This window comes from Nonomuraea sp. SYSU D8015, assembly GCF_008065375.1.
Lineage (GTDB): Bacteria > Actinomycetota > Actinomycetes > Streptosporangiales > Streptosporangiaceae > Nonomuraea.
Window position 1 is genome coordinate 342,460 of record NZ_VJYI01000006.1, and the last position, 54,773, is coordinate 397,232.

The 54,773-nt window shown below is 71.5% G+C and carries 51 protein-coding genes, 1 tRNA gene and 1 pseudogene (2 of these 53 only partly in view); 25 read left to right on the plus strand and 28 right to left on the minus strand.

From position 1 onward, the window contains the following. The 3 genes from ID574_RS26785 to ID574_RS26795 all read right to left on the minus strand — a co-directional run. Positions 1-259, minus strand: partial view of a hypothetical protein gene (locus ID574_RS26785; RefSeq protein ID WP_188191719.1) — the 5' portion only. The gene continues 53 nt to the left of window position 1, outside the view; 259 of the gene's 312 nt are visible here — the first part of the coding sequence; its start codon is at positions 257-259; its stop codon lies off the left edge, out of view. A gap of 166 nt (positions 260-425) precedes the next feature. After that, the gene (locus ID574_RS26790) at positions 426-854 is read right to left on the minus strand and encodes a nucleoside deaminase (protein ID WP_188191720.1); all 429 of its coding nucleotides are present in this window, start codon (positions 852-854) and stop codon (positions 426-428) included. 17 nt (positions 855-871) lie between these two features. Then, positions 872-1,732, minus strand: coding sequence for a DUF4429 domain-containing protein (locus ID574_RS26795; protein ID WP_188191721.1), 861 nt, complete (start codon positions 1,730-1,732; stop codon positions 872-874). Between the two features lie 47 nt (positions 1,733-1,779). Between ID574_RS26795 and ID574_RS26800 the strand changes: the two genes are divergently transcribed. Then, positions 1,780-2,367: an HD domain-containing protein gene (locus tag ID574_RS26800; protein WP_188191722.1), complete on the plus strand. Its 588-nt coding sequence runs from the start codon at positions 1,780-1,782 to the stop codon at positions 2,365-2,367. A 228-nt stretch (positions 2,368-2,595) separates the two neighbouring features. Here the strand turns inward: ID574_RS26800 and ID574_RS26805 are convergent, their stop codons facing one another. Next, positions 2,596-3,306: a FadR/GntR family transcriptional regulator gene (locus tag ID574_RS26805; protein ID WP_188191723.1), complete on the minus strand. Its 711-nt coding sequence runs from the start codon at positions 3,304-3,306 to the stop codon at positions 2,596-2,598. Between the two features lie 140 nt (positions 3,307-3,446). On the opposite strand from ID574_RS26805, the gene ID574_RS26810 reads away from it, so the two are divergent. From ID574_RS26810 to ID574_RS26830, 5 genes are read left to right on the plus strand one after another with little or no spacing between them, the layout of a single operon-like run. Beyond that, entirely contained in the window at positions 3,447-5,054 is a 1,608-nt protein-coding gene (locus ID574_RS26810; RefSeq protein WP_223167088.1) for an ABC transporter substrate-binding protein, read from the plus strand. Beyond that, positions 5,051-6,010, plus strand: a complete 960-nt coding sequence (locus ID574_RS26815) for an ABC transporter permease (protein WP_188191724.1) — start codon at positions 5,051-5,053, stop codon at positions 6,008-6,010. Before ID574_RS26810 ends, ID574_RS26815 begins: the two co-directional genes overlap by 4 nt. Further along, positions 6,007-7,941: a dipeptide/oligopeptide/nickel ABC transporter permease/ATP-binding protein gene (locus ID574_RS26820; RefSeq protein ID WP_188191725.1), complete on the plus strand. Its 1,935-nt coding sequence runs from the start codon at positions 6,007-6,009 to the stop codon at positions 7,939-7,941. Before ID574_RS26815 ends, ID574_RS26820 begins: the two co-directional genes overlap by 4 nt. Next, positions 7,934-8,926 (plus strand): ABC transporter ATP-binding protein, encoded by a 993-nt coding sequence (locus ID574_RS26825; RefSeq protein WP_188191726.1) that lies wholly within the window; start codon positions 7,934-7,936, stop codon positions 8,924-8,926. Before ID574_RS26820 ends, ID574_RS26825 begins: the two co-directional genes overlap by 8 nt. Next, positions 8,923-9,828 (plus strand): dihydrodipicolinate synthase family protein, encoded by a 906-nt coding sequence (locus tag ID574_RS26830; protein ID WP_188191727.1) that lies wholly within the window; start codon positions 8,923-8,925, stop codon positions 9,826-9,828. The genes ID574_RS26825 and ID574_RS26830 overlap by 4 nt, the downstream gene beginning before the upstream one ends. Before the next feature lie 25 nt (positions 9,829-9,853). On the opposite strand, the gene ID574_RS26835 is transcribed toward ID574_RS26830, so the two are convergent. Together ID574_RS26835 and ID574_RS26840 are read right to left on the minus strand one after the other, a co-directional pair. Next, the gene (locus tag ID574_RS26835; RefSeq protein ID WP_188191728.1) at positions 9,854-10,111 is read right to left on the minus strand and encodes a DUF1876 domain-containing protein; all 258 of its coding nucleotides are present in this window, start codon (positions 10,109-10,111) and stop codon (positions 9,854-9,856) included. 52 nt (positions 10,112-10,163) lie between these two features. Beyond that, positions 10,164-11,219, minus strand: a complete 1,056-nt coding sequence (locus ID574_RS26840; RefSeq protein WP_188191729.1) for a hypothetical protein — start codon at positions 11,217-11,219, stop codon at positions 10,164-10,166. A 397-nt stretch (positions 11,220-11,616) separates the two neighbouring features. Between ID574_RS26840 and ID574_RS26845 the strand changes: the two genes are divergently transcribed. Then, on the plus strand, positions 11,617-12,135 hold the full coding sequence (locus ID574_RS26845; RefSeq protein ID WP_188191730.1) for a phospholipase: 519 nt from the start codon (positions 11,617-11,619) through the stop codon (positions 12,133-12,135). Positions 12,136-12,144: 9 nt separating this feature from the next. On the opposite strand, the gene ID574_RS26850 is transcribed toward ID574_RS26845, so the two are convergent. The 3 genes from ID574_RS26850 to ID574_RS26860 form a co-directional block, all read right to left on the minus strand. Beyond that, the gene (locus ID574_RS26850; RefSeq protein WP_188191731.1) at positions 12,145-13,245 is read right to left on the minus strand and encodes a winged helix DNA-binding domain-containing protein; all 1,101 of its coding nucleotides are present in this window, start codon (positions 13,243-13,245) and stop codon (positions 12,145-12,147) included. 83 nt (positions 13,246-13,328) lie between these two features. Beyond that, entirely contained in the window at positions 13,329-14,909 is a 1,581-nt protein-coding gene (locus ID574_RS26855) for a clostripain-related cysteine peptidase (RefSeq protein WP_188191732.1), read from the minus strand. Further along, on the minus strand, positions 14,879-15,832 hold the full coding sequence (locus tag ID574_RS26860; RefSeq protein ID WP_188191733.1) for a hypothetical protein: 954 nt from the start codon (positions 15,830-15,832) through the stop codon (positions 14,879-14,881). Before ID574_RS26860 ends, ID574_RS26855 begins: the two co-directional genes overlap by 31 nt. A 191-nt stretch (positions 15,833-16,023) precedes the next feature. Here ID574_RS26860 and ID574_RS62880 point away from each other — a divergent pair. The 3 genes and pseudogenes from ID574_RS62880 to ID574_RS26870 form a co-directional block, all read left to right on the plus strand. Then, positions 16,024-16,506, plus strand: a pseudogene (locus tag ID574_RS62880) (ATP-binding protein); the annotation flags it as partial. 2,689 nt (positions 16,507-19,195) lie between these two features. Beyond that, on the plus strand, positions 19,196-19,351 hold the full coding sequence (locus ID574_RS62885; protein WP_442939330.1) for a response regulator transcription factor: 156 nt from the start codon (positions 19,196-19,198) through the stop codon (positions 19,349-19,351). 69 nt (positions 19,352-19,420) lie between these two features. Further along, positions 19,421-21,247: a transketolase gene (locus tag ID574_RS26870; RefSeq protein ID WP_188191735.1), complete on the plus strand. Its 1,827-nt coding sequence runs from the start codon at positions 19,421-19,423 to the stop codon at positions 21,245-21,247. A gap of 7 nt (positions 21,248-21,254) precedes the next feature. Here the strand turns inward: ID574_RS26870 and ID574_RS26875 are convergent, their stop codons facing one another. Next, entirely contained in the window at positions 21,255-21,638 is a 384-nt protein-coding gene (locus ID574_RS26875; protein ID WP_188191736.1) for a ChaB family protein, read from the minus strand. A gap of 13 nt (positions 21,639-21,651) precedes the next feature. Continuing rightward, positions 21,652-21,933, minus strand: coding sequence for a hypothetical protein (locus ID574_RS26880; RefSeq protein ID WP_188191737.1), 282 nt, complete (start codon positions 21,931-21,933; stop codon positions 21,652-21,654). Positions 21,934-21,971: 38 nt separating this feature from the next. Between ID574_RS26880 and ID574_RS26885 the strand changes: the two genes are divergently transcribed. Further along, entirely contained in the window at positions 21,972-22,484 is a 513-nt protein-coding gene (locus tag ID574_RS26885) for a shikimate kinase (RefSeq protein WP_223167089.1), read from the plus strand. A gap of 94 nt (positions 22,485-22,578) precedes the next feature. Then, positions 22,579-25,971 (plus strand): WD40 repeat domain-containing serine/threonine-protein kinase, encoded by a 3,393-nt coding sequence (locus ID574_RS26890; protein ID WP_188191738.1) that lies wholly within the window; start codon positions 22,579-22,581, stop codon positions 25,969-25,971. Positions 25,972-25,994: 23 nt separating this feature from the next. On the opposite strand, the gene ID574_RS26895 is transcribed toward ID574_RS26890, so the two are convergent. Both ID574_RS26895 and ID574_RS26900 read right to left on the minus strand, forming a co-directional pair. After that, on the minus strand, positions 25,995-27,818 hold the full coding sequence (locus ID574_RS26895) for a serine/threonine-protein kinase (RefSeq protein ID WP_188191739.1): 1,824 nt from the start codon (positions 27,816-27,818) through the stop codon (positions 25,995-25,997). A 110-nt stretch (positions 27,819-27,928) separates the two neighbouring features. Further along, positions 27,929-28,882: a TIGR03557 family F420-dependent LLM class oxidoreductase gene (locus ID574_RS26900; RefSeq protein ID WP_188191740.1), complete on the minus strand. Its 954-nt coding sequence runs from the start codon at positions 28,880-28,882 to the stop codon at positions 27,929-27,931. Positions 28,883-28,952: 70 nt separating this feature from the next. Here ID574_RS26900 and ID574_RS26905 point away from each other — a divergent pair, with 70 nt between their 5' ends. Beyond that, positions 28,953-29,102, plus strand: coding sequence for a GPGG-motif small membrane protein (locus tag ID574_RS26905; protein ID WP_175593845.1), 150 nt, complete (start codon positions 28,953-28,955; stop codon positions 29,100-29,102). A 102-nt stretch (positions 29,103-29,204) separates the two neighbouring features. Here the strand turns inward: ID574_RS26905 and ID574_RS26910 are convergent, their stop codons facing one another. Genes ID574_RS26910 through ID574_RS26920 form a run of 3 tightly spaced genes read right to left on the minus strand, consistent with a single transcriptional unit; the run spans position 29,205 to position 31,227 of the window. Further along, a complete protein-coding gene (locus ID574_RS26910) occupies positions 29,205-29,933 on the minus strand; it encodes a metallophosphoesterase family protein (RefSeq protein ID WP_223167090.1) in 729 nt (242 codons plus the stop codon). Beyond that, entirely contained in the window at positions 29,926-30,174 is a 249-nt protein-coding gene (locus ID574_RS26915) for a BON domain-containing protein (RefSeq protein WP_188191742.1), read from the minus strand. The genes ID574_RS26910 and ID574_RS26915 overlap by 8 nt, the downstream gene beginning before the upstream one ends. 45 nt (positions 30,175-30,219) lie before the next feature. Further along, positions 30,220-31,227: a DNA topoisomerase IB gene (locus ID574_RS26920; protein WP_223167091.1), complete on the minus strand. Its 1,008-nt coding sequence runs from the start codon at positions 31,225-31,227 to the stop codon at positions 30,220-30,222. Between the two features lie 54 nt (positions 31,228-31,281). Between ID574_RS26920 and ID574_RS26925 the strand changes: the two genes are divergently transcribed. Both ID574_RS26925 and ID574_RS26930 read left to right on the plus strand, forming a co-directional pair. Beyond that, a complete protein-coding gene (locus ID574_RS26925; protein WP_188191743.1) occupies positions 31,282-31,539 on the plus strand; it encodes a hypothetical protein in 258 nt (85 codons plus the stop codon). 7 nt (positions 31,540-31,546) lie between these two features. Further along, on the plus strand, positions 31,547-32,563 hold the full coding sequence (locus tag ID574_RS26930) for an SDR family oxidoreductase (RefSeq protein WP_188191744.1): 1,017 nt from the start codon (positions 31,547-31,549) through the stop codon (positions 32,561-32,563). 249 nt (positions 32,564-32,812) lie between these two features. Here the strand turns inward: ID574_RS26930 and ID574_RS26935 are convergent, their stop codons facing one another. Then, positions 32,813-33,298 (minus strand): DUF1360 domain-containing protein, encoded by a 486-nt coding sequence (locus ID574_RS26935; protein ID WP_188191745.1) that lies wholly within the window; start codon positions 33,296-33,298, stop codon positions 32,813-32,815. Positions 33,299-33,367: 69 nt separating this feature from the next. On the opposite strand from ID574_RS26935, the gene ID574_RS26940 reads away from it, so the two are divergent. Then, entirely contained in the window at positions 33,368-33,964 is a 597-nt protein-coding gene (locus ID574_RS26940; RefSeq protein WP_188191746.1) for a nucleotidyltransferase, read from the plus strand. Here ID574_RS26940 and secA2 read toward each other — a convergent pair. The 3 genes from secA2 to ID574_RS26955 all read right to left on the minus strand — a co-directional run bounded on the left by secA2 (position 33,961) and on the right by ID574_RS26955 (position 38,300). After that, the gene (gene secA2 / locus ID574_RS26945; protein WP_188191747.1) at positions 33,961-36,162 is read right to left on the minus strand and encodes an accessory Sec system translocase SecA2; all 2,202 of its coding nucleotides are present in this window, start codon (positions 36,160-36,162) and stop codon (positions 33,961-33,963) included. The genes ID574_RS26940 and secA2 overlap by 4 nt on opposite strands. A 187-nt stretch (positions 36,163-36,349) precedes the next feature. Continuing rightward, on the minus strand, positions 36,350-37,228 hold the full coding sequence (locus tag ID574_RS26950) for a DMT family transporter (protein WP_188191748.1): 879 nt from the start codon (positions 37,226-37,228) through the stop codon (positions 36,350-36,352). Positions 37,229-37,484: 256 nt separating this feature from the next. Then, positions 37,485-38,300: an SAM-dependent methyltransferase gene (locus tag ID574_RS26955; protein ID WP_188191749.1), complete on the minus strand. Its 816-nt coding sequence runs from the start codon at positions 38,298-38,300 to the stop codon at positions 37,485-37,487. 231 nt (positions 38,301-38,531) lie between these two features. On the opposite strand from ID574_RS26955, the gene ID574_RS26960 reads away from it, so the two are divergent. The 3 genes from ID574_RS26960 to ID574_RS26970 all read left to right on the plus strand — a co-directional run bounded on the left by ID574_RS26960 (position 38,532) and on the right by ID574_RS26970 (position 40,402). Beyond that, entirely contained in the window at positions 38,532-38,876 is a 345-nt protein-coding gene (locus ID574_RS26960) for a PRC-barrel domain-containing protein (RefSeq protein ID WP_188191750.1), read from the plus strand. Positions 38,877-38,982: 106 nt separating this feature from the next. Beyond that, positions 38,983-39,357 carry a VOC family protein gene (locus ID574_RS26965; protein ID WP_188191751.1) on the plus strand — a complete coding sequence of 125 codons (375 nt, stop codon included), beginning with the start codon at positions 38,983-38,985 and terminating at the stop codon, positions 39,355-39,357. Between the two features lie 154 nt (positions 39,358-39,511). Beyond that, positions 39,512-40,402 carry a DMT family protein gene (locus ID574_RS26970; RefSeq protein WP_188191752.1) on the plus strand — a complete coding sequence of 297 codons (891 nt, stop codon included), beginning with the start codon at positions 39,512-39,514 and terminating at the stop codon, positions 40,400-40,402. Positions 40,403-40,846: 444 nt separating this feature from the next. Here the strand turns inward: ID574_RS26970 and ID574_RS26975 are convergent, their stop codons facing one another. Continuing rightward, positions 40,847-42,037, minus strand: a complete 1,191-nt coding sequence (locus tag ID574_RS26975) for an FAD-dependent monooxygenase (RefSeq protein WP_188191753.1) — start codon at positions 42,035-42,037, stop codon at positions 40,847-40,849. 85 nt (positions 42,038-42,122) lie between these two features. Between ID574_RS26975 and ID574_RS26980 the strand changes: the two genes are divergently transcribed. Continuing rightward, positions 42,123-42,677, plus strand: coding sequence for a TetR/AcrR family transcriptional regulator (locus ID574_RS26980; RefSeq protein ID WP_223167092.1), 555 nt, complete (start codon positions 42,123-42,125; stop codon positions 42,675-42,677). Between the two features lie 218 nt (positions 42,678-42,895). On the opposite strand, the gene ID574_RS26985 is transcribed toward ID574_RS26980, so the two are convergent. Genes ID574_RS26985 through ID574_RS26995 form a run of 3 tightly spaced genes read right to left on the minus strand, consistent with a single transcriptional unit; the run spans position 42,896 to position 46,631 of the window. Next, positions 42,896-43,537, minus strand: a complete 642-nt coding sequence (locus ID574_RS26985) for a VOC family protein (RefSeq protein ID WP_188191754.1) — start codon at positions 43,535-43,537, stop codon at positions 42,896-42,898. 22 nt (positions 43,538-43,559) lie between these two features. Continuing rightward, positions 43,560-46,031: an nSTAND1 domain-containing NTPase gene (locus ID574_RS26990; RefSeq protein WP_188191755.1), complete on the minus strand. Its 2,472-nt coding sequence runs from the start codon at positions 46,029-46,031 to the stop codon at positions 43,560-43,562. 21 nt (positions 46,032-46,052) lie between these two features. Beyond that, positions 46,053-46,631, minus strand: a complete 579-nt coding sequence (locus ID574_RS26995; protein WP_188191756.1) for a GNAT family N-acetyltransferase — start codon at positions 46,629-46,631, stop codon at positions 46,053-46,055. Positions 46,632-46,737: 106 nt separating this feature from the next. Here ID574_RS26995 and ID574_RS27000 point away from each other — a divergent pair, with 106 nt between their 5' ends. Genes ID574_RS27000 through ID574_RS27010 form a run of 3 tightly spaced genes read left to right on the plus strand, consistent with a single transcriptional unit; the run spans position 46,738 to position 50,140 of the window. Then, complete coding sequence (locus tag ID574_RS27000) at positions 46,738-47,940, plus strand: acyl-CoA dehydrogenase family protein (RefSeq protein ID WP_188191757.1); 1,203 nt, start codon at positions 46,738-46,740, stop codon at positions 47,938-47,940. Continuing rightward, on the plus strand, positions 47,937-49,100 hold the full coding sequence (locus tag ID574_RS27005; RefSeq protein WP_188191943.1) for an acyl-CoA dehydrogenase family protein: 1,164 nt from the start codon (positions 47,937-47,939) through the stop codon (positions 49,098-49,100). The genes ID574_RS27000 and ID574_RS27005 overlap by 4 nt, the downstream gene beginning before the upstream one ends. Further along, on the plus strand, positions 49,097-50,140 hold the full coding sequence (locus ID574_RS27010; RefSeq protein WP_188191758.1) for an acyl-CoA dehydrogenase family protein: 1,044 nt from the start codon (positions 49,097-49,099) through the stop codon (positions 50,138-50,140). Before ID574_RS27005 ends, ID574_RS27010 begins: the two co-directional genes overlap by 4 nt. Here the strand turns inward: ID574_RS27010 and ID574_RS27015 are convergent. Next, positions 50,111-50,710 (minus strand): TetR/AcrR family transcriptional regulator, encoded by a 600-nt coding sequence (locus tag ID574_RS27015; protein WP_188191759.1) that lies wholly within the window; start codon positions 50,708-50,710, stop codon positions 50,111-50,113. The genes ID574_RS27010 and ID574_RS27015 overlap by 30 nt on opposite strands. A gap of 158 nt (positions 50,711-50,868) precedes the next feature. Between ID574_RS27015 and ID574_RS27020 the strand changes: the two genes are divergently transcribed. After that, the gene (locus ID574_RS27020) at positions 50,869-51,648 is read left to right on the plus strand and encodes a nuclease-related domain-containing protein (RefSeq protein WP_188191760.1); all 780 of its coding nucleotides are present in this window, start codon (positions 50,869-50,871) and stop codon (positions 51,646-51,648) included. A gap of 7 nt (positions 51,649-51,655) precedes the next feature. Here the strand turns inward: ID574_RS27020 and ID574_RS27025 are convergent, their stop codons facing one another. Next, positions 51,656-53,023 (minus strand): vWA domain-containing protein, encoded by a 1,368-nt coding sequence (locus tag ID574_RS27025; protein WP_188191761.1) that lies wholly within the window; start codon positions 53,021-53,023, stop codon positions 51,656-51,658. Then, entirely contained in the window at positions 53,016-53,855 is an 840-nt protein-coding gene (locus tag ID574_RS27030; RefSeq protein WP_188191762.1) for an AAA family ATPase, read from the minus strand. The genes ID574_RS27025 and ID574_RS27030 overlap by 8 nt, the downstream gene beginning before the upstream one ends. Positions 53,856-53,965: 110 nt before the next feature. On the opposite strand from ID574_RS27030, the gene ID574_RS27035 reads away from it, so the two are divergent. After that, positions 53,966-54,039, plus strand: a tRNA-Lys gene (locus tag ID574_RS27035). Between the two features lie 169 nt (positions 54,040-54,208). On the opposite strand, the gene ID574_RS27040 is transcribed toward ID574_RS27035, so the two are convergent. Next, positions 54,209-54,773, minus strand: the 3' portion of a protein-coding gene (locus tag ID574_RS27040; protein WP_188191763.1) for a right-handed parallel beta-helix repeat-containing protein. Its footprint extends 560 nt past the window's final position; 565 of the gene's 1,125 nt are visible here — the last part of the coding sequence; its start codon lies off the right edge, out of view; it ends in the stop codon at positions 54,209-54,211.

A 54,773-nucleotide genomic window follows, 5' to 3' on the forward strand; every position in this document is an offset into this window, starting at 1 on the left:
GCTCGAACATGGGCCCGGAAGGCATCGTGCAGCTCGCCGCCCCTGGCACGATCATGGTCGGCGGCGTCGTGCCCGGCGACGAGGTGAAGGAGAAGATGCTCGCCTTCTGCCAGCACTCCCATGAGCGCGCGGGCAGCAAGGACGGGTCGTGGACCCGGCCTGATCTGCCGATTTCCCCTTCACCGGCGACGAGCAGGTCGCGGTCATCTTCGACGCAGAAGACGGACTCGGCTTCTACCGTGACTTCGACCTGGCGCAAGAGGTCTTCGCCGACCCGGCGCTGATCATCCGTCAGCGGTACCGCGACGTGGTGACCGCGTACCTGCGTGGCGAGGACGGGACGGCGAGGCGTTGCTGCGCAAGCACAAGCCCGACTGGTTCGCCACCCCACGCCTGCCCCGGGGTCATTCCCGTCTGAGGCGGGCTCAGCGGTAGTAACCCTCGACGGGCACGCGGGCCTCGGCGTAGAGTGCCGGGCCCTCGGACGGAGGGTAGACGAAGGCGGTGCCCGGGGGCTTGAGGGCGTCGAGTTGCTCGCCGGACAGGGCGTAGACGACGCGGCCCAGGCCCGAGCGGGCGATCGCGCCCTGGCACATGGGACAGGGCTGGCAGCTCGTGTACATCGTGGTGGCGGCCGCTGTAGCCGGGTCCAGCTCGCGGGCGGCCCAGCGGGCCAGCTTCAGCTCCGGGTGCGCAGTGATGTCGCGGTCGGTGAGGGAGGAGTTGCGTTCCTCGGCCAGGACGGTGCCGTCCGGTCCCGCCAGCAGCGAGCCGAACGGCGGATTGCCGCCGGCCCTGGCCTCCGCGGCCAGTTCGATGGCGCGGCGCAGGAGTTTCTCGTCGTCTCGGGTCATCGTCGCTCCTCGGGCGGTCACGATTCGTGCAGGCGGCGGATCATGGCCTGCTTGGCCAGCGCGAACTCCTCGTCCGTCAGCACGCCCGAGCGGTGCAGCTCGCCCAGCTCGGCCAGGCGGCGCAGGACGGCGTCGTGCACGTCGTCGGAGACCGGCGGCGGGGGCGCAAGGAGCTCGGGCACGTCACGCGGAATGCGGGCCAGCACGGCCGCGCCGACCAGGGCGGTCGTGCCGCCGTAACGCTGGATGCCCCACGACACGCAGCGCTTGTCCTTCTGCGGCGGCTTGGCCGGGCCCTCGCCCTTGATCCGGAAACGCAGTGTACCGTAGCCCATGCCGGACTGCGGCTTCCACTCCACGCCGGAGATGTCCGACAGCGAGTATTCCTGCGGCCCCGCCTTCTCCTTCTTGTCGTCGGCGAATCCGGTCCACTCCAGGCGTACGCGCTCACCGTCGAAGAACACCGTGCCGTCGCCGGCCGTGGCGGTGATGGGCACGTCGGGGCCGGGCAACAGGTAGTCCTCGCAGGGGCCGGTCGGCGTCTGGTAGACCGTCAGCGTGTCGCGGACCTCGTCGGCGAAGTATTCGGCGGCGCCCACGCGGTTCTTCGGGATCGCCAGCCGGTAAGGGTCCGCGGGCGCCCCCAGCGCGCCCGCCGCCACGTCGGACAGCGGATCGGCCCCCTTGCGCAGCCGCAGCCGCAGGTGCCCGCCCCGGCGGGCCGGCTCGAACGCCACCCCCGCGATCGCGTCGCGCGGCACCACCACCTCGCCCAGGGTCTTGCGTAACTCGTGCACGTCCTTGCCGCTGCCGGGCACGACGCGCAGGATGTCGCCGTTGAACGTCCACGAGCCGTCGGGGACGGCGATCTCCGCCATATCCTCAGCCTAGGACACTCGCGCCCGATCGCAGCGAGAGGAGCGGGATGGAGATCTTCACGAGCTGGCCGTCCTGGAAGCACGCGGAGGGGCCGCTGGCGGCGGCGCTCCCGGCGCCCACGGTGGACGTGCTGCGCGAGGCGGTCGCGTTCGCCCGCCGGTGGCACGGAGCGCAGCAGCGGCCGACCGGGCGGCCGTACCTGGAGCATCTGCTGGAGGCGCTGGAGGTGGCGGTGGCCGGCGCCCAGGTGCACGACCAGGACGTGCTGGTGGCGATCGTGCTGCACGACGTGCTGGAGGACACTCCGTGCACCGAGGGGGAGATCGCGCGGCGGTTCGGCGGACGGGTGGCGGAGCTCGTGCGGTGGGTGACCAAGCCTCGCGGCATGGCCAAGGGCGACTACATGGGCTCCCTCGTCAAGGCGCCGCCGGAGGCCGTGCTCGTGAAGCTGGCCGACCGGGCGAGCAACGTGCAGGAGTTGCAGCGCATGTCGTCGTGGCGGTTCCAGCGGCGCTACTACCTGGAGACCGTCGCGTACATCATGCCGCTGGCCGGGGCCCATCCGTGGTTCGCGCAGTGGTACGGGGAGTGGCGCCGGCTCTGGAGACGTGTCGAACGCTGGCCCGCCTCCTAGGCTCCTCCTCCGCGCCTTGTCACGACCGCCCCTCCGCCACCCGCTGTCTTCGACCGAAGTGATCCTTGGGGAGGGCCGCACTTTCTGCGGGGATCCGCATGGGGGGCGAATTGCGGAAAGAGGCCGCGGCCGGAGCGATCGTCGCCGTGGAGCGGTCGGCGGCCGGTCGGGTCGGCGGGACCATGGGTGGCCGGCCTGCGGCGGAGTGGCAGGTTGGGTGGACGGGCCCTAGCCTCTCAACCGGGCGAGGCGGTTGCGTACGCCGTCGAAGTGGGCCGTGACGGCGGCGGCCGCGGCCGGGCCGTCCCCGGCCAGGACGGCCGTGTAGATGTCGCGATGCCGCTTGGCCACGTCCCCTGGCGGCTCGTCCGGCGTCCCCAGGTGGTCGCGCAGCTGGTAGTAGACGTCCCAGAACGCCCCCAGGAGCTGCCCCACGAGCGGGTTTCCGAGCGGCCGGTAGAGCAGGTCGTGGAAGAGGCGGTCGGTCTCGGGGGAGACCAGCCCGCGCTCGGCCTCGGCGTCCATCCGGGCGATGACGTCGGCCACCGGCGTCAGGTCGGCCTCCGGCCCGAGGTCGATGAGGCGCTGGACGAGGCCGCGCTCCAGGACCTCGCGGATCTCGACGAGGTGGGTGAGGTGGTTCTTGCCGTTCTGCATGGTGATGCGGCTGTGGAAGGCCAGCTCGTCCACCAGCCCGGCCAGCGACATGCGGCCCACGAACATGCCGAAGCCGTGGCGGATGTCGACGATGCCGACCGCCTGCAGAGCCTTGAGCGCCTCCCTGATCGAGTTGCGGCTCACCTGGAGCTCTTCCATGAGCTCGGACTCGGTGGGCAGCGGGTCCCCGGCCACCAGCCCGCGCCGGACGATCAGGTCCTTGACGCCCTGCTGGGCCTCGAGGGCACGGCTGGGCCGCGCCGGGCGCGGGACTGCGGTCATGAAGGATCCTTTCGTCGTAGGTAACAATCCTGAAATCTTCTGTTGACCACAAGCGGGCGGGGGATCTAGCGTCCACTTACGTACAAGGTAGGACATGGGATGTCCCACGTCCTACATTCGGAGGCATCCAGGAGGCATCCGTGAGCTCTGAGTTCAGCCGCCGCGACTTCCTGCGTTACAGCGGAGCGACGGGTGCGGCGGCGTTCGTCGCGGCGGCCCTCTCCGCCTGTTCCGGAGGGCCGGCCTCGACCGGCTCGGTCGGCGCCGGTTCCAACAAGGACCTGATCACCGCGGTCATCGGCTACGGCAACGACCAGAGCTGGGACCCGACCCAGACGGCGTCGGCGTTCGCCATGGCCGGGATCAACCACATCTACGAGGGCCTGCTCGACACCGACCCGATCACGCGGGAGCCGTACCCGGCGCTGGCGACGGCGCTGCCGTCCGACCTGAACGCGACCTCGTGGAAGTTCACGCTGCGCGAGGGCGCCAAGTGGCACGACGGGCAGCCGGTCACCGCCGACGACGTGATCTTCACGTACGAGCGCGTGCTCGACCCGGAGGCGAACGTGCTGGTCGGCAACTTCTTCAAGTCCTGGCTGCAGGAGGTGAAGAAGATCGACGACAAGACCGTCGAGTTAGTGTTCAAGTTCCCGTTCCCGGACGCCGCTCCCAGGCTCACGATCGCCAAGATCATGCCGAAGCACGTGTTCGGCCAGCCGGGGGCGTGGGACCAGGCCAAGAGCGGCAAGGCGGTGGGCTCGGGGCCGTACAAGCTGGTCCAGCACAACCCGAAGTCCAACACCTCCTTCGAGGCCTTCGACGGCTACAACGGCCCGCGCCCGGCCACGGTCAAGAAGATGAACTGGCTGACGATCGTGGACGCCGCGGCCCGCGTGGCCAAGATCTCCGGCGGCTCCGCGGAGGCGCAGATCGCCGACAACATCCCGTACGCCAACGTCGAGCAGCTCAAGCAGCAGGGCCTCACCGTCGAGGGCGGCAAGGGCATGAACCACATGTTCCTGATGTTCAACACGGGCGCCAAGCCGTTCGACGACGTACGGGTGCGGCAGGCGCTGCACTACGCGATCGACAAGCAGAAGATGATCGACGTGGCGCTCAAGGGCCACGGCACGGCCTCCAGCTCCTTCCTCAACGAGGGCCACCCCGACCACAAGCGCGCCTCGGTCGTCTACGACTACGACCCCGAGAAGGCCAAGGCGCTGCTGAAGGAGGCGGGCGTCAGCAACCTGACGATCAACCTCATGGCCGTCAACGTGAGCTGGATCGCCGACTGCCTGCCGACGATCGCCGCCTCCTGGGAGGCCATCGGCATCAAGACGACGCTGGAGCCGCAGGACACGGCCGCGCTGTTCACCAAGATGGACCAGTTCCAGGACTACCAGGTGGTCGCCGCCGCCTCGAACCCCAACCAGTTCGGCATGGACGCCGACCTGATCCTGCACTACAACTACGTGCCCGGCGGCCTGTGGATGAAGTACGCCAAATGGGACGGCAGCGACGACGCCAAGAAGCTCTTCGCGATGATGGATGCGGCCAGCAAGGAGACGGACAAGGCCAAGAGGACCGAGCTCATCCACAAATATCTGGACTTCGTGGCTGAGCAGGCGATCCTCTACCCGGTGGTGCACAACGAGCTGATGACCGCCTGGGACCCGAAGAAGCTGTCCGGCATCCGCGCCCAGCCGTACCCGGGCATCAACCTGCTGCAGGCCCAGAGGACATGACGCTCGTCGCCCGGATGCTGCTGCGGCGGCTCCTCGTCCTGATCCCGATCCTGCTCGGGGTGGTCGCGTTCGTCTTCATCGTGATGCGCTTCTCCAACAGCAAGCCGGAGTACGCCTACTTCCAGGGCGCCAACCCGACCCCCGAGCAGATCCGCCAGTTCCAGCTGGAGAACGGCCTGCTGGACCCGCTGCCCGTGCGCTATGTCCGTTTCGTCGCGGACCTGGCGCAAGGCGACATGGGCACCAGCGTGCTCACCAAGAAGCCCGTGCTGGAGTCCGTGACCACGGCGCTGCCGCTGACGTTGCAGCTGACGTTCCTCGGCCTGGCCGTGGCGGTCGTGCTCTCACTGGTGTTCGGCGTGACGGCGGCGCTCTTCCGCGACCGGTGGCCGGACCAGGTGATCCGCGTGGTGTCGCTCATCGGGGTGGCGGCGCCGCCGTTCTGGCTGGCGCTGCTGATGATCCAGTATCTGGCCGTGGGGGAGGGGCTCTTCCCGACGGGCGGCTACATCAACCCGGCGGACTCGACCGCCGGGTGGCTGCAGTCGATGACGCTGCCCGCCCTGTCGTTGTCGCTGCCGATCGCCGCCCAGCTCACCCGCATCATCCGCACCTCGATGGTGGAGGAGCTGGACCGGGACTACGTGCGTACCGCGATCGGCAGCGGCCTGCCGCCGATCGTCGTGATCGGCCGCAACGTGCTGCGCAACGCCCTGATCACCCCGCTGACCGTGCTCGGGCTGCGCATCGGCTACCTGATCGGCGGCACCGTGGTCATCGAGACCATCTACGGCCTGCCCGGCATGGGCCAGCTCATGATCAACGCGGTGCGCGACGGCGACCCGGCCGTCGTCCAGGGCGTCGTGCTCACGATCGCGGTCGGGTTCATGGTCGTCAACCTCGTCGTCGACGTCCTCTACCTGCTGGTCAACCCCCGACTCAGGAGCGCCGCATGAGACGTGAGCTGACGGAGCGCCTGTCCCGGCCCGGCATGCGGATCCGCAGGCTGAAGCCCTTGTCGTGGGTCGCGGTCGGCATCGTGGCCGTCGTGGTGCTGGCCGCGCTGCTGGCGCCGTGGATCGCGCCGCACTCGCCGTACTTCCAGGAGGCCGCCGGCGGCGGCCCGTCCGCCGAGCACTGGATGGGCCTCGACAGCGCCAACCGCGACATCCTGTCCAGGCTCCTGTACGGCGCCCGCTGGTCGCTGATCATCGGCCTCGGCGCGACCGGGCTCGCCCTGGCGGCCGGGGCGATCGTGGGCGCGGTCGCGGCCACCTCCCGCCGCGCCGTCGACGAGACGATCATGCGTTTCCTCGACGTCATCATGGCCTTCCCCGGCATCGCGCTGGCCGCGGTGCTCGTCGCGGTGTTCGGCGGCAGCATCCCGGTGTTGGTCATGGCCATGGCCTTCCTCTACATGCCGTCCGTGGCGCGGGTCGTGCGGGCCAACGTGCTCGCCCAGTACGGCGAGGACTACGTGGCCGCCGAGCGCATCATCGGCGCCCGCACCCCGCACATCCTCGTCAAGCACGTCGCGATCAACTGCGCGGCGCCGGTGCTGGTGTTCTGCACGGTGATGGTGGCCGACGCGATCGTGTTCGAGGCGTCGCTGTCGTTCATCGGCGCCGGCGTACGCCCCCCGAACCCCTCCTGGGGCAGCGTCATCGCCGACGGCAAGAACCTGGTCCTGCTCGGCGGCTGGTGGGCCACGGTCTTCCCGGGCCTGCTGATCCTGATCACCGTCCTGGCGCTGAACATCCTGTCGGAGGGCATCTCCGACGCCTGGGCCGCACCCGCCGCGCGGAAGCCCGTCCCCAAGAAGGACGACGCCTTCGAGCAGGCCCACCCCGGCTCGGGCGAGATCGTCGAGCTGCCCGGCCTGGCCGAGGCCGCGCGGAGGCTGGCCGAACGCGCCCGCCCGCTCCCGCAGGGCCCGCCGATCCTCGCCGTGGAGCGCCTGCGCATCGGGTTCGGGGACGGCGTTGACATCGTCGACGGCATCGGCTTCGAGGTGCGCCCCGGCGAGGTGCTCGGCCTGGTGGGCGAGTCCGGCTGCGGCAAGTCGCTGACCGCGCTCACCATCATGGGCCTGCAGCCCCGCGACGCCCGCGTCAGCGGCCACATCCGCTTCGACCAGCGGGAGCTGCTCTCGGAGTCACGCCGCGCCCGCCGCCGGCTGCTCGGCCACGAGATGGCGATGATCTACCAGGACGCGCTGTCCTCGCTGAATCCGGCCATGACCATCAAGGCCCAGCTCAAGCAGCTCACCCGGCGCGGCGGCCGGCGCACCCCCGCCGAGCTGCTGGAGCTCGTCGGCCTCGACGCCCGCCGCACCCTGTCCGCCTACCCGCACGAGCTGTCCGGCGGCCAGCGGCAGCGGGTGCTGATCGCCATGGCGCTGTCGCGCGAACCCAAGCTGATCGTCGCCGACGAGCCCACCACCGCGCTCGACGTGACCGTCCAGGCGCAGGTCATCGAGCTGCTGCTGCGGCTGCGCGAAGAGCTCGGGTTCGCGCTGATCCTCGTCTCGCACGACCTCGCGCTGGTCGCCGACGTCACCGACCGCGTGGTCGTCATGTACGGCGGCCAGATCGTCGAGACCGGCGCCACCGCGACGGTGGTCGGCGCACCTGCCCACCACTACGCCCGCGGGCTGCTCGGCTCGGTGCTGTCGCTGGAGTCGGGGGCCGAGCGGCTCACGCAGATCCCCGGCGTGGTGCCGTCCCCGGCCGACTTCCCGGCCGGCTGCCGCTTCGCCGACCGGTGCCCGATGGCCACGGACGTGTGCCGGACCAGCACCCCGGTGCTGGAGGGCGACGCCGACCGGCACGCGGTGGCCTGCCACCACCCGGCCGTGAACCTCGCGAGGAGCGAGCAGCATGCTTGAGCTCAAGGACGTGCACGTCGTGCACAAGGCCCGTTCGGGCGGGCTGTTCTCGCGCGACCGCGTCTACGCGCTGACGGCCGCGAACCTCACCATCGGCCCCGGCGAGACCGTCGGCGTCGTCGGCGAGTCGGGATGCGGCAAGTCCACGCTGGCCAGGGTCCTGGTCGGCCTGCAACGGCCGACCGCGGGCACCGTGACCTTCCGCGGCCAGGACCTGTGGGCCCTCAAGGAGCCCGAGCGGCGCGCGCTGATCGGGTCGAACGTCGGCATGGTCTTCCAGGACCCGTCCACGGCGCTCAACCGCCGCCTGCCCGTCAGGCAGGTGCTGCGCGACCCGCTCAACGTGCACCGGCGTGGCACCCCGGCCGAGCGCGACGCCCGCGTGCGGGAGCTGCTCGACCTGGTCGGCCTGCCGAAGAGCGCCGCCGACGCGCTGCCGGGGCAGCTGTCCGGCGGGCAACGCCAACGGGTGGCCGTGGCCAGGGCGCTCGCGCTCGAACCCGATCTGCTCATCGCCGACGAGCCCACCAGCGCCCTCGACGTGTCCGTCCGCGCCCAGATCCTCAACCTGCTGCTCGATCTGAAGGAACGGCTCGGTCTGGCGCTGGTGTTCGTCTCGCACGACATCCAGACCGTACGCAGGATGAGCGACCGCGTGGTCACGATGTACCTCGGCAGGATCGTCGAGCAGGCGCCCGCCCGTGCTGTGCCCATGCGGGCGCGGCACCCGTACACGCGGGCGCTGTTCTCCGCCACCCCCGGCCTGATCTCGCCCATCAACCCGATCCCGCTCGTCGGCGTCGTGCCCTCGGCCACCAGGCCGCCGAGCGGCTGCCCGTTCCGCACCCGGTGCTGGCGGGCAGACGACGTGTGCGCCGCGGAAATGCCCGGCGCGCGGACCGACGACGACCACCACCTCTTCCACTGCCATCATCCGGTGGCGGCGGGAGCGACAGATGTAGAGCTGATCCAGGAGCGCGCATGAGTTTGACCGGTGTCATCCCTCCGGTGTGCACCCCCATGACCCCCGACCGCCAGGTGGACGCGAAGTCGCTCACCCGGCTGGTCGACCATCTGCTGGCGGGCGGGGTGGACGCGCTGTTCGTGCTCGGCTCGTCGTCGGAGGTCGCGTACCTGACGGACGCGCAGCGGCGGACGGTGCTGGACACCGTGGTCGGGCACGTCGGCGGGCAGGTGCCGGTGCTGGCCGGGGTGATCGACATGACCACGCCGCGGGTGCTGGACCACGTGCGGGTCGCGGTCGAGGCCGGGGCGTCCGGGCTGGTGGCGACCGCGCCGTTCTACACGCGTACCCATCCCGAGGAGATCCGTACGCACTTCCGCACGATCGCCGCCCGGAGCGGGCTGCCGGTCTACGCCTATGACCTGCCGGTCTCCGTACACGTCAAACTGAGCGCCGACCTGCTGCTCGAACTGGCCGCCGAAGGGGCGCTGGCCGGGGTCAAGGACTCCAGCGGCGACGACGGCGGCCTGCGCCAGGTCATCCTGGGGCGCGAGGCGCCGTTCAGCGTGCTCACCGGGTCGGAGGTGACCGTGGACTCGGCGCTGTGGATGGGCGCCGACGGGGTCGTGCCGGGGCTGGGCAACGTGGACCCGCACGGCTACGTGGAGCTCTACCGTTGCGCGTCGCGCGGCGACTGGGAGGGGGCCAGGACGGAGCAGGAGCGCCTGGTCAGGCTGTTCGAGATCGTCCGCGTCGGAGGCACGCGCATGGGCGGCAGCTCGTCGGGCCTCGGGGCGTTCAAGGCCGCGCTGCACCTACGCGGCGTCATCGACTGCCCGATCACCGCGCTCCCGCAGATCCCGCTGAACGACGACGAGATCGGCCAGATCGGCAAACTGCTGGCCAGCGCCGGGCTGCTCTAGCCCTCAGCCCGGTCGCGGCCGGTCGTCAGGCCGGGCTGGCCATCTGCGCGACGTCCTTCGCGCCGTCCTCGATCAGTTTCGAGGCGAGGTCGGACAGCGCCCGCCCGGCGGCCAACTCGTCCCCGATGCCGGGCACGGGCCGGTCGTGCGGGTTGCGGCGGGCGTGCGCCACGCTCTCGTGGCGCTTGCCGTCCGGCGTGAACAGCACCGCCGTGGCCGTGGTCAGGGCGTCGTCATCGTCCTCGCTGATCCAGATCTGGATGTTCCACTGTTTGTACTCCATGACGACCTCCTCCCTATTCTCCAGCCTCCCTCTATAAGGCTCAGCGGTAAAGTCACGCCGCGTGATTGCCCTCCGGCGCGACCTTGGCCAACCATGCCGCGGCCTCCTCCGGGGGCAGGATCCGCCGCAGGCGCATGGAAGGCCGCATCATCGGATACATCCGGCCGGGGCTCCACGACCGCTCGTACGGCGGCGGGCCGAGCACGACCACGCGCACCCCGTTCAGCCGGGGGATGTCGGCCGGCCGGCCCTCGTTCCAGATCCACTTGCCGTACGCGTCGACCAGGTTGAACTGGCCGCGCACCGGCGGCGCGTCCCGCTCCACCGGCCCTTCCACGGCGGCCCGCACCCACGCCGGCTCCGGCCGGACGCCCTCGAGCAGCCCGTCGGCGGCCGGGCCGCTCAGCGCGTCGGCCAGCAGCGTGTGCAGCTGGAAGTTGTCGCCGATCCCGCCGATGACCACCTCGTAGCCACGCCCGCTCGGACGGTGCAGCACGATCAGCCGCTCGTCGTCCAGCACCCGCAGCAGCCCGGCCAGGAACTCCAGGTCTGCCCGCTCGTCGAGCACCGTCCCCAAGGCGGCGATCAACCGCTCGCGGCCCGGCAACGCGGTCCTGACCCGCGGCGACAGCTGCAGGACCGACATGACGGGCAGGGCCCGCATCTGCGCGAACGACCACGCGTCGGTCAGCTCGACGGCCTGCTCGCGGGTGAGCGGCGCGGCCGTCAGGCGGGCGGCCGTGGCCTCCGTCCACGCGTGGTCGTCGTCCACGGGCTCGGGCGGCTCGTCGCCGGTGGCCGTCCGCCACGCCGCGGCGAACCTGCCGGCCAGTTCCAGGCAGTCGCTCAGCTCGTTCACCAGCGGCTCGGCCACCGGGGCCGGATCGCCGCCGAGCTCGGCCAGCGCGCCGCAGAGCACGCCGAGGCGGGCGCCGATCCTGAGCGGGACCCGCTCGAAGAGGTCTCCTAGCCGCGCCAGGGCGGCCGACAACGCCGGCTGCTCGGCTTCTTGGGCGGCGGCGTACAGCCGCGGCAGGACGTCGAAGAAGCGTGCGGGGTCCCTGGCGTCCGCGGCGTGGAAGAGTTCGTCGAGAAGTTGATCGAGCATTGCGGCAGGCTATGACATCAAGGGTTCCGCGCGGCGCTGTTTGGGCGTAAAGCCGGTTACGTGTGGTGGTCGTTCCGGCGAAGGTTCCCCCGGACTCGGGCTCATCGGACGAACCAGCGGCTTGCCGGCGTGCACCTTGCGCCGACCCGCGCAGGCGCGCGGGAGCCCCGGGAGCCACGGCCGGGCGCGCCGATGCCGGGGCCGGATGGGAGCGCCGGTCATTGACTCTTCCGCTGACTGGAAATCGACGCCTTGTAAAGGGAGACCTTCGGCGAACTCCGGCGAAAAATTGAGCACAATCTGCTTCTGCGTTTCCGCGCTTTTCGCTTCATCGTGAAGGCGTCAGGCCAACCTTGCCATGACACGCACCGGCTCCCGAGCAGAGAAGCAGGTTCTCATGGTCAGACGATCCCTCGCCATGCTCGTCCTCCCCCTGGCCGCCGTACTCGGATTCGCGTTACCGGCCCACGCGGTGACCCTGGAGCAGAAGCTCGCCGCGCTCTCCGCCTTCAGCCAGCCCACCTCCACCAGCGCCGGCGCCTGGCGGTCGGCCTGGCAGGACCAGGCGGCCTGGGCCGACTACGCCTTCGACTGGTCGACCGACCTGTGCTCCAGCAGCCCCGACCGGCCGCTCGGCTACGATTTCCGAATGCCCTGCCGGCGGCACGATTTCGGATACCGCAATTACAAGGCCGTCAACCAATTCCCGGCGAACAAGTCACGCATAGACGACGCATTCTACTTCGATATGCGTCAGGTGTGCTCCGGGTACTCGGGAGTCGCCAAGTCGACCTGTGACGGGCTGGCCTGGACGTATTACCAGGCGGTCCGGCAGTTCGGCAGCCTCGTCGTCACCGACGAGCAGATCCAGCAGGTCCGGCGGGAGGCCGAGCTGAACGCCCAGGCCGCCGCCTGACCTGCCTCGTCAGGGTTTGGAGGGGCTGTCGCGGACCGCGATCTCGTGCTTGTCGCCCGGCGCGAGGAACTCCAGCAGCCGCAGCCCCTCCTGCTCCACCTCCTCCAGCACGGAGATCGGCTCCCACTGGTGGACGGTGAGCGTCGAGACGCCCTTGGCGCGGCTCACCGTCCAGTCGCCGGCCGTGAAGCCGTCCACGAGGATGACGCGCGGCACCACGTTCGTGCCCATGAAGCCCTGCAGCGCCGCCGACCCGGTCTCGCTGATGACCCTGGACCGGTCGGCGTGCGACAGAAACAGGTTGTCGAAGTCGTACATCAGCCGCACCGGCGCGGGCACGTCCTCGGCCGGGCGCGGGGCGTCCGGCAGGTCGTACAGGATGCGTCCCGTCTCGTCCCGGAAGCGCACCAGGTCCAGCGACTCCACCACCTCGCCGAGCCGCGTCAGCCCGCACCACGCCTGCACGTCCATCACCGACGCGGGCCCGAACGCCGCCAGGTAGCGCCGCACCAGCTCGGCAGGTGTCATCGGCGGCACGTCGAAGCCCAGCCAGGACTCCGCGCTCGTGTGCGCGATCGGCCCGCTCCGGCCCCAGAGCCCGCGCGGCGGCACCTGCACCAGCGGCACCAGCCCGCGCACGCCCTGGCCGAGCGCGTGCGGGTCGTTCGACGGCCACCGCTCGGCCAGCGCCCGCCCCAGCTCGGCGAACGTCATCGGGCGCGACTCCAGCAGCGCCCGCCCGGCCGCCTCCAGTTCGTCCAGGTCGACCCCCGCCAGCCGCCTGCCGAACGTCGTCCGCGTCATGCGCTCGATGACCGCCTGCAGCAGCTGACGCATGGCCAGGCAGTCGCGGGCGCTGACGAGGTGGATGGTGCCGCGTTGCAGGGCGATGCGGACGAGCGCACGCGACTCCAGGAGCCCGGCGGCCTCGGCCGGGTCGAAGCCGGCGATGCGGTTCCACAGGCCGGTGTACCAGGTGTGCGGGGTCTGCGCCTGCAGCCCGGCGAGGTGCTCGACGACGTCGACCACACCCTTGTCGGTGCGGCGCAGCAGGAGCTGCCGGTCGAGCGTGGCCCGGTTGAGCGCCCTGCGGCTGATGAGGGGATCCATGGCTCAAAGGTAGGGGCTATTGCGGCCGGTCCCGGGCCGCAATAGCCCCCTCGTCGCCGGCCGATCGGGCCGGCATGTGGCTCCTACCGCTTGATGGTACGCGCGTTCGCGTACTCTCTGAGGAACTCGTCCCACCCGGTGTGCTGGGCGATCTGGAGGTCCGCGTAATAGCGCGAGATCGTGCGCTCCATCGGGAAGTACGCGCTCAGCCCGCCGCACTCCTCCACCTTCCAGCCCTGGTGGCCCTCCTGGATCACGAACCCGCCCGGGCTGTGGACGGCCAGCAGCTCGTCCGCCACGGAGGCCAGCGTCGGGTCCGTCCGCGAGTCCGCGACCAGCGCCAGGCAGAGCGTACGCAGGTCGACCAGGGACCGATCGGTGTGGAAGCGGGTGGCGACCGACTGGACGCTGTCCACGACGGACCGGTTGGTGAGCACCTGCTGCCTCATGCCGCCGGCCAGCGCCTGGAACTCCCGCATGAACTCCTCGATCCGCGTCGCGTCCACCGCGCACTGGGTGACGGTCTGATGCGTGCCGCGGTAGGACTCCACGTACTGCTCCACGATGATCCGCCCGAGCTCCCTGGCGTCCATCCGGGGATTCGCGGCCAGGGCGGAGACGATCTCGGTGTACGGCCAGCCCTCGTTTGGCTCCAGCTCCTCCGAGCCCACCACCGTGCCGACGTGCTCGCGGATCTCGTAGCAGACCTCGAGGTTGCTCATGAGGCAGGCGTCCATGCCCAGCAGGTCGATCGGCCGGCCGAGGTCGTCGTGGAGCTGCCGCATGACGTTGCGCAGCTCGACGGTGTCGAGTGAGTGGAGCGTGCCGTCGTCGCTGGCGATGGCCCGCTCCTGGGCGCCGGGCAGCTTCAGCACCTCCTTCAGCGACCTCGTGAACACCGCCTTGGTGACCTGGGGGTTCTCCGTCAGCCTGGCCAGCTCCGAGAAGGCCGGCTCCTCGTCGGCCATGGCCATGCGGGCGGTGCGCCGCACGTAGCCGGTCTCGACGTCGCGCCTGACCCGGCGGCCCCTGACCTGGGTGTAGAGCTGGTCGAGGTCGTCGGGGGTCCAGCCGCCCCCGTGGTTCCAGATCACCAGCGCGTACCGCCGGGCGGGGGCGCGGCGGACGGCCCAGCGGACGAAGTCCACGAGCGTCTGGGGGTTGCCGGAGTCCGTGTTCGGCGGCAACTCCTCGATCACGTCGGAGGCGCCGCCCGGGGCGATCTCCATACGCCTGGCACGGCCGCCGGCGTCCTGCTGCTTGACGAAGGCGGCCACCCGTACCTGGCCGGACGACGGCACGGCACGCAGCTCCTCCAGATCGCGCCCCGCCGCGTCGGACAGGTTGTTGTTGCCTGCCATGTAGACCATGAACGTCCACTCGGCCTGCTCGCCCCGGTGGACGTCGACGGCCGCGGGCCGCTCGCGGATCTCTCCGAGCGCCTGCCACGTGGTGGGGCCGGCCACGCCGTCGGCGGGGAGGCCCTCGCGTTGCTGCAGGTGGTAGAGGGAGCCGTAGGTGGCGGGGCCGAAGTACCCGTCGGCCCGCACGCGGTAGCCCCGGGCGCGCAGCAGCTCCTGGAGCCGCCTGACCTCTTCTCCTCTGCTGCCGAGTCGCAGCGTGGGCCCGGCCATCAGTCCGCGGCCCAGTGGAAGGTGAAGCACTTGGCGTCCGGCGACAGGTCGCCGGTCGGGACGACGTACATCGGGGTGTGCACGCCGAAGGCCTTCGCCTTCCACAGCACGATGCTGCCGCCGGTCTGCACCGACCTGGAGTCGAAGCTCGCGTACGTCTCGCCGTCGGTCTCGACGAAGCAGATCTGCCGGTCGGCGTCGTCGGTGACCTGGACGCCCTTCCACCACAGGCCGTGGGGCGCCATGCTGATCCGCACCTCGGTGGTGCCGGGCGGCGCCGGGGTCTCGGTCAGGTAGACCACGTCGCCGTCGCGCAGCCGGTGCGCGTGGACGAGGTCGTTCCTGCTGATCCTGATGAGCTGGAACATGCCGCGGCCCGGCATCCGCTCGTACCGGACGGGCGCGCGCTGGTCGCCGTGCACGATGGCCAGCAGGTCGGGCAGCGCCGAGACGATCGTGGGCAGCGTGGCCTGCAGGATGGGGCCGAGGAAACGCTGGTTGAGCTCGCGGTCGGTGACGCGTACGGGGTGCTCGGCGCGGGCCCCGTGCATGGTCTGGAGCAGGCCCGGGAGCACCTGCGTGACGATCGGCGTGATCGTGCCGACGAGCTGCGGCACGAACTGGGCGAAGCGGTCCTCCTCGTTCTGGTCGGTGTCCGCCTTGGGCGGCCCGAACGAGAGCAACTGCTCCACCAGCGGCGGCGTGATGGCCTGGACGACGGGCATGAGCACGGACGCGACATCCATGAAGGAGCGGTCGGTCGTCAGCCTGCTGTAGATCTCCTGCTCGGGGTGCCGCTGCTGCGCGTGTTCCATGGGCGGCCGGCGCGGGGGCGCGCCGAACTGGTCGGCGGCCTGGTGGCTCAGCTGGAGGCCCTGGAGGATCGTGGGGAAGAGCGCGTTGAGAATCCGCGCCTCCGTCCCCCGCTGCTCCTCTGCGATGTAGGACGGCATGATGGTCTCCCGGCTCTTGGGGATTCGTCCACGTTGGACGCTATGGATGCGGTTTGCCGCGAGCATCAGGGAAGGCACTGGGGATAACCCCGGGGCGACGCCCTAGTGACCGGAAGGGCTGACTCGGGTCAACGGGATACTGGACGGTCGCCGGGCCAAGGCCCACCATGAATGGGCCAGGGGGTGAGTCCATGACAGCCCGCGCCCTACGCAACGGACCCGAGCGCTCCCGGGACGAACAGTTCGTCGGCCGCTGCCGGGAACTGGCGGTGCTCCACGCCCAGCTCGGCCGCGCCTGCGAGGGCCGGTCGAGCCTCGTGGTGCTGGAAGGACCGGCGGGCATCGGCAAGACCGCGCTGGCCGGCGAGTTCCTGTCCGCGATCGAGAACGCGGTAGTGCTGGACGTGAGCGGGGAGGAAGGGGAGGCCGAGCTGCCGTACGGCGTGCTCGGGCAGCTGAGCGCGCAGTTCGAGCCCTTGCCCGAGGCGCTGGCGAGCCTGCCGGGGCCGGGTGCCGCCGCGCAGCCCGACCCGCTCGTGGTCGGCGCCGCGTTGCTGGAACTGCTCGGACGGCTGCAACGCACCTCGCCGGTCGTCATCGCCGTCGACGGCGCCGGGTGGGCGGATCTTCCCTCGCTGCACGCGTTGACGTTCGCGTTGCGGCGGCTGCGTACCGATCGGGTGCTTACCCTCCTCATCGCCAGGGAGAGCGACGACCCCCGGCTGCCCGACGGGCTCCGGCGACTGCTCCGCAGCAGCGCCGCGCTGAGGCTGCCGCTCAGCGGGCTGAGCGCACGCGAGCTGCAGGCGCTCAGCGCCCGGCTCGGGCCGGTGCGGCTCACGCCCCAAGCCGCCGAGCGGCTGCACGAGCACACCAAGGGCGTCCCGCTGCACGCCCGTGCGCTGCTCCAGCAGGTACGCGCCGAGACGCTGGCCGACGTGGACGCCCCACTGCCCGCGCCGCGCGCCTACACCACGCTCGTGCTCGACCGGCTCGGCTTCTGCGAGGACGCGGCGCAGCGGCTGCTGACCGCGGCCGCCGTGCTCGGCACGTCCGCGCCGCTGCACCTCGTGGCCCGCATGGCCGGGCTGGCCGAGCCGCTGGCCGCGCTCGAGCAGGCCGCGCGCGCCGGGCTGCTCGCCGAGTGGCGCACCGGCGCCGGGGTCTCGGTCGGCTTCCCCAACCCGCTGATCAGGGCCGCCGTCTACCACGACCTCGGCCCGGCCACGCGGCGCCGGCTCCACCTGCTGGCCGCCGAGCTGGTCGACGACGTCGTGCACCGGCTGCACCACCGGCTCGCGGCCGCCGACCAGGTGGACGAGGAGCTGGTCCGGGAGGTGGCCAGGGTCGGGCGCCGGCAGGCGGCGGCCGGGCGGTGGTCCAGCGCCTGCGGCTGCCTGACCCGGGCCGTGCAGCTGACGGGGGAGGGGGCCGCGCGGGACCGGCTCATCGCGGAGGCGGTGGAGGCCCTGCTCGCCGCCGGCCGTCCAGGGGATGCCGGCGCGCTGGCCGCCCAGGTGGCGCCTGCCGCCGATCCCGCGGTCCGCGACTACGCGCTGGGCTCGGTGGCTCTGGTGGCCGGGCGGGTGGAGGAGGCCGCCCGGCAGCTCGACAACGCCTGGTCCCACGCCTCCCACGACCCGCACCTGGCCGCCGCCATCGCCGCCCGCCTGGCCTTGGCGGCACTGCTCCACGGCGACGGCCCGGCGGCGGTCCGCTGGTCCCACCACGCCACCGCCCCGCCGCCAGCCCAGACCCCGGCACCGGCCGTCGGCGACCGGCCCCCGCCTGATCGGCCGCAGCTGCCCGGTCGGCGGCGTCCGTCCGGCCCGCCCGGCCTGTCCGACACGCCGCTCCCACCCGGCTCACGGCCCTTCGGCGAGGGCCCCTTACGGGACGAACGGCCCCCGGACGGCGCGCCGCCTTCGGAGGGTCTGGGGGCTTCGGACGGCGCGCAGGTTTCGGGGGGCGTGGCGCCCTCGGACGGCGCGCAGGCTTCGGAGGGCGTGGCGCCTTCGGCGGGTGCGCGGTCTCTGGAGGGCGCGCGGCCTTTGGAGGGCGTGCCGCATTTGGAGAGTGTGCCGCCTTTGGGAGGCGCGCCTTCGGCCGGCCTTCCCATGCAAGGCGACGCGCGCACTTCGGGCGGCCGACGCGTGCGTGGCAGTGAGCGGACGCCGGGCGACGGGCGCGAACTGGGCCGTGCGGGCGCTTCGGGCCACGGACGGTCGGACGGCGTGCTTGTGCGTGGCGGCCAGCGGACACCGGGTCGTGAGCGGCCGTCCGAGGCGGGGCCGCCGGGCGGTGAACGCGTTTCCAGCGCCGGCGGGCTGGTGCGGTTCGCTCGCCTCGTGGGGCTCGGGTTGATCGGGCGCGTCGACGAAGCGCTGACCCTGTGCGGTGAGCCGGCGGCGCCTGCGCCAGGGGTGTCCGCCGAGCATGACGTGCTGCTCGGAAGGGGGATGCTCCGCCTGTGGGCCGACGACCTGGCCGGTGCCCACGACGACCTGCTCGCAGCTCTCGCCGTCGGCGCGGACGGCTCCGCGCCGTTCCAGCTGCTGGTGGCGAGCACGCTGGCGCAGGTCGAGTACCGGCTCGGCCGGTGGGACGAGGCGGCCGCGCACGCCGAGATCGGCGCGTCCACCGCCGACGACTTCGACCAGGTGTGGCTGGCCGGCTACGCCCACGCGGTCGCGGCCCTGGTGCCCGCCGCCCGCGGCGAATGGGACCTGGCGCTGGCCCACGTGCGCGCCGCCCGCGCCGCCTGCCATCCCGGCAACGTCCCGGCCCAGGTCAGTACGGCCGCCGCCGACGCCTCGACGGCCACCGCCAGGGGCGACCACGAGGCGGCCGTCACCGCGCTCATGCCGCTCACCAGGGCGAACCTGCCCGACGAGCCCGCCTTCGCGCTCTGGCGCACACTCCTGACCGACGCCCTGGTCAACGCCGGCCGGCTGGACGAGGCCGAGGAGGTCCTGCTGCCGTGCGAGCTGCCGGCCCTGGGCAGGGAGCGCCGCAGCGTCCTGGCCGCGGCCGCCCGCGCCAGAGCCGGCCTGCTGGCGGCCAGACACGAGCCGGCCGAGGCCGAGAGCCTCTACCAGGTGGCGCTCGGCCACTCCGCCAAGATCGACATGCCGTTCGAGGAGGCCAGGATCCAGCTCGCGTACGGCACCTTCCTGCGCCGCAGGGGACGGCGGGCGGCCGCCGCCGAGCAGCTGGAGGCGGCCCAGCTCACGCTGTCGAGGCTGGGGGGCGCTGCCGTACCTGGAGCAGTGCGATCTGGAGCTGGCCGCGAGCGGGCGGGCGGTGCTGCGCCCGCAGGACACCGCCCGGCTGGGTCTGACGCCGCAGGAGCACACGGTGGCGGTGCTGATCAGCAAAGGGCTGACCAACCGGCAGGCGGCACGCAAGCTGGTGCTCAGCGTCAAGACGGTCGAATACCACCTGAGCCACATCTACACCAAGCTCGGCATCACCTCCCGGACCGCCCTGATCGGGCGGCTGAGCGACCTGGGGGAGTGAGGGGACGGGGCCTGAGTTAAGCGGGCCAGCGCGGGTAGGCGGCCTGAAACCTGTCTCGAGGAGGTCCTGATGCCCGAGCGAGATCTTCAATACCTGGCCGAGCTGGCCGCGCAGCTGCGCGTCGACTCCGTACGGGCCGCCGCCGCGGCCGGCTCAGGTCACCCGACCTCGTCCATGTCCGCCGCCGACCTGATGGCCGTGCTGTTTGCCTGCCATCTCCGCTACGACTTCACCGACCCCCGCAATCCGGCCAACGATCACCTGATCTTCTCCAAGGGCCACGCCTCCCCTCTGCTCTATTCGCTCTACAAGGCGGCCGGGGTCGTCGACGACGAGGAGCTGCTGTCGTTCAGGAAGCGGGGCAGCCGGCTCGAAGGGCACCCGACGCCCAGGGTGCCCTGGGTGGACGTGGCCACGGGTTCGCTCGGGCAGGGGCTGCCGATCGGCGTCGGGGTGGCGATGGCCGGGCGGCTGGAACGGCTGCCGTACCGGGTCTGGGTGCTCTGCGGCGACAGTGAGCTGGCCGAGGGGTCGATATGGGAGGCCGCCGAGCACGCCGGTGACGAGGGCCTGGCGAACCTGACCGCCATCGTGGACGTGAACAGGCTCGGGCAGCGCGGGCCTACCAGGCACGGGTGGGACACCGGCGCGTACGCGCGCAGGTTCGGGGCGTTCGGGTGGCACACGATCGAGATCGACGGCCACGATCCAGGACAGATCGACTTCGCGCTGTCGGACGCGTGCAACATGCGCCGGCGGCCCACCGTGATCCTGGCCAAGACCCGCAAGGGCGAAGGGGTCCTGGAGGTGGAGAACCGTGAGGGCGCGCACGGCAAGGCGCTGAAGGACCCGGACAAGGCCGTCGAGGAGCTGGGCGGGCCCCGGAACGTGCGCGTCGATGTCCGCAGGCCCGAGGGCGGGGCCGCGCCGCATCGGTTCCCGGACGGGTCGCTGGAGCTGCCCAGGTACGTGGTGGGGGAGTCGGTGGCCACGCGGACGGCGTACGGGGAGGCGCTGGCGGCCCTCGGCAGGGCCAGAGGCGACGTCGTGGCGCTGGACGGCGAGGTGGCGGACTCGACCAAGACCGAGACGTTCGGCGAGGCGTTCCCTGAGCGGTTCTTCGAGATGTACATCGCCGAGCAGCAGATGGTGGCCGCCGCCATCGGGCTGCAGGTGCGGGGCTGGAAGCCGTACGCGGCCACGTTCGCGGCCTTCCTGACCAGGGCGCACGACTTCATCAGGATGGCGGGGGTGAGCCGGGCCTCGATCCGGCTGGTCGGCTCGCACGCGGGCGTGGCCATCGGCGAGGACGGGCCGTCGCAGATGGGGCTGGAGGACCTGGCCATGCTGAGGGCGGTCCACGGGAGCACCGTCCTCTACCCGTGCGACGCCAACCAGACGGCGGCGCTGACCGCCGAGATGGCGGACGTCGAGGGCGTGTCCTACCTGCGGACCACGCGCGGCAGCACGCCGGTGATCTACGAGCCGGGGCAGCACTTCCCCGTCGGCGGGTCGCGGGTGCTGCGGCAATCCGCGGGCGACCGGGCCACGATCCTGGCGGCCGGGGTCACCGTGCACGAGGCCCTGGCGGCGGCCGACGAACTGGCCGCCGCGGGGATCCCGGTGGGGGTGATCGACCTGTACTCGGTCAAGCCGGTCGACGCCGCCGCGCTGGCCGAGGCGGCCACCACCACGGGCAACCTGATCACGGTGGAGGACCACCGGCTGGAGGGCGGGCTCGGCGACGCGGTCATGGACGCCGTCAGCGAGCTCGGACCCCGGGTGATCAAGCTGGGCGTGACGGGGCTGCCCGGTTCGGCCACTCCGGAGGAGCAACTGGCCGACGCACGCATTGACCGCCACGCCATTGCCGCGGCGGTCAAGCGACTGTTGTGAGGGAGGGTCACCGCGCCTTCGCGGTGGCCTTCCTATTGGCCTTCTTGATGGCGTCGACCAGCTCCTGCTTGGTCATCTTGGACCGGCCGCGGATGCCGAGCCTGGCCGCCACGCCCTGCAGGTGCTCCTTGCTGGCGTTGGCGTCCACGCCCTCGGCCGTGCGGCCGGAGCGGTCGGTCGCGCCCTTGTCCGAAGGGCCCTTCTTGGACTTCGGCTCCCAGTGGTCGCCAACCTTCTCGAAGGAGTGCTTCAACGCCGCGAACGCCGTCATGTGGGCGCGCCGGCCCTCGCCGTACTGCTCCACGGCGTGGTCATGCGCCTTGATCCACGTGCTCTGCGCCTTCTTCGGCGAACGCTTGATGGTCGACGGCAGTTCTTCAACGGCTGGCATGTCGATTCACCTCCTACAGCGGTGGTTCGTCGTAGTGGCGGCGGTCCTCGTACACGGTGGTCCTGCGGGTTTCAGGCTCCTCGTAGATGTCGTGGCGGTGCACCGGCTCGTCGATCGGGCCGACCGCCCTACGGGTGACGCTGATCCTGTATATGCCGAACAGGAGTCCGACCAGGCCGCCGAGCATGAGGATGACCCCCACCACGTTGATGTCGAGGCCGGCGAGGTCGAACTCGACGGCCCAGGTGAGGATCGCGCCGAGCATGATGAGGATGATGCTTCCGGCGATGGTCATTAGATTTACCTCCTTGACACGAAGGAACCTCTATCCACATGTCGAAAAACAAACCAGTCGTGGTGATCGGGCTCATGGGCTCGGGCAAGACGACCGCAGGGGTTCTGGTCGCGGAAGCCCTGGGGCTGTGGTTCAGCGACAGTGACCCGTTCCTCAAGGAGCGCTACGGTGGCACCGCCGCGCAGATCGCCGCCCGCGAAGGCGCGGACACCCTCCACCGCTACGAGGCCGAGCACGTGCTCCACGAGCTGGCCGGCGAGCCCAAGGTGATCGCGGCGGCCGCCAGCACGGTCGAGGACCCACAGGTGCGGGCGGCGCTGCGCGAGGCGTTCGTCGTCTGGGTGGACGCCGCCGACGAGGTGCTGCTCCAGCGGATGCGCTCCAGCGACCATCGTCCCGACTTCGACCCGACGGCCATGCGAGCCCGCCGCGAGCCCTACTTCCGCGAGGTCGCCGACCTGGTGTGCGACGTCGGCGTCATGAGTCCCGAGCAGGTCAGGGACGCCGTGCTGGAAGCGCTGGGCCGGGCCGCACCGCACGGCCTGGCATAATGATCATGACGCATGGGTCCCCCGAGGCGCGCGGGGGACCCGTGGCGTCATTTCGGACAACCAACCACTCGCGCCATGCATCTAAGCATCAGTGATGATGGTGCCCGGCGACCCCGAGAGGCTTGGCGGCTATTGGCTGGCCGCCCGCCTCGGCGCGGGCGGGCGCGGCGTGGTCTACGACGCCTACGACGACGAGGGCCGCCGGTACGCGGTCACGGTGCCGCGCGGCGAGGTGGCCGGGCGGCGCCGGTTCGAGCGGGTGACCTGCCCCCATCTGGCCGAGGTGGTGGCGGTCGGCGTCGACGAGGGCGTGCCCTATGTGGTGAGCGAATACGTCGACGGGCCCGACCTGCGGCGGGCGGTCGAGCTGCACGGCCCGTACAAAGGGGACGAGCTGGCCGCGCTGGCGGGTGCGCTGGCCGCCGCGCTGCGGGCGCTGCATGAGGCCGGGCTGACGCATCGGGGGCTGAACCCGGAGAGCGTGCTGCTGGCGGCCCGCGGCCCCAAGGTGATCGAGCTGGGCCTGCCTGCCGCGGGGTCGGTGGACGGCACGTTCACGTACCTCGCCCCAGAGGTGCTGACCGGCCAGGAGGCGGGGGCGGCGGCCGACGTGTTCGCGTGGGGCGCGGTGGTGCTGTTCGCGGCCACCGGCAGCGACCCGTTCCGAGGGGAGAGCCTCGGCGGGGTCATGCACCGGGTGCTGGCCGTGGACCCCGACCTGAGCGTCCTGCCCGACCCGCTGCGGGAGCTGGTCGGGTGCGCACTGGCCAAGGACCCCGCCGACCGGCCCGGGGCCGGAGAGCTGAAGATCGAGAGCACGACCGAGCTGCGGCCGCCGGAGGGCCACACGGGGCCGCGCTCGCTCGGCGACGTGGCAGAGGCGGCCTACCTGGCGCTCACCCCCCGCCAGCAGGAGGAAGTGCCCGGGCTGCTGCTGCGCCTGCTCGACGGCGACAGCCCGCACGACGAGGGCGACGTGCTCGGCCCGCTCCTGGCGGCGGGGTTGCTGGTGCGGCGCAGCGTACGCGTGCCGCCGGCCGAGACCCCCATCGGCAAGCTGGTGGCCGTGAGCGACGGCCGGGTGGTGCCGGCCACCGCCGCCCTTTACCGGGCCTGGCCGCGGCTGCGCGGCTGGGTGGCGGACGAGCGCGAGAGCATCCCGGTGCACCGTCGCATCCGCGAGGCGGCCAGGCACTGGTCGGAGCACCGGCGCGGCAGGAGCCACCTCTTCCGCGGCGAGGAGCTGGACACCGCGCTCGGCTGGGCCGCGACCAAGCGCCGCCACCTGCGGCTCAACCAGCTCGAACGCGACTTCATCAACGACAGCGTGGCGTTGTCCAAACAGCGCAGGAAGCTGCTGTGGCCCGCGCTGGCGGCGCTGGGCGCGGTGCTGGCCGTCGCGGTCTCCATGTCGGTGGTCACCGTGCAGGGCCAGAACGAGCTGCGCGGGCAGCTCGTCGAGGCCAACGCGCGGGCGGTGGCGGCGCGGGCGGAGGCGCTGCGGACGTCCGATCCGCGGACGGCGATGCGCCTGAGCGTGGCCGCCTGGCGGCTGTCGCCGGTGTTCGAGGCGCGGGCGGCGCTGCACGCCTCGCTCGGGCAGCCGGAGCTGGGCGTCTTCACCGATCCGGCGCCCGACTCGCGGGCCCGCTACCTGCTGCGCGGCGACGAGCTGGTCAAATGGGACGCCGACGCGGTCACCGTGTGGGACGTCACGGCCGGGCAGCGGGTGGCCTCGTACGGGCTGCCGCCGGGCAACACGGCTCTGAGCGACGACGGGCGGTTCGCGGAGGGCGTGGACGGCAGGCCGTTCGAGGTGGCGACCGGGCGCACGCCGGCCTCGGACGTGTACGCGATCAGCCGGGGCAACAGGACCAGGGTCTACCGCGGCGGCCAGGTCCTCTTCGAGGTCGCCGACCGCAGGGTGGCCCTGTCACCCGACGGGACCAGAGCGGCGGTCTCCCGGCTGGACGGACGGGTGGAGCTGTGGGAGCCGGTGAGCCGGAAGAAGATCGCGACCGTCGCGGTCCGGCCGCCGCGCGCACCGGACGCCGCCGCGCCGTCCCTGGCGTTCAGCCCGGACGGGAGCGTGCTCGCCGTGGCCGGGCGCAACGGGGTCACGCTGGTGGACCCGGACGCAGCGGCGGCCGACGCGCTCGCTCGGGGCGGGAAGAAGCCCCGCCGCACCGAAACGCGAGGGCCCGCATCCGGGGCCCCCGCGTATGGGGCGGCGGACGAGGCCGGGCGCGCGGAAAGTGCCGGATCGCCGAGAGCCGGGCGGACGGAGGTGCTGGAGACGCCCCACGCCAGCCGCGGCGGGACGGTCGGCGCCGAGCGGTTGCACGCGCCCCACGGGACCTCGTCGGACGTCCCCGTCTTCAGCCCCGACGGCCGCCTGCTGGCGCTACCAGGCTCGGGCGAGGTGCGGGTGTGGAACGTGGCCGAGCGGCGCCTCGCCGGCTCCTATCCGCTCAAGGACCCCCAGCCCGGCATGTCCTTCTCCACCGACGGCCGCTCGCTGCGCTACCTGAGCGGCACCGGCTCCGTCGTCTCGCTCGACGTGTCCGGCCTGCCCGCGCCCGCCGACGACCACGAGGTCGCAGCCTTCTCCGGCAACGGCCGGTTCGCGGCCAAGGAGGTCGGGGACGCGACCGAGCTCACCGACACCGTGGAGCACCGGAAACTGGGCAGGATCGCGGCGGCCGGCGACCTCGCCTTCGACGCGGGCGGCAGCCTGCTGGCCGTCGCCGGCGACCCGGTGACCGTGTGGGAGGTGACCGGCAGCAGGCTGGTGAGCTCCATCGACGTGGGCGGCGACGTGCTGGCCGTGGCGCTGTCCCCCGCGGGCGACCTGCTGGCCACCGCGCGCGGCGGCACGCTGGAGACGTGGGACGTGCGCGCGGGCCTGCGCGTCAGGGTGTACGAGGGCGCCGGGGACGTGGCGCTGGCGTTCAGCCCGGACGGAGCCACCCTGGCCGCCGGCTCCAACCTGCTCGACCTGCGCACCGGCAACGTCACCCCGCTCGACCTGCGTACCGCCGCCACGGCGGACGCCCCCGTGCCGACCGCGCTCGCCTTCTCACCCGACGGGGGCACGCTGGCGTTCGGGCTGGACGGCGGGCGGGTGCTGCTCTGGGACGTAGGCGGCCGCACGCGGCTCGGCACGATCGAAACGGGCACGTCGGCGGTGGAGGAGCTGCGCTTCTCGCCCGACGGCGACCTGCTGGCCATCGACTCCGGCCGCACGTCGCTGTGGGACGTGTCCACGCTGCGAGAGGTCGGCCAGGTCGCCTCGTGGGGCGCCGGGCTGGCCTTCAGCCAGGACGGCAAGCGGCTGCGCGGTGTGGCGCTGGACGGGACCGTACGCGAGAGCCCGGTCGATCCGGCGCTCGCGGCGAAGGAGGTGTGCGCCCGGGCGGGCGGGTCGCTCAGCAGGGCGGAGTGGTCGCGGCTGATCCCGGAGAGCTCCTACCAGGAGGTGTGCTGACCGTCGGGCGCACGGCTTTCGCCCTACGTGTCCGGGTATGTCTTGACCACCTTGCCCTGGAGGTTGGCGACCAGGTATCCCCCGCGGCCGTAGTCGTCCGAGACGTAGACGAGCAGCACCTGGCCCGGGGACGCGAAGGCGTAGTCGTTGTCCACGATCACGTAGCGCGTCGTGGGATCGGGGACGCCCAGGTCCTTGTCCGCCCTCTTGATGAGCGCGGGGAGGGCGTCCCAGTTGTACTTGTCCAGGTCCGCCAGGGGGCCGTCCACCTCGCGGCCCTCGCCTGAGCGGGTGACGGCACCGTCGCGGTAGTCGTACAGGTCGTAGAGGCTCTTGTCGTTCTCGAGCGGGGCCTCGATGGAGGCGTAGGTCGGGTAGACCGTCATGCCGACGACCTTGCTGCCGCCGATGGCCGCCTTCACCTTGGTGATCATGGCCTTCATGCCGGCGGGGGTCAGGAGGTTCTCGGGTGCGCTGCTCTCGGTGTCCGTGCTCTCGGTCGGGCTCTCGGTCGGGCTCTCGCTGGAGGTCTCCGGGGACGTGCTCGCCGCCGGTGTGATGTTCGTGGCCGACGGGTCGTCGTCGGCGTTGAGGGTGCCTGCCGGGACGAGCTGCCACACCAGCACGCCGGCCAGCACGAGCGCCGCGGCGGACACGGCGCCCACCGCGCTGCGGCTCGGGCGGCGCGAGCGCACGGTGTCCGTCTGCGAGATCGGCGCCTTGCCCCACGGAGGCGGCTGCGGCGCCGACTGGCCGTAACCGGGTGGCATGGTGTGGCCGGCCATGGGCGGCGCCATCCCGGCGGGCCCGGGAGGTGCGGCCTGGGCACCGATCGGCACCGGCTGCCCGTGCCCGCCCGGCCCGTGCCCGCCCGGCCCGTGAGGGGACGGGACCTGCCCTCCTGCGTTCGGGCCTGTGGGGTCCTGCCGGGCGATCCCCGGACCCGACGGTCCACGCCCTCCGACTCCCTGCCCGGAGAGGCCCGGGCCGGAGGGGCCGGGGAGCGGGGAGGGGCCGTAACCGGGGTCGGTGGCCGCCGCCAGCATGCGGTCCACGGTCTCGGCGTCGGGGCGGGCGGCAGGGTCGCGCTGGAGCAGGGCGTGGAGCGCGGGCGCGAGCGCCCCGGCCCGCTCCGGGGGCGGCACCTCCTGGTTGAGCACGGCCGCCAGCGTCGCCAGGGTGGTGCTCCGGCGGAGCGGATGCCGCCCCTCCACGGCCACGTACAGCATCATGCCGAGCGACCACAGGTCGGAGGCCGGATCGCCTTCGTGGCCGTTGATGCGCTCCGGCGCCATGTACTCCGGCGAGCCGATGAACGACCCGGTGGCCGTCAGGCTCGTGGACTCGCGTACCGCCGCGATGCCGAAGTCGGTGAGCACCGACCGGCCGTCCTCCCGCACGAGCACATTGGCGGGCTTGACGTCGCGGTGCTGGATGCCGACGGCGTGCGCGGCCCGTAAGGCGGACAGGACCTCGCGCCCGAGCCGCGCCGCCTCCGCCGGAGGCATGGGCCCGCGCTGGAGGCGGTCCTGGAGCGAGCCGCCGGTGACCAGCTCCATGACGATCCACGGGTAGTCGTGCTCGCCGGGGTCGACGATGTGGTGGATGGTGACCACGTGCGGGTGGTTCAGGCGGGCGAGGGCCCGGGCCTCGCGCAGCACCCTGAGCCGCAGCTCCCGGGCTCCGGCCGGGTCGTGCTCGTCCATGGAGGGGTCGGGCGGGCGTACCTCCTTGAGCGCGACCTCGCGGTGCAGGGCCACGTCCCAGGCGCGCCACACCAGGCCCATGCCCCCGCCGCCGAGCCTCTCCACGAGCTCGAAGCGGCCGTCGATCACCCGTCTGTGCATGCAGAGCAGCGTAGGGCCGAGCCCTGCCCGCCGTCATCTGTGCGGATATGTCCGGCTTTTGCTTGCGCGGAGTGCGGATCCGGAGTCAGAGGTCCCGGGCGTTTTCCGTGCTAGCGGAGCCGGGGCAGCACCTCGCGCCCGTAGAAGTCGAAGAACGCGTCCTGCTCCTCGCCGATCTGGTTGACGTAGACCTCGTCGAAGCCCGCCTCCACGTACTGCCTGATCGCCTGGGCATGCACCTCGGGGTCCGGGCCGACCGGGCTGCCGTTCACGGCCTCGTCCTCGGTGACCATCTGCGCGAGCTGTTCGAAGTGCCGCGGCAGCGGCAGGAGCTGCGACGCCTCACCCTTGATGCCCTGCGTGGGCCACAGGCGATGCACGGTCTTGCGGGCCGATGCCTCGTCGGCGGCGTAGCAGGCCTTGAGTCCGCCGAGCGCCGGCTTGCCCGCACCGCCGGCCTGGTGGAAGCGCTGGACGGACTCGGCGCTCGGGCCGGTCGAGATGTAGCCGTCGGCGATGCGCCCGGCCAGTTCGATGGACTTCTCGCCGAATCCCGACATGAGGATGGGCGCGGGCTCCTCCGGCAGGGTGTAGAGCCGGGCGGTGTCCACCCTGTAGTGGCGGCCCCTGTGCGTCACCAGCTTGCCCGTGAACATCTCCCGCATGAGGCCGACGGCCTCCTCCAGCATCTCCAGCCGCTCGGCGAGCGGCGGCCAGCGGGAGTCGACCACGTGCTCGTTGAGCGCCTCGCCGGTGCCGACGCCGAGCCGGAACCGGCCGCCGGTGAGCGCCGCCGTCGTGGCCGTGGCCTGAGCGATGACGACCGGGTGGGTGCGGACGAGCGGACAGGTCACGGCCGTGGTGATCGGCAGGGACGTGGCCTCGGCGATGGCGCCGATCACGGACCAGACGAACGGAGACTGGCCCTGCTCGTCGAGCCACGGGTGGAAATGGTCGGAGATCCAGAGCGCCTCGAAGCCGGCGCGTTCGGCGGCCTTGGCCTGCCGGACCAGCTCTTTCGGCCCGTGTTCCTCGCAAGACAGGAAATAACCGAATGTCGTCATATGTTCCCCCCTGCCCTTTATGGCGGGGAGAAACATGTTATGCAGCTAGCGCTGAGGGCAGTGCAATTCCATGGCTACTTTGCTCTGGATCATCGCAGTCGTACTCGTCATCGCCGGGATCTACGTGATTCTGGCCCGGCGTGACCTCCTCTGGGGGATCGTGCTGATCGTCCTCGGTTTCCTGGTGGGGCCCGGCGGCGTCAGCATCTTCAATGTCTAGGGGAACCGACCCGTCGGTACCCCGTTCCGTCTGCGCCGCTGGACCGATCCTCGAGAACGGTCCAGCGGTTTCATGTTCGCCGAAATATCGCCAGTAAGCGCGCTAGGAGATTTCCTCGCCCAGGCAGTAGACGCCGTACGCCCGGCCCAGCACCGGCAGTGCCACGTTGCGCACCCTGATGCCGCCCGGCGTCATGCCCTTCTCGCTGCCCTTGTGCGCGTGCCCGTGCAGGATCAGGTCGGCGCCGGCCGTGTCGACCGCCTCGGCCAGCAGGTAGCTGCCGAGGAAGGGGTAGATCTCCGGCGGCTCGCCCTCCAGCGTCTCCTTGATGGGGGAGTAGTGGGAGAGCACGACGCGGTGGTCGGCCACGATCTCCTTCAGCGCGACCTTCCATGCCTCGGCGATGTAGCGGGTGTGCTGCACGAAGTTCTTGATCTCACGCTCGCCGAATTCGCTCGCGCACTTGCCGGCGAACCCGCCGCCGAAGCCCTTCCCGCCGACCACGCCCACCTTCTTGTCCCCGACCTGGATGACCATGCCGTCGTCGTCGAGCACGGTGACACCGGCGTCGCGCAACTCGGCGGCGATCTCGTACTGCAGGTCGGAGTGGTAGTCGTGGTTTCCGAGCACCGCGACGACGGGGATGGGCAGGCCGCGTAGCTCGTCGGCCACCAGCCTGCCCTCCTCGAGCGTGCCGTGCCTGGTCAGGTCCCCGGTAAGCATGAAGACGTCAGCGCGGTCTTCGATGCCCTGGAGTCTTTTGCGGTATTTGCCGCGCAAGTCCTCACCCAGGTGGATGTCTCCCACGGCCGCTATACGCAGTTCAGTCAAGGTGCTCATCCTCTCCCGGCTCGGTGACGTCCACTACTTGGATCTCGTTGTGCACGCGGAGCTCGGGGGCGGCCTCGTGCGCCACCTGGCCGAGCCGCTCGCGCTGCTCGGGCCCGCTCACCTGACCACGCAGGAACAGCTGGTCGCCTCTTATGTCGACGCGGATTCCGAGCTCGTGCGTACGCGTGTCCTCGGCCAGCGCCTGCTGGACTCGGGCCGCGACGTACTGCGGAGCTTCCATCGCTCGCCTCCTTCTTCTGTCGCCGCATGCCCGGGCAAGAACCGCTCAAACGGCACGAATCAGGTCTATAACCGCCTGCTCGACCGTGCCCACCGTGGCAAGCTGACCGAAGTCGGCGTCCGCGCCCAGCTCGGTCAGCACCGCGGCGATGGTCCTGTCCTGGTCGTACGCCTCCACGACCCGCGGGTCCACGTACGACGCCCGGGCCACGGTGGGGGTGTTGCCCAGGTACTCGGCGACCTCCCGCATGACGCGGGTGATCGCCCTCTTCTTCTTCGCCTGCCCCTCCGCCCCGGCCGGCTTGGACACCGCCAGGCCCACGGCCGCCAGGACCGTGGCGTGCCAGGTGCGGAAGTCCTTGGCCGTGACCTCGCACCCGATGATCTCGCGGAGGTAGTCGTTGATCTCCTCACTCCGGACGTCGGCCCAGCCGCCGTTGTGGCGGTAGCGCAGCAGCTCGCCGTCCACGCCGAGCGCCTTGAGCGAGCGCAGCACCGCGCACGCGCCCGGATCGGCCACCACGACCTCGCGCGGCACGTCGCCCTTGGCCTGATAAGAACAGGTCACGATGCCGTTCGCGCAGGTGACGTGCTCCATCCGGAGCGTGGCCAGGCCGTAGGTGTCGTAACTCTCGCCGCCGATGCGGAAGAAGCCGATGTCGAGCAGGCGCGCGGCCGCGGCCAGCACGCGCTGCCTGGTCAGGCCGCGCCCGCCGAGCTGGTCGTCCACGGCCTTCCTGAACGCCGGCAGCCGCTCGGCCACCTCCAGCACGTGGTCGAACTTGGCCCGGTCCTGCTGCTCGCGCCACAGGTCGTGGTAGCGGTACTGCCTGCGTCCTGCCGCGTCCGTGCCGACCGCCTGCAGATGCCCGTCCGGCGACGGGCAGATCCACACGTCGGTCCAGGCCGGGGGGATGGCGAGGGACTTGATCCGGGTCAGCGTGGCGGGGTCGCGCACCGGGCGGCCGTCCGGCCCCTCGTAACTGAACCCTCGCCCGCGGCGCCGACGCACGATCCCCGGCTCACTCTGGTCACTGGGATGCAGCTCGGGCACGGAGGGCGGCTACCCAGGACGTTAGGCGACAAACAGGACGGGCAGGTGAGCGCCATGGCTAATACCGGAGAGTGGCACGAGGACCGGGACAGGAAGGGCCATGCCATGGTGCCCGCCACGCCACGTGACGTGGTGCACATCAGGGTGGGGTCGTTCATGCTGGTGTTCCTGTTCGCGTTCACGGTGCTGGGGATCATCACGCGGGCGCCCGTGTTGGCGGGGATCGCCGTGGCGCTGGGCATCGTCACGGTGATCGACATCATCTTGGCCGTACGGCGCCAGAGGCAGCGGAGCGACGGAGAGGCGGGCTGATCTCGACATGGCACCACTTCGCGGGCGGATCGTGGTGGTGACGGGCGCAAGCGGCGGAGTCGGGCGCGCCGTCGTGCGGGAGCTGGGGCGGCAGGGCGCCAAGGTGGCCCTGATCGCGCGAGGGACGACCGGCCTGGGAGCCGCGGCCGTGGACGTGGGGGTCGAGGGCGGCAGCGGCCAGGTCTACGAGGCGGACGTGGCCGACTACGACCAGGTCAGGCAGGCGGCCGAGCGGATCGAGGCGGAGATGGGGCCGATCTCGGTCTGGATCAACACCGCTTTCTCCAGCGTCTTCGCCAAATTCACCGACATCACCCCGGCCGAGTACGAGCGCACCACCGCGGTGACGTATCTCGGATACGTCTGGTGCACCAAGGTCGCCCTGGACCTCATGAAACCGCGGAACGCGGGGGCGATCGTACAGGCGGGTTCGGCGCTGTCGCAGCGCGGCATCCCGTTGCAGTCGGCGTACTGCGGCGCCAAGCACGCGATCAAGGGCTTCACCGAGTCGGTCCGCACCGAGTTGCTGGCCGACCACAGCGGCATCCACATCACCCTGGTCCAGCTGCCCGCGCTCAACACGCCGCAGTTCGACTGGGTCCTGTCCAAGCTCCGCCGCCACCCGCAGCCGGTGCCGCCGATCTACCAGCCGGAGGTGGCGGCCAGGGCCATCGTGTACGCCGCCGAGCATCCGGAGCGCAAGGAGTACTGGGTGGGCATCCCCACGGTCGCCACCCTCCTGGCGCAGCGCGTGGCCCCGGCGCTGGTGGACCGGTACGTGGCGCGGACCGGCATCGCCTCCCAGCAGACCGACGAGAAGTCCCCGACCGGGGTGGCGAACCTGTGGGAGCCGGCGGACGACGACACCGACTACGGCGCCCACGGCTCGTTCGACCGGCGCTCGCACGGGCACAGCCCGCAGCTGTGGTTGTCCCAGCACCGCGGCCCGGTCCTCCTCGCCCTGGCCGGCGGCGCCGCGGCAGCCACCGCGGCAACCGTGGCAGCCCTGCGCCGCCGCACCTGACCGGCCCGGCGCCGCCTCCCTCGTGCCCATGGGACCTCGCCCGTGGGCACGCGTCCCTTCCTCGCCGCCGGGCGCGGGCGGGCTGCGTGAATGCGACGGCGTGAATGCGACGGCGCAGTCTGGCGGCGTGTGCGTCCGGTGATCCGGCGCGGCTCCTTGGCGCCACTGCCGGGCAGGGTGGATGGAGACGCAGCGTGGGCCCCCGGTCGTAGGGTACGGAGTCCTTTCCGGGAGCCGGTGGGGAGTCGGTCAGGAGGCCGACTTCATGAGGCGGGCGTAGCCGAGCTGCAGCCAGTCCGAGATCGCCACCGCCGTCATCGTCGCGCCCACCAGCCGGGTGACCTTCGGCGCCAGGACGAGGCCGGCGGCGTACCCGGTGGCCACCCACTGCGCGATGCAGAACGGGCAGGCGAGCAGCTCGCCGAGCGCGCCGCGCGGGCTCTCCTCGACCTCCGACGGGCCGCCCTGTCCCTCGTACCGGGTGAAGGGCGCGCGGAGCGGGCTCATCACGGGGTCCTTCGCGACCCGCCGCGACACCTTGTGCGTGCACGCCGCCATGAGCAGCAGATCCATGATCCCGATGTGGTCCGGCGCCTTCCGCCCGGCCAGCGCCGCGACGGCCGCCGCCACGGCCACCGTCCCGCCGTAGGCGCCGAGGATTCCGGCGTACCCGCCGAGCGGCCGGTCGTGCTCGCCCTCGTACGCTCGCTCCGTCTTCTCCAGGATTTCCGTCATAAACCCGGCGCTACCCTCAGGACCTCGTTCCCAACGTCTACTTGACCATCGGCTGGGTAGCCCGATCTCATGAGTAGCCACGGCCACGCGGTCACCGACGCGATCCTTGACACGCTGAAGCGTGCAAGCACCGGGCTTAAGGATGCCGGTGTGAAGTTCGCGCTGGCCGGCGGCTGCGCCGCGTATGCCAGGGGCGCCGCCCCCTCGCTGCACGACGTGGATTTCGTGCTCACCGAGCACGACGTGCCGGCCGCGCTGGAAGCCCTACGCGGCATCGGGTTCCAGACCGCCAAGCCGCCCGAGGACTGGCTGGTCAAGGCGTACGACGAGGGCCGGCTGGTGGACCTGATCTACCGCGTCTCCGACCTGCCGATCACCGACGAGCTGCTCGACCGGGCCGAGCCGCTGAAGGCGTCGGCGGTGATCGTCCCCGTACTGGAAGCCACCGACCTGGTCATCTCGTGGCTGCTGCCGCTGTCGGAGCACGCCTGCGACTACGGCGCGCTGCTGGCCCAGGTGCGTGCGCTGCGCGAGCAGGTCGACTGGCCGCGTGTGGCGGCGGTGGTCCAGGACTCGCCGTACGCGACCACGTTCATCACCCTGCTGGAGCGCCTCGGCGTGCTGAACGGCCCCGTCGAGCCGTCCGGCGACCCGAAGTGGCCCTAGCCGCGGCGCGTGGCGTTCTTGACGCGCCTGAGGATGCGGTCCCACTCGGTGCCGAACGGATTGTCCTGCACGAGGTATGTCCACGTCGCCGCCGGCCGCTTGAGATCGGGCTCCGGCGCCTCGAACGAGGCCAGCGACCGCCGCTCCACCTCGGCCTGCAGCGATTTGTACTCCGCCACGGCCTCGCGGTGGAACTCGTCGATCGGGCTCATCCGGCCCAGCGCCCGCAGGTGGATGCCCTCACGCAGGTCCGTCAGGAACGCCAGGTGCTCGGTCCAGCAGGTGTCGATGGCGTGCAGGACGATCTGGCGGGCGGTCTCGTCCCTGGTGTCCTCGGGGAGCGACTCCCACCGCTCTGGGTCGGCCTTGGCCAGCGCCTTCGCGGCGGCGTCGCCGTGCAGGACCTTGTCGCGCCACTCCAGGATCAGCTCCCGCTGGTGCTCGAGCAGGCGGGTGTAGCGCCACGTGTTGCGGTGGATCTCCAGGTTGACGCCCTCGGCGACGCGCTGGGCGTGGCCCACGAGGTAAGCGCCGCGCCGGTGGCGCACCCGCCCGTCGGGGTCGGCGGCGGGCGGCCGTTCGTCGGGCACGAACTGGGTGATCAGGTCGTCCTGCATGCTGACGAAGAAGACCGAGCCGCCCGGGTCGCCCTGGCGGCCGGCGCGGCCGCGGAGCTGGTCGTCGAGACGGCTGCTGGCGTGTCGCCCCGAGCCGATCACGTAGAGGCCGCCCAGCTCGGCCACGCCCTCGCCGAGGCGGATGTCGGTGCCGCGCCCCGCCATCTGGGTGGAGACGGTGATCGCGCCGCGCTCGCCGGCCCTGGCGATGATCGCGGCCTCCTCGGCGTCGTTCTTGGCGTTGAGCACGACCGGCTCCAGGCCGCGCCGCTGCAGCAGCTTGGCGAGGTTTTCCGACTCGGCCACATCGAGGGTGCCGATGAGGATGGGCCGGCCGGTCGCGTGGACCTCCTGGATCTCCTCGACCAGCGCGGCGTCCTTGTCGGGCACGGTCGGGTAGATGCGGTCGGGCTCGTCCTCCCTGATGCAGGGCCGGTTGGACGGGATGACCGCGACCTTGAGCCCGTAGAACTCGCCGAGCTGCTCGCTGACGGCCACGGCGGTGCCCGTCATGCCGCAGATCTGCGGGTAGCGGCGGATCAGGCCCTGCACGGTGATCGAGTCGAGGATCTCGCCCTTCTCGCTGGGCGGCAGCGCCTCCTTGGCCTCCACGGCCGCCTGCAGGCCGTTGGGCCAGCGCTGGAGCAGCGCCACCCGGCCGCGCGAGGGGTTGATCAGCTGGACCTTGCCGTCGCGCACGATGTAGTCGACGTCGCGGGCCAGCAGGGCGTGGGCGTGCAGGGCCAGGTTGAGCTCGATGAGCGTGCCCGGCTCGTTCTCGTCGTAGAGCTCGACGCCGAGGATGTTCTCCACGCTGTCGGCGCCCTTGGGGGTGAGGTAGACGTTGCGCGCCTGCTCGTCGATCTCGTAGTGATAGCCCCTGACGAGCTGCCGGACCAGCGCAGCCATCTCGGGCACCGCGTTGCCGGGGTCGGCCGCGCCGGCCATCACCAGCGGTACGCGGGCCTCGTCGACCAGCACGGAGTCGGCCTCGTCGATCAGCGCGACCTCGGGCTTCGGCACGATGATCTCGCTCGCGTCGGTGCGGAGCCGGTCGCGCAGCACGTCGAACCCGATCTCGCTGACCGGCCCGTAGGTCACGTCTTTCGCGTACGCCTCGCGCCGCTCGCCTGGGGTGGAATTCTGGTCGATCCAGCCGACGCTGACGCCGAGCGCCTCGTAGAGCGGCCCCATCCACTCGGCGTCGCGTCTGGCGAGGTAGTCGTTGACCGAGATCACGTGGACGCGCTTGCCCTGCAGCGCGTAGCCCGCCGCGGCCATGGCGCCCGACAACGTCTTGCCCTCGCCGGTCGCCATCTCGGCGACCTTCCCGTCGAGGAGCGCGAGCGTGCCCAGCAGTTGCACGTCGTACGGGCGCAGCCCCAGCGTGCGGTCGGCGGCCTCCCGCGCGACGGCGCAGAACTCGGCCAGATCGTCCATGCCGGGCCGGGGGAGCTCGTCGAGCTCGCGCACCCGGTCGGCACGCTCGCCGGCCGCCTTGACGACCTTCTGGTAGGGGGTCAGGGGCACCCCGCCCGGACGGTCCAGGAGGTTCCTGAATATTCCCTTGAGTGAGGCCACAGTTCCTCCAACGCACGCTTCGCCGACACCGTTCCCTCGCGGAGGCACGGGGCCTTCAAGGAAGGGGAGCGGAGCGACGATACGGCAAGCGCCGCCGTAGGGGAGGGTAGCCGATTCGGCGCGCAGAACCGTCACCTCGCTTCCGCGCGTCACGCCGCTCCCGCAGCCGTCACCCCACTCCCGCGCGTCACCCCGCTTCGCCTCGTGCCGCCAGGACCGCGACCGCCGCCAGCAGCAGCACGCAGCCGCACCAGGCGAGCGGCGTGAGGTGCTCGCCGAACAGCACGACGCCGAGCAGGGCCGCTCCCACGGCCTCACCCAGGGAGATGATCGAGACCGTGGTGGCACGCAGCGCGGTCAGGGCTCGGAAGAACAGCCCGTACGCCAGCGCCGTCGGCACCGCGCCCAAGTAGAGCAGCAGCGTGACCGAGACCACGCCGATCTCCGGCACCACTCCCTCCGCCAGCGCGAACGGAGTCAGGCACACGGCGCCCACGACGAACCCGCCGATCGCCGCGCCCTGCGGGTCGTCGCGGTGGCGGCGGGAGAACAGCGTGACGCCGGCGTACCCGGCCGCCGAGGCCAGGGCGAAGCCGATGCCGGCGACGGAGGACGCGCTCCCGGCCGCCTCGGTGGTGATGCTCTCGGCGGTGAGCAGCGCGAGCCCGGCCAGGGCGGCGGCCAGGGAGCCGAGCCCCACCCCGCCCAGGCGCTCGCGCAGCAGGAAGCGGCCGCCGAGGGCGGTGAAGACAGGCGTGGCGCCCATCGTGACCACCGTCGCGAGGGCCACGCCGGAGTGGGCGATCGCGGCGAAGTACGCGGTCTGGTAGACGGCCATCCCGGCGCCGACCGGCAGGACGCGCCAGCTCAGCCGGGTGAGGTCGGCGGGACGGGGAGCGAGGACGAGGAGGAAGGCGGCGCCGATGAGGTAGCGCCAGAGGGACACGCCGACGGGGCCGAGTCCGCCGGTCTCGAAGAGGAGTGAGCCGGCCGCGCCGCCGGTGCCCCAGGCGGTCGCGGCCACGGACACGTAAACGGCGCCCCGCCGGGCGGAGACATGGGTCATGACAGGAGCTCTCCGGAGGGAGTGGTGGAAAGGGGCCCGGTGTGCGGGCAGCAACCACCCCCGGATCGCTCAGACCCGGAGATCTCGTGAAAGCCGCCCGCTAGCGGGCGGGCGGCGGAGAGCAGATCAAACGTCGCGGCACGATCCCACCTTAGCGTGGCGCCACCGGCCGCGGGGGCCGGAGTGATCACGGCTTGCGGCCCGGAGTGATCACGGTTTGCGGGCCGGAGTGATCACGGTTTGCGGGCCGGACTGATCAGGGTTTGCGGGCCACGCCGCCCAGCAGGAGCTCCTCCCAGGGGGCGAGCGGCCCCGGGAGGCGCTCGTCCGGGCGCCATTCGGGGAAGTGCACCACGCCCGGCTCCACCAGCGTCAGCCCGTCGAAGTAGGCGGCGATGTCCGCTCGCCGGCGAAAGTGGCCGGTGCCCATGGTGGCCTGGAGCAGGGCCTCCAGCGCCTTGGCCTTGGGGCTGGGGGAGGACATGAAGTTGGAGGCGGCGAGGTAGCTGCCCGGCGCCAGCGCGGCCATGTACCGCTTGATCAGCCCGTGCGGGTCCTCCTGGTCGGAGAACAGGTGCAGCAGGCCGATGGCCAGAATCGCCGTGGGCTGCGTCAGGTCGATCAGCCGAGTCACGGACGGGTGCCCGAGCACGGTGTAGACGTCGCGGGCGTCGGCGGTGACGGCGTCGGCGTTCGGGTTGCCGTTCAGTATCGCGCGGGCGTGCGGCTCCACCATGGGGTCGATGTCGACGTAGACCACCCGGCACCGGGGATCGGCGAACTGGGCGACCTCGTGCGTGTTCTCCACCGTGGGCAGCCCCGCGCCCAGATCGATGACCTGCCGGACGCCCGCCTCGCGGACCAGGAAGTCGACCACCCGGCCGACGAAGGCCCGGTTGCACCAGACCAGGTTCACCACCTCGGGCACGGCGTCCTTCAGTCTCCTGGCCACCGAACGGTCGGAGGCGAAGTTCTCCATTCCGCCGAGCAGGGCGTCGTGGACGCGGGCCACGCTCGGCCGCTCCGGATCGACACCGGGAGGAGCCCACTCGTGCGCGCTGCTGAGACTCACCTGGCCCCCTTCGCAGTAGGGTCCGTTGACGCGGATCGTATCCGCACCTGGGGCTCCGAGACCGACCTGGCATCCGGTTGTCAGGAGAGTCAGACCGTCATGTCGAGCAGCCCGCCACGAGCGCGCCGAGCGCGGTCGCCCGCCCGCCGGCCCTTTGCGCGGGGTTTACCAGGCGCTGTCCGGGTAGCGGGAGCGTGCCCGAGAAGACGGAAGAGAGAGGAACGAGCCCTTATGGAGCTCTGGGACTATCGACCTGACGTCTATGACCGCGGCCGGAGCTTGGACCTGGTCGGATACCACGTACAGGCGACGGACGGGCGAATCGGGTCCGTCGACGAGGCGACGTACGAGGTCGGCGAGAGCTACATCATCGTCGACACCGGTCCGTGGATCTTCGGCAAGAAGGTCTTGCTCCCGGCGCAGGTCGTCACGAGCATCGACCCTCAGGAGCGCGTCGTTCACGTGGCGCGTACCAAGTCCGAGATCAAGGACGCGCCCGAGTTCGACGCGGGCACGTTCAAGGAACCCGAGTACCGAGCCCGGATTGGGGACTACTACGGCCGGTTCCCCGGGTGACCTCCACGTGCCGTGAAAGGAGGGCCGCGCCCCGTCCGGGGCGCGGCCCTTCGTCGCTTCGCCGTACCTGACAGGAGATGGCAGGTACGCCTGGAACGCTGGACGCATGACAACGAAGGCGAAGCTCCTGGCGGTCACCCTCGACTGCGCGGAGCCCAAGAAACTGGCCGAGTTCTACCACGAGGTCACCGGCTGGGAGATCCAGTATTCCGAGGACGAGTACGCTGCCGTGGGCGACGGCACCACGAACATCTACTTCGGCCGCGTCCCCGACCGCACGCCGGTCACCTGGCCCAGCCCGGACAAGCAGTTCCATTTCGACTTCCGGGTGCCCGACGTGGAGAAGGCGGCCGAGGAGTACGTCGCGCTGGGGGCCACCAAGCCCGAGTTCCAGCCCGGGGTCACGGAGGACGGGGTCCGGTGGATCGTCCTTCAGGATCCGGAGGGCCACCTGTTCTGTGTGTGCCCGGAGCCGTCCTGACCTGCGATGACGTCAGGCGTCCCGGCCACAGGTCCGTACGGGCCGCATCTCTCAATTAGCCAATGATCCACCTAAAGTATGATTCCTCGGCTCCGCTTCCCTCCTAAGCTGGAGCAATGCTCTTGGAAGGATCCATGCCCCTGCGTGGGCGAACATGACCTGGCTCGGCCTGATCATCGCCCTGGCGGGAGCGCTCGGATACGCGCTTGGCGCAGCCCTGCAACAGTACGAGGCCGTGGCCGAGGGCGCCTCGCTCAAGCTGGTGAAACGCCCTCGCTGGTGGATCGGCGGCGTCATCGGGTTCACGGGGGCCTGCCTGCACGCCGTGGCGCTGAGCTTCGCCCCGCTGGTCGCCGTCCAGCCGATCAGCGTGGCCACGCTGGTGTTCGCCGTGCCGCTGGCCGCTTTCATGTACGGGCGCAAGCCGTACAAAGCGGAGATCTTCGGCTCGATCGCGGTGGCCGTGGGGCTGCTCTGGCTCATGCTGCTGGTGCCGCAGCACCACGTGACGCCGCGACTGGGCGACGGGGCCGCGATCGGGTTCCTCGCGGTGATCGGTGTGATCGTCCTGGTCACCCAGGTGATGGCCACCCGTGTCCACGGGGCGGGCCGGGCGCTGCTGTTGTCCGTGGGCGCGGGGGTGGTCACGGCCAGCGTGTCGACGTTCGTGCGTGTGGTGGGCGGCGGCATGGAGGGGGATTGGGGGCGGCTCGTGCACTGGTTCACGCTCGCCATCCCCGTGCTGCTGGTCTGCGCTGTGGTGCTGTTGCAGCGCTCGTACGCGGTGGGATATTTCGGGATCGCGTACGCCGGCGTGCAGGTCATCGACCCGATCACCTCGGTCCTGGCGGGCGCGCTCCTCCTGGGCGAGCCGCTGCCGACGAGCCCATCGACGGCGATCCCCGCCCTGCTGGCCAGCGCCCTGACCATCGCCGGCACGATCACCTTGGGCCGCCTGGCCCCGGACCACAGCCGCCCCGCCCCCGTCGACCCCACCCCCGCCCCCGCACCCCACCCGGTAACGGTCGCCTCGGACGCCAGCTGACCCACCCCTGACGGGGCTCTTCCCCTTCGCCGGACCCTGTGACCGGTTCTTCCCCCGCCCGGTCCCGTGACGGACTCTCGCCTTCGACCCGGCCCTGTGACGGGCTCTTCGCCCCCCGCCCGGCAGAAGCCGGCGTGATCGCGGCATATCCGCCCTCCGGGCCAGTGGCACACCTGACCCTGGCGCAGCCCGCACCTTCGCCTTCAAGTCGCACCGGACCTGCGCTCCGGCCTTGAGCCACGCGCGTTGGGGCCGCGCCGAGCCCGCATCCGAGCCGAGGCCGCGCCCCCATCTCCCGCGCAGCCGCGTCCGGTGCCGGTCATCACGCGGCCTTCCGCCCCAAAGGCCCCGCCGAGCCTCGGCGGCGATCACCGGCACGCGTCGGCGGCGCCGTCACCCGGCCCATCGCCGCCACGTGGTCAGGGGCGGCTACCACCGTGTCCATCAACTCCTATCCGCGACAACCGTCGTCGTCGCCGTCGGCGGGCGCCAGCGCAGCACCTCGTCCATGGACCGCAACATCAAGTCCGGCATCATCCTCGACGCCACCGACACCCCCAGATCACGCAACCAGACCGCGACCGGATTGCGGACCTTCGTCACCCGGCAGATGCTCATCGACTGCCGCACCACCTTCGACGTCCGCTCCAGCCGATCCGCGGTGTATCCGGCGAGGAGGTCCTCGGCCACGCCGCCACCGCTCCCGTCGCGCCACTGACCCGCGTGGTGGGCGAGCACGACCGCGTCCTCGATCGCCTGACACGCCCCCTGCCCGAGATTCGGCGTCATCGCATGCGCGGCATCACCCACCAGCGCCACCTTCCCTCGGTGGAAGGCAGGCAGCGGCGTGTCGAAGTAGTACACGTCGTTCCGGATGACGTCGGCGGGATCGGCCGCCCGCAGCAGGGTGGGAATCGGCTCGTGCCAGTCCCCGAACCTGCGCACCAGTTCCTCCCGCTCGTCCCGGAACACGGTCCCCGCGGGCAGCACATCGGTCGCGTACACGTACACGGTGTCCCCGGCCAGCAGAGTGACCCCGAAGACGAGCCCCTTGCCCCAGCTCTCGGTGCTCCGGATGTCGAGATCTCCCCGGGGTACGAGCCCGCGCCAGGCCGTCACCCCTGAGTACGTCGGCCCCGGATGCCGCGGGAAGAGCGTCTGCCGCGTCTTCGAGTGGATCCCGTCCGCGGCCACCACCAGATCGGCGTGGAGATCGCCCTCGTCGGTACGCACCACCCCGCTGCCGGCATCCACCCCCGACACGCTGACCCCCAGCCGCAGCTCACCCTTCCTCAACGCGTCTACAAGCACCTCCATCAACGTCGCCCGCAGCATGACGACCACCGAGTCCCCGTAGCGGGCGTCCGCGGCGTCGGGAGTGGTGTGCGTCAGCCACCGCCCGTCCGATCGGCGGAGCCCCACCTGCCCCTGGATCTTGGAGAACTCGCGTATGGGGTCGCCGAGCCCGATCGTGTCGAGCGCTTTGAGGGCGTTGGCCGCGATCGCGAGCCCGGACCCGACCGGGTCGATCTTCGGCGCCCTCTCCAGCACGGTCACGTCCCACCCTTTGCCGCGCAGCGCGATCGCGCTGGTCAGCCCACCGATACCGCCACCGATCACTACAGCCCTGGGCATGTCAGGACCTCCTCCTCACTACGTCTGTAGTGTCACCATACTACGCCCGTAGTCCGGTTGCACTACCGCTGTAGTATCGGGTTCCGTGAAACGCTCAGAGACCGTCGCGGACACGGCCATCACGTTGCTGGCCGAGCGAGGCATGCGCGGCCTCACCCACCGGGCCGTCGACGAGGCGGCCGGCCTGCCGCCCGGATCGACGTCCAACCTGGCGCGCACCCGCGCCGCCCTGCTGGAGCTGACCCTGTCGCGGCTCACGGAGCTGGAGCTACGGGCGCTGGCGCCGGTCTTCCAGAGCGAGGCGCTGGAACCGTCGGACGTGCCCGGCCGGATGGCGGAGGCGGTGCACGTCCAGCTGCGGGACCGCAGACGCACGCTGGCCCGCTACGAACTGGCGCTGGAGGCGACGAGGCGCCCGGAGCTGCGCGCGATCTACGACGCGGCGGGCCGCCACTTCCGCGACCCCGCCGTCGCCCTGCTGGCCGCACTGGGCTCACGCGATCCGGCACGACACGCACGCCAACTGGTGGCCTTCGGCGAGGGGCTGATGTTCGACGCCATAGCCGGCGCGGGCACCACGCCCACACTGGACGACCTCAACGAGGCCATGCGGGATCTCTTGGCCGGCATGCTCCGCTGAACCCGCCCCTCCGGACCACACGCCGCCCAGCCGGCGCTGCCGGCCCGCTCTCTCTGCGTCCGCGTGCCGCCCGGTCCCATGCCCGGCCGGCCACGGGACGCGGACCCGCAGTGCCTCACCCGACCCCGTGCCCGCCCTGCCAGCACGGCGGTCAGGAGCGGACGGGAGGCCTGAGGAAGGGCGGGCCGCACAGTGGTGCAGTCCCTACTAGCGCGGGGTTACGTGAGCGTCACGTTCCCGTGCCGTCCGGACAGTACGGCGCTCAGGCCGGGGCGTGGGGTCCGGGCGAGACCGGGATACGGTTCGGCCCGGTCGAGCCCCACGCCGACGGCCGCCAGGTCCTTCCGCACCGCGTCCCGGTCGGGGTGGCCGATGGTCAGCGACACCAGCTCGACCAGCGGCAGGCCGCTCTCGGCCGGATGCCGTGTGGTGCCCCAGTCGATCAGGAACGGCAGCAGCCCGCCGTGCCCGGCCTGATCGGGTGGGGTGAGCCGCCAGCACAGCAGGTCGCCGGTCGGGGTGCGCCGGGACATGTCCTGCGGGTCCCCGGGGTCGTAGCCCTGGACGCGGGACCGCGCGACGACCGCGTCGATGTCCTCGACCGCCACGGCCCAGCCGACCAGCGCCGCCCCCTCCAACTCGTCGATCCTGAACGGTCTCGGCCCGGGCGGCGCCTCCTGCTCGGGGTCAGGGCCGATGATCTCGAGGTAGCTCCTGCCGCCGAGGCCGACCAGGTGGTTGCGCGTGCCGAAGCCGGGGTGCCGCCCGCCCACGGCGGGTCGCACGCCGAGCCGCCGCTCCAGGTCGGTCACGGTCGCTTCCAGGTCGGGAGTCGCGTATACGAGATGATCCAGCGTCATGGCTTCACCATTGTGAGTGCTCTCAGCACATTTCGCGGTACGGCAGCTCCGGCAGGTGCCTCGCCCACTCCTGCGGGGAGAGGCCGCCATATCGGGAGCAAATGTGCGCGGCGTGGTCGGTGGGCGGCGGCTCGCGGTTCAGGTCGATGGTGAGGACGACGCCACGCCCGGTCAGGACCCGCAGCCATCGCCCGTCCGGGGTGAAGACGGCCCGCGCCGGACGGTCCACACCGGTCGCAGCCACCGGCCGATCGACGACCAGCAGGCCGCCGTCGGCGTCGGCCGGTACGCCGCCGTCCGGGTGCGGCGGGCTCTCCTTCCCGAGGCGCCATACCCGTACGCGGTCGCTGTCGGTGCTGGCCAGCAGCTGCCCGTCCGCGCTGAACCGCAGGTACCCAGGCGACGGCCGTAGCCGCGTGGACTGCGTGGGCACGCCGTCCAGCCCGTAGATCTGGATGCCGCTCTCCTCCGCGATGGCCACCCGCCGCCCGTCCGGCGCGAACGTCGTGTACTCCCACGGCATCCTCTCCAGCCACGCCGCCTGCGACTCGCGGCCGCCGGGACGCCGGAGCTCGGATCTCCTGCCGGCGAACACCAGCGCCAGCCGGTCGTCCGGACCGACCACCGCGTACTCGCCCACGAAAGCCGCCCGCCGCGCCCGCAGGTCCCACGCCCACCGCTCGCCCGACTGCCTGGCCGCCGCGAACAGCAGCCCGCCGCCGGGGCTGAACCACGCCGCCTGCTCCCCGGGCGCGCCGAGCCCCCGGCCGAAGGGCGGGCCCACGCTCGGGGAACCTGTGTCCCACAGGTACGAGCGATCGACCCCGACCAGCGCCAGCGTCCGGTCGTCGGGCGACCAGGCCATGGCCCGTACGCTCTGGGCGGGACCCGCGGTCCTGGCGATCTCACGGCCGGACGCCAGGTCGTACACCCGCAGCGTGTTCTCCTCCAGCGCCGCCAGCTTGGCGCCGTCGTCGCTGACGGCGTGCAGCGAACGCGGCCCCGCCCACGGATCGGCGAACACCGCCACCGCCGCGTCCGCCGCCGTCAGCGCCCGCCGCGCCTCCGGGATGGGCGCGAGCCGCCAGGCGGCCAGGCTGAGCTTGCGTGCCGCCACCGGGTCGATCAGCCGCAACCCCTCCGCCCGCGTGGCCGCCACCTTGGCCATCGCCCGGTCGAACCGCCCATCGGCGTCGTTCCGCTGCCAGAACGTCTGCCAGAAGGCCAGGAGCAGCACCAGCGGCAGCAGCGCCGCCACCACGGCCCGCCGCCGGCGCGACCGCCTGCGGCCCCGGACGATCGCCGCGTCGAGGAACGACTGCTCGCCCGTGCTCAGTGTCACCCGCCGCCGCCCGCTGGCCGCCCAGGCGAGCGCCCGGTCCAGCGGCTCCCCCTGGAGCAGCTCGGCATCCCGTCGCCCGCCCGCCTGCCACCGCCGCGCCGCCCGCGCCAGTTCCCTCTGCACGGCCAGCCCGTCCCGCTCCCCGTCCAGCCACTCCCGCAGCCGCGGCCAGGCCCGCAGCAGCGCCGCGTAGGTGATCGCCACCTCGCCCGGCCGCGCGACGGCCTCTTCCGCGCCGTCGCCGGGCCGCTCGGGGACTTGCCGGTCCGTGAGCAGGCCCTCCTTCGTGTACGCCTCCAGCACGCGCTCGATGGCGGCCACCTCGTCCGCGTCCCGCCCGCCCACCAGCTCCTCCCTGGCGGCCGGCGTCACCGTGTCGGCGCCCTCCGCGTCCACCCCCACCAGGCGCAGGAAGACGTCGGGCACCTTGTCCTGGTCGGCCGGGCCGAGACGGAGGTAAACGGCCTCGGCGCGGGCGCCGAGCGGCGGGTCGTCCACGGGTTCGGGGGGAAGCAGGCGCCCCTGCTGGGACTGCGGGGCGTCGAGCAGGGACAGCAGGAGCTGGCGGGCGCTGGGGCGGCGTTCGGGGTCGCGGTGCAGGGCGGCGGCCACCAGCCCGCGCAAGGGCCGGTCCAGCCGCTCGCCGTGGCCTAATCGATCGCCGGACCCGTAGGCGGCGAAGATCAGGAGCCGCCCCCAGGCGTACACGTCCGCGGCCGGCCCGTCAAAGCCGTCGGCCAGCCCCAGGCCCACCAGCCGCGGCCCCTCGGCGCCGAGGACGACCTTGTCGGGGGTGAGCGCGCCGTGCACCGTGCCCGCCTCGTGCACGGCGGCGAGCGCGGTGGCGGTGGCGGCGGCCAGCCGGTAGAGGTCGTCGCCCGTGTACGGCCCGTGCCGCTCCACGACCTGGCGAAGAGTCGGACCCTCGATGTACTCGCTGACCAGGTACGGGGGCTCATGGTCCAGGCAGGCCGTCACCACCGCGGCCACCGACAGCGACCGCACCCGGGCGGCCGCCTCGGCGGCGTCCCGCACAGCAGGCATGGCCAGCGCGTAGCGGGCGCCCGGCTCGTCGTAGGCCTCGCGGACGATGACCCGCCCGCCGCCGTCGAGCCGGGCGCCGAGCCAGTAGCCCCCCAGCCGATCGGTCATGCGGGATCGGACGCCGCCTCTCTACATGAGATTCAAGCGAGCCCGGTGCTCGGGCCACTCCTCTACGAGGATGCCGAAATAGACCGTGTCGCGCCAGGTTCCATCGGATCTCTTCCGGTGCCGGCGCAGGGTGCCCTCGCGTACGCCGCCGATGCGCTCGATGGCGTTCCGGGAGCGCAGATTGAGCACGTCGGTCTTGAGCAGGACCCGGTTGTAGCCCAGCTCGAAGGCGTGATCGACGAGGAGCAGCTTGCAGGCGGTGTTGACGGCGCTGCGCCAGTACGCGCGGCCGTACCACGTCCAGCCGATCTCGACGCTCTCGTCGAACCCCGGCACGTCGGCGTACGTCGTCCAGCCGACGGCCCGCCCGGACTCCTTGAGCACCACCGCGAACGGGACGTGCTTGTCGTCGTGGATCAGCCCCAGTGCGACCTTCCCCAGCTCCTCCTCCGACCGCGGCGCGGCGACGGGGAGCCACCGCCACACCTCGTCGTCCCCGCCCCCGGCGGCGAACAGGTCGGGCACGTGGTGGAGGGCGAGCGGATCGAGCCGGACGACGTCGTTCTCGAGCACCACAGGGGAAGGCAGCTTCGCGGTCATGGCGACCACCTTAGGGAACGCAAGAAATCACGATTATGGCCACATGCCGCTTTTTGCCGGGAACCACCTGTCGACAGTCATACCGGCCGGTCGGTAGGCTCACGTCATGGACTTCGCCTTCGACAAGGTCACCGAGGACCTGCGCGAGCGACTGCTGCGCTTCATGGACGAATGCGTCTACCCCGCCGAGCCCGCCTTCGAGGAGCAGGCCGCGACCAGCGGCTGGAGCCCTCCGCCGCTGATCGCCGACCTCAAGGACGAGGCCAGGAAGCGCGGCCTGTGGAACCTGTTCCTGCCGGGGGAGCACGGCGCCGGGCTGACGAACCTGCAGTACGCACCGCTGGCCGAGATCATGGGCAGGAGTCCGGCCATCGCCCCGGTGGCCACCAACTGCGCCGCGCCCGACACGGGCAACATGGAGGTCCTGTCCATGTTCGGCAGCGAGTGGCAGCGCAAGGAATGGCTGCGGCCGCTGCTCGACGGCGAGATCCGCTCCGCGTTCGCGATGACGGAGCCCGACGTGGCCTCCTCCGACGCCACGAACATCGCCACGTCCATCGTCCGCGACGGCGACGAGTACGTCATCAACGGCCGCAAGTGGTTCATCTCCGGCGCCATGAACCCCAACTGCAAGATCTTCATCGTCATGGGCAAGACGAACCCCGACGCGCCCAAGCACCGCCAGCAGAGCATGGTCCTGGTCCCGCGCGACACGCCCGGCCTGCACATCAAGCGCGGCATGCACGTGTTCGGCTACACCGACGCCGACCACGGCGGCCACGCGGAGATCGTGTTCGAGGACGTGCGGGTCCCGGTGGAGAACCTCATCGGCGAGGAGGGCGGCGGCTTCGCCATCGCCCAGGCCAGGCTCGGCCCCGGCCGCATCCACCACTGCATGCGCCTGATCGGCATGGCCGAGCGGGCGGTCGAGCTCATGTGCAAGCGGGCGCTGGCCAGGACCACTTTCGGCAAGCCCGTCGCGCAGCAGGGCGTCGTCCAGGACTGGATCGCCGAGTCCCGCATCAAGATCGAGCAACTGCGCCTGCTCGTGCTCAAGACCGCCTGGCTCATGGACACGGTCGGCAACCAGGGCGCCCACACCGAGATCCAGGCCATCAAGATCTCCACCCCGATCACCGTGGAGTGGATCCTCGACAAGGCCGTCCAGGTGCACGGCGCGGGCGGCGTCTCGCAGGACTTCCCGCTGGCCGCGCTGTGGGCCGGGGCCCGCTCGCTGCGCCTGGCGGACGGCCCCGACGAGGTGCACAAGCGGTCGCTGGCCTATCGCGAGCTCAAGAGGTGGATGTGAACGAGGCGGAGATCAAGGAGCGGGCCGCGGCGTTCCTGGCCGCGCACGACCCGGACGGAGACCGGCTGGAGTTCCTGCGGGCCAGGTTCGACGCCGGTCTGGCCTGGGTGTGGTTCCCCGAGGGGCTCGGCGGCCTCGGGGTGGCCAGGGAGCTGCAGCAGGTCGTCGAGCGCGAGCTGGCCGGCACGCCGCAGATCAACCTCGGCGTGCAGGGCATCGGGCTGGGCATGGCGGCGCCGACGATCCTGGCGTTCGGGACGGAGGAGCAGAAGCGCCGGTTCCTGCGCCCGCTGTGGACGGGTGAGGAGATCTGGTGCCAGCTCTTCAGCGAGCCCGGCGCCGGGTCGGACCTGGCCACGCTCGGGACCAGGGCGGTCAGGGACGGGGACGAATGGGTGGTGGACGGCCAGAAGGTGTGGACGTCGGGCGCCCATCACGCGCGGTGGGGCATCCTCGTCGCCCGTACCGATCCTGACGTGCCGAAACACCGCGGGATCACGTACTTCGTCTGCGACATGCACGCGCCCGGCGTCGAGGTGCGGCCGCTGCGGCAGATCACCGGCGAGGCCGAGTTCAACGAGGTCTTCCTCACCGGCGTGCGGCTCCCCGACGAGCTGCGGCTCGGCGAGGTCGGCGACGGCTGGCGGGTGGCGCAGACCACGCTCATGAACGAGCGCGTCGCCATCGGCGGCGCGCCCGTGCGGCGGGGCGGCGGCATGGTGGCCCCCGTGCTCGACGCCTGGCGGGAGCACCCTGAGCTCCGCACCCACGACCTGCACCAGCGGCTGCTGTCGCTCTGGGTGGAGGCGGAGGTCACGCGCCTGTCCGGGGCGCGGCTGCGCGAACAGCTCGCCGCGGGGCACCCCGGCCCCGAGGGATCCGGCATGAAACTGTCGTTCGCCAAGCTCAACCAGGCGTTGTCCGGCTTCGACGTCGAGTTCGGGCGGGATCTCGGTTACGACGACTGGACGTTCCGCCGCTCGGAGGACGTCGACTTCTACGGCCGCGGCCCCGGCTACCGCTACCTGCGGGCCAAGGGCAACTCGATCGAGGGCGGCACGTCGGAGATCCTGCGCAACATCATCGCCGAGCGGGTGCTCGGCCTGCCCTCGGAACCCCGCGTCGACAAGGACGTGCCCTGGAAGGACCTGCCGCGATGACACTGCTGTATTCGGAGGTGGAGGAGGAGCTCAGGGCGGCGGTGCGAACGCTGCTCGCCGACCGCTGCCCGCCCGCCGCGGTGCTGAAGCGGATCGAGTCCGACCCCTACGACCTGGACCTGTGGAAGACGCTCGCCGGCGAGATCGGGGTGGCCGGACTGCTCGTCCCGGAGGAGCACGGCGGGGCCGGCGCGTCGGCCCGCGAGGTGGCGGTCGTGCTGGAGGAGCTCGGCCGGGCGGTGGCGCCGGTGCCGTTCTTCACCAGCTCGGTGCTGGCCACCTGCGCGTTGCTGCCCACCGGGGACGCCCTGCTCGGCGAGCTGGCCGAGGGGCGGAGCACGGCGGCGCTGGCGGTGTCGTTCGCGGCCTCGCCGTACCGGCCGTCGCGCGGGTCGTCGGTGCGGCTGGAGGACGGGCGGGTGTCCGGGACCGTCACCGGCGTGGCCGGGGCGGAGGTGGCCGACGTGCTACTGGTGCCGGTGGACGGCGACCTGTACGCGGTCGAGGGGGCCGCCGTCGAGGTCGTGCCCTCGCTCGACCTGACCAGGCCGGTCGCCACGGTCACCCTAAAGCGGTGCGAGGCCCGGCGGGTCGGGGCCTGCGACCTGGCAGGGGTGTTGTGGTCCGGGGCGGCGCTGCTGGCGTCCGAGCAGCTTGGGATCGCCGAATGGTGTCTCGACACGACGCTCGCGTACGTCAAGGAGCGCCACCAGTTCGCCCGCCCCGTCGGCTCCTTCCAGGCGATCAAGCACCGGCTGGCCGACCTGTGGCTCGACGTGGTCAGGGCCAGGGCCGCCGCCAGGCACGCGGTCGCCGACTCCTCACCCGTCGCCGCGGCCGTGGCCCAGGCGTGGAACGCCGGCGTGGCCGTCCACGCCGCCGAGGAGGCGCTGCAGCTGCACGGTGGGATCGGGATGACGTGGGAGCACCCTGTGCATCTCTATCTCAAGCGCGCCAAAGCCGCCGAGATCGCGCTGGGCACGCCCGGCGACCACCGCGAGGCGCTGGCCTCACTCGTCGACGTCCCCGGCCCCGAGTGAGGCGAGGAGCAGGTCGGCGAAATGCTTGCCCACCTGGGCGCCGGTCAGCGGCCCTTCCGCATGGAACCACGTGCCCAGGTGGTGCACCGAACCGAAGAAGTAGTCGACGACCAACTCGGCGGGGACCTTGTCGCTGAAGACGCCCGCACGCTGGCCCTGGGCCACCAGACCGCGGAAGCGCTCGTGGTAGCGGCGGCGCTCGGCGCGCACGGTCTTCTGCGTCTCGGGGGCGAGCAGGTGCATCGACCTGAAGAAGATCTTGGAGTCGTCGAGGTTCGCGGTCGTGGTCTCCACGACGTCGGCCGCGGCCTGGTGCAGGCGCTGCTTGAGCGAGCCCGGCCCCTCGGCGATCTGCGTCAGCCGGTTCATCTGCATGCGGAGCACGCGGGCGTAGATCTCATGCAGCAGGTCGTCCTTGGAGTCGAAATAGTGGTACATGGCGCCCTTGGTGACGCCGGCCGCCACGACGATCTCCTGCACGCTGGTGCCCTCGAACCCGCGCTCGGCGAACAGCCGGGTTGCCTCGGCCAGCAGTCGCTGTCTGACCGGTTCCTCTCTCACATGCGTCACGGGCTCAGCATACCGACTGGTCGGTTGCGCCCCGCCTTGCCGGTGCCAATCACCTCACCTTAGGCTTGCCTTGGTTGAGGAACGGGTATCCCTTGACCGGCGAGGGATCTTCGGCGTGGCAGATCCTTTATCTCATCAACTCATTCGGGGAGTTTGCCGTGCCCGGTGGCTCTATCTACGTGCAGCCAAGCGAGAAGTACACAGGAAATTCCCCGCAGTGGTGGTACGAGAAGTTCTGGCGTGAGGACGCCGAGAACCGGCGCAGGTCCAGGTACGTCAAGGCCGCTGTGGGGTTGGTCATCGGAATCGCGCTGGCGATCAGGTTCGATCTCACAGGCGCCGCGCCGTTCATCGGTCTCCTCCTCGCCGGCCTGGTGGCCGGGGGAGACTGGTACTTCCACTGGCGCTCCTTCCACGCGACGGCGGTCTGGCGTGGGGCGAAGCGCGGCGAGGTGATCACGGCCAGGCATCTGCGCAGGTCGCTCGGCCGGCAGGGCTACGTCGTCCTCGACGGCCGCGCGATCCGCGGCCAGGCCTCCATCGACCACCTGGTGATCGGCCCGGCCGGCGTGTGGATCATCGACAACGAGTCCTGGAGCCCTGACACCGAGATCGCCTCGTACGCCGGGCGGCTGTTCTTCGGAGAGAAGTACGGCTCCAAGACGGCCAAGGGTCTCGTGGACGCCGCCGAGGCGTTCGCTGAGGTGCTGACCCGTGAGACGCGCATCCCGGTCACGATCTCCCCCATGCTCGCGGTCCACTGCGGCGACATGCCCAAGGGGGGCATCCTCGTGGCCGAGGGGCTCACGCTGCTCAAGCCGCGCCTCACGGCCAAGGTGATCAAGGCCGCCGAGGGCCGGATCTACACCGACGAGCAGATCGAGGTCCTCACCCGCACCGCTACGAGGGAGCTGCTGAAGCTCAAGGCAGCGGCTTGATGCCTGCTCAGGCCAGCGTCTCGATGAAGGCGGTGAGCTGGGCGACGTTGCGGCACTCGTACATCGGGACCACGGTGCCATAGTCGCCCGCCACCGAGTCGCCGGTGTCCCACTGCGACCGCGGCTCCGGGTTGAGCCAGTAGGCGTGGCGGGCCTTGGACGCCAAGGACTTGAGCACGTCCAGCGCGGGCGGCTGGTAGTTGGAGCGGGCGTCGCCGAGGATCAGCAGCGAGGTCTTCGGGCCGATGGCCTCGCCGTACCGCTCGGCGAAGCGCGCCAGGGCGTGGCCGTAGTTGGTGCGGCCGAAGCGGACCATGTCGGCTTCGTTCGCCAGCCGCGTCATGGCCTCGACCACGTCGGAGCCCGGTGCGAAGAACCTGGTGATCTCGTCGACCGTGTCCACGAAGCCGAACGCGCGCACCTTCGTGAACTGCTCTCTCAGCGCGTACGTCAGCAGCAGCGTGAAGTGCGCGAACGACGAGACCGAGTCGCTGGTGTCGCAGAGGATGACCAGCTCGGGCTTGCGCGGGCGGGGCGGCCGGAAGTGGGTGGTCAGCGGCACGCCGCCGCTCTGCAGCGAGGCCCGCATCGTCCTGCGGAAGTCGAGCCGGCCGCGACGGCCCTTGCGCTGCCTGATCGTGAGCCGCGCCGCCAGCCGCCTGGCCAGCGGATGGACCTCCCTGCGCAGCCGGGCCAGGTCGGCCTTGGTGATGCGGAGGAAGTCGACCTGGTCGAGCGGAGGGCGTACCGCGGAGCGGGCGATGCGCTCGATCCCGGAGTCCTCGGCGATGCGGCGGCGCACGTCGGTTGCCACGGCCTCCTCGAAGCGCCGGACCCCGGCGTCGACCCGCCGGCGCACGGTCTTCTCGGCCAGGCCCCCGCGCTCCCGGCCGGCGAGGGCCTCACGCAGGATGCGGGCCATCAGGGTCTCCGGCGACAGGGCACGCATGACGCTGTAGGAGAACCAGTTCTGCCGGCCCGCGCTCGCCGGCTGGCGGCCGAAGCGCTCGACCATGGCCTGGGCGAACGCGCGCATCTCCGCCTCGGTGCCGTCGGTGAGAAGGCCGGCGAGGTGGTCGCGCAGTTCCTCGACGGTGGCCGTCTCGGGATTCATCGCCTCGTCCGGGCGTTCGGCGTGCAGGCCGGTGGTCACCGCCGGGAACCACAGGTCGAACAGCACGTCGAAGCCGGGCCGGTGGGCCGGCTTCTTGACCAGCGTCGCCACGTAGGCGGCACGCAGCGACTCCCGGTCGGCCAGCTCGATCACCCGCAGCGCGTTCGCCGCGTCGAGCCCCTCGGCCACCGACACGGGCACCCCGGCCTCGCGCAACGCGCGCACGAAGCCCACGTGCCGGTCGACCAGCGAGTCAGGCATCGGGCAGCCCCAGCTCCTTGACCGCCCGCGCCTGGTCGGAGGCGTGCTTCAGCACCACCCCCAGGGTCCCCGCCACGGTCGCCTCGTCCAGCTCCGCGCGCCCGAGCGCCAGCAGCGTGTTGGCCCAGTCAACGGTCTCGGCCACTGAAGGGGCCTTCTTCAGCTCCAGCGCGCGCAGCGTCGCCACCGTCCTGGCGAGCTGCTCGGCCAGCTCGGCCCGGATGGTCGGCACCTGGGTGAGCACGATGTCGCGCTCGCGCTCGGGCGTCGGATATTCGAGGTGCAGGTAGAGGCAGCGCCGCTTGAGCGCCTCGGACAGCTCGCGGGTCGCGTTGGAGGTCAGGACGACGTACGGCCTGCGCGTCGCGGCGATGGTGCCCAGCTCGGGGATCGTCACCTGGAAGTCCGACAGCAGCTCCAGCAGCAGCCCTTCGACCTCCACGTCGGCCTTGTCGGTCTCGTCGATGAGCAGCACGGTGGGGCTCGCGGACCTGATCGCCTTGAGCAGGGGCCGCTCCAGCAGGAACTCCTCGCTGAAGATGTCGTCGTCGACGCCGGCGGCCTGGATCCTGAGCAGCTGCTTCTTGTAGTTCCACTCGTACAGCGCCCTGGCCTCGTCGAGCCCCTCGTAGCACTGGAGCCGGATCAGCCGGGCGCCCGTCGCCAGCGCGACCGCCTTGGCCAGCTGCGTCTTCCCGACCCCTGCCGGCCCTTCGACCAGCAGCGGCTTGCCCAGCGCCGCGGCCAGGAACACCGAGGTGGAGATGGCGTCGTCGGAGAGGTAGTCGACAGCGGCGAGCCGCTCCGTCACGTCGGCGGGCGAGTCGAACATCGATGATCCTGTCTGCCGGAGCTCGGGGCGGAACTTTATTCTAGCGTCACGGGTCCGCCGGATACCGATTCGACCAGGATCGGGATCACCGGTATATTCCTCTCTGCAAGGCGCCGCTAGCTCAGTTGGTCAGAGCAGCTGACTCTTAATCAGCGGGTCCGGGGTTCGAGTCCCTGGCGGCGCACCTCGCATTTTGACCGGGCACCTTCTTTTCGAAGGTGCCCGTCGTCGTTTTCCCCGCCGAAGCGCTCAACCGCGTTGTTGAGCAGTGGTCATGGGCGGGCCGATCCCGTCCAGGGTGAAATGCCTGTTCCATTCCCGCACCCACTTCGGGCCGAAGCCGGGCGTGGTGTTCAGCGGAGTGGTCTTCGGGTCGAATTTCCCGGTGGCCGGTCGAAGGCGAACGCGGCGGCATTGTCCTTCTTGACGTTGTCGCGGATGTTCGGGTACTGCCTGCCGTAGTGGCGGTACCAGCGCTCGACGTTCTCCCGGGTGTTCGCGAAGCCGGTGCCGTCGCCGACCTTCAGCATGTCGTTGAAGCGCTCGATCACGACCTTCGCGTTCGGCACCGGAAGCGCGTTCTCGTGGTAGATCTTGTCGTGGCCGATGTACCTCACGTCCTTGAACACGTTGTCCCGCGCCACGTTGCCGTGCCCCGACTGGAAGAACAACCCGTGCTGGACGTTCTCGAAGACGTTGTGGTGCACGACCATCCCGGACATCCCGTCGTCCATGTAGACGGCCTGGTTGCCGGCCGCGCCGATGTCCTTGAAGTGGTTGTAGGCGACGACGTCGTTCAGGTACGTGTAGTCCCGGCCGGAGTAGATCACGCCCTGGTCGGAGGCGTGCGTCACGAGCCGCTCGAACCTGTTGTGGCTGATCTCCATGTCGTTGCCCATGATCTGGATGGCCATGTGG

What these genes read in the sequence shown, in the direction of transcription:
- ID574_RS26935 (WP_188191745.1), bottom strand. Translation starts at nt 33,298, where the DNA reads ATGACGGAAATCCTGGAGAAGACGGAGCGAGCGTACGAGGGCGAGCAC.
- ID574_RS26815 (WP_188191724.1), top strand. Translation starts at nt 5,051, where the DNA reads ATGACGCTCGTCGCCCGGATGCTGCTGCGGCGGCTCCTCGTCCTGATC.
- ID574_RS26860 (WP_188191733.1), bottom strand. Translation starts at nt 15,832, where the DNA reads ATGCCGTCCTACATCGCAGAGGAGCAGCGGGGGACGGAGGCGCGGATT.
- ID574_RS26795 (WP_188191721.1), bottom strand. Translation starts at nt 1,732, where the DNA reads ATGGCGGAGATCGCCGTCCCCGACGGCTCGTGGACGTTCAACGGCGAC.
- ID574_RS26875 (WP_188191736.1), bottom strand. Translation starts at nt 21,638, where the DNA reads ATGCCAGCCGTTGAAGAACTGCCGTCGACCATCAAGCGTTCGCCGAAG.
- ID574_RS26960 (WP_188191750.1), top strand. Translation starts at nt 38,532, where the DNA reads ATGGAGCTCTGGGACTATCGACCTGACGTCTATGACCGCGGCCGGAGC.
- ID574_RS26885 (WP_223167089.1), top strand. Translation starts at nt 21,972, where the DNA reads ATGTCGAAAAACAAACCAGTCGTGGTGATCGGGCTCATGGGCTCGGGC.
- ID574_RS26905 (WP_175593845.1), top strand. Translation starts at nt 28,953, where the DNA reads ATGGCTACTTTGCTCTGGATCATCGCAGTCGTACTCGTCATCGCCGGG.
- ID574_RS26930 (WP_188191744.1), top strand. Translation starts at nt 31,547, where the DNA reads ATGGCACCACTTCGCGGGCGGATCGTGGTGGTGACGGGCGCAAGCGGC.
- ID574_RS26925 (WP_188191743.1), top strand. Translation starts at nt 31,282, where the DNA reads ATGGCTAATACCGGAGAGTGGCACGAGGACCGGGACAGGAAGGGCCAT.
- ID574_RS26850 (WP_188191731.1), bottom strand. Translation starts at nt 13,245, where the DNA reads ATGGATCCCCTCATCAGCCGCAGGGCGCTCAACCGGGCCACGCTCGAC.
- ID574_RS26990 (WP_188191755.1), bottom strand. Translation starts at nt 46,031, where the DNA reads ATGACCGATCGGCTGGGGGGCTACTGGCTCGGCGCCCGGCTCGACGGC.
- ID574_RS26900 (WP_188191740.1), bottom strand. Translation starts at nt 28,882, where the DNA reads ATGACGACATTCGGTTATTTCCTGTCTTGCGAGGAACACGGGCCGAAA.
- ID574_RS26970 (WP_188191752.1), top strand. Translation starts at nt 39,512, where the DNA reads ATGACCTGGCTCGGCCTGATCATCGCCCTGGCGGGAGCGCTCGGATAC.
- ID574_RS26830 (WP_188191727.1), top strand. Translation starts at nt 8,923, where the DNA reads ATGAGTTTGACCGGTGTCATCCCTCCGGTGTGCACCCCCATGACCCCC.
- ID574_RS26965 (WP_188191751.1), top strand. Translation starts at nt 38,983, where the DNA reads ATGACAACGAAGGCGAAGCTCCTGGCGGTCACCCTCGACTGCGCGGAG.
- ID574_RS26820 (WP_188191725.1), top strand. Translation starts at nt 6,007, where the DNA reads ATGAGACGTGAGCTGACGGAGCGCCTGTCCCGGCCCGGCATGCGGATC.
- ID574_RS27025 (WP_188191761.1), bottom strand. Translation starts at nt 53,023, where the DNA reads ATGCCTGACTCGCTGGTCGACCGGCACGTGGGCTTCGTGCGCGCGTTG.
- ID574_RS26805 (WP_188191723.1), bottom strand. Translation starts at nt 3,306, where the DNA reads ATGACCGCAGTCCCGCGCCCGGCGCGGCCCAGCCGTGCCCTCGAGGCC.
- ID574_RS27030 (WP_188191762.1), bottom strand. Translation starts at nt 53,855, where the DNA reads ATGTTCGACTCGCCCGCCGACGTGACGGAGCGGCTCGCCGCTGTCGAC.
- ID574_RS26825 (WP_188191726.1), top strand. Translation starts at nt 7,934, where the DNA reads ATGCTTGAGCTCAAGGACGTGCACGTCGTGCACAAGGCCCGTTCGGGC.
- ID574_RS26950 (WP_188191748.1), bottom strand. Translation starts at nt 37,228, where the DNA reads ATGACCCATGTCTCCGCCCGGCGGGGCGCCGTTTACGTGTCCGTGGCC.
- ID574_RS27000 (WP_188191757.1), top strand. Translation starts at nt 46,738, where the DNA reads ATGGACTTCGCCTTCGACAAGGTCACCGAGGACCTGCGCGAGCGACTG.
- ID574_RS26880 (WP_188191737.1), bottom strand. Translation starts at nt 21,933, where the DNA reads ATGACCATCGCCGGAAGCATCATCCTCATCATGCTCGGCGCGATCCTC.
- ID574_RS26800 (WP_188191722.1), top strand. Translation starts at nt 1,780, where the DNA reads ATGGAGATCTTCACGAGCTGGCCGTCCTGGAAGCACGCGGAGGGGCCG.
- ID574_RS26835 (WP_188191728.1), bottom strand. Translation starts at nt 10,111, where the DNA reads ATGGAGTACAAACAGTGGAACATCCAGATCTGGATCAGCGAGGACGAT.
- ID574_RS26845 (WP_188191730.1), top strand. Translation starts at nt 11,617, where the DNA reads ATGGTCAGACGATCCCTCGCCATGCTCGTCCTCCCCCTGGCCGCCGTA.
- ID574_RS26890 (WP_188191738.1), top strand. Translation starts at nt 22,579, where the DNA reads ATGATGGTGCCCGGCGACCCCGAGAGGCTTGGCGGCTATTGGCTGGCC.
- ID574_RS26985 (WP_188191754.1), bottom strand. Translation starts at nt 43,537, where the DNA reads ATGACGCTGGATCATCTCGTATACGCGACTCCCGACCTGGAAGCGACC.
- ID574_RS26870 (WP_188191735.1), top strand. Translation starts at nt 19,421, where the DNA reads ATGCCCGAGCGAGATCTTCAATACCTGGCCGAGCTGGCCGCGCAGCTG.
- ID574_RS26895 (WP_188191739.1), bottom strand. Translation starts at nt 27,818, where the DNA reads ATGCACAGACGGGTGATCGACGGCCGCTTCGAGCTCGTGGAGAGGCTC.
- ID574_RS27010 (WP_188191758.1), top strand. Translation starts at nt 49,097, where the DNA reads ATGACACTGCTGTATTCGGAGGTGGAGGAGGAGCTCAGGGCGGCGGTG.
- ID574_RS26840 (WP_188191729.1), bottom strand. Translation starts at nt 11,219, where the DNA reads ATGCTCGATCAACTTCTCGACGAACTCTTCCACGCCGCGGACGCCAGG.
- ID574_RS26940 (WP_188191746.1), top strand. Translation starts at nt 33,368, where the DNA reads ATGAGTAGCCACGGCCACGCGGTCACCGACGCGATCCTTGACACGCTG.
- ID574_RS26975 (WP_188191753.1), bottom strand. Translation starts at nt 42,037, where the DNA reads ATGCCCAGGGCTGTAGTGATCGGTGGCGGTATCGGTGGGCTGACCAGC.
- ID574_RS26915 (WP_188191742.1), bottom strand. Translation starts at nt 30,174, where the DNA reads ATGGAAGCTCCGCAGTACGTCGCGGCCCGAGTCCAGCAGGCGCTGGCC.
- ID574_RS26995 (WP_188191756.1), bottom strand. Translation starts at nt 46,631, where the DNA reads ATGACCGCGAAGCTGCCTTCCCCTGTGGTGCTCGAGAACGACGTCGTC.
- ID574_RS26790 (WP_188191720.1), bottom strand. Translation starts at nt 854, where the DNA reads ATGACCCGAGACGACGAGAAACTCCTGCGCCGCGCCATCGAACTGGCC.